General features: G+C 54.7%; 53 protein-coding genes (2 of these 53 cut by a window edge). 30 read left to right on the forward strand and 23 right to left on the reverse strand.

The genetic code is table 11. The annotated features are described in order from the left end of the window. Both sbcC and sbcD read right to left on the reverse strand, forming a co-directional pair. Window positions 1–471 carry the beginning of an exonuclease subunit SbcC gene (sbcC, locus tag OGX81_RS04145; RefSeq protein WP_071259925.1) on the reverse strand. It extends 2,673 nt beyond the left edge of the window, so 471 of the gene's 3,144 nt are visible here — the first part of the coding sequence; the start codon lies at window positions 469–471; the stop codon falls past the left edge of the window. After that, window positions 468–1,676 carry an exonuclease subunit SbcD gene (gene sbcD / locus OGX81_RS04150; RefSeq protein WP_104869005.1) on the reverse strand — a complete coding sequence of 403 codons (1,209 nt, stop codon included), beginning with the start codon at window positions 1,674–1,676 and terminating at the stop codon, window positions 468–470. Before sbcD ends, sbcC begins: the two co-directional genes overlap by 4 nt. Window positions 1,677–1,863: 187 nt before the next feature. On the opposite strand from sbcD, the gene phoB reads away from it, so the two are divergent. From phoB to malZ, 5 genes are all read left to right on the forward strand, one after another. Next, window positions 1,864–2,553, forward strand: a complete 690-nt coding sequence (gene phoB / locus OGX81_RS04155; RefSeq protein ID WP_012133591.1) for a phosphate response regulator transcription factor PhoB — start codon at window positions 1,864–1,866, stop codon at window positions 2,551–2,553. 67 nt (window positions 2,554–2,620) lie between these two features. Next, on the forward strand, window positions 2,621–3,916 hold the full coding sequence (gene phoR / locus OGX81_RS04160) for a phosphate regulon sensor histidine kinase PhoR (protein ID WP_012133590.1): 1,296 nt from the start codon (window positions 2,621–2,623) through the stop codon (window positions 3,914–3,916). A gap of 408 nt (window positions 3,917–4,324) precedes the next feature. Continuing rightward, entirely contained in the window at window positions 4,325–5,644 is a 1,320-nt protein-coding gene (brnQ, locus tag OGX81_RS04165; RefSeq protein ID WP_012133587.1) for a branched-chain amino acid transporter carrier protein BrnQ, read from the forward strand. Between the two features lie 76 nt (window positions 5,645–5,720). Then, entirely contained in the window at window positions 5,721–7,094 is a 1,374-nt protein-coding gene (gene proY / locus OGX81_RS04170) for a proline-specific permease ProY (protein ID WP_104869004.1), read from the forward strand. A gap of 190 nt (window positions 7,095–7,284) precedes the next feature. Next, window positions 7,285–9,102 (forward strand): maltodextrin glucosidase, encoded by a 1,818-nt coding sequence (gene malZ / locus OGX81_RS04175; RefSeq protein WP_104869003.1) that lies wholly within the window; start codon window positions 7,285–7,287, stop codon window positions 9,100–9,102. On the opposite strand, the gene OGX81_RS04180 is transcribed toward malZ, so the two are convergent. Continuing rightward, on the reverse strand, window positions 9,096–9,998 hold the full coding sequence (locus OGX81_RS04180) for a LysR family transcriptional regulator (protein WP_024130600.1): 903 nt from the start codon (window positions 9,996–9,998) through the stop codon (window positions 9,096–9,098). The genes malZ and OGX81_RS04180 overlap by 7 nt on opposite strands. 304 nt (window positions 9,999–10,302) lie before the next feature. On the opposite strand from OGX81_RS04180, the gene OGX81_RS04185 reads away from it, so the two are divergent. After that, window positions 10,303–12,933, forward strand: a complete 2,631-nt coding sequence (locus tag OGX81_RS04185; RefSeq protein WP_104869002.1) for a DUF2339 domain-containing protein — start codon at window positions 10,303–10,305, stop codon at window positions 12,931–12,933. Then, window positions 12,930–14,324, forward strand: a complete 1,395-nt coding sequence (locus OGX81_RS04190; protein WP_104869001.1) for a DUF3999 domain-containing protein — start codon at window positions 12,930–12,932, stop codon at window positions 14,322–14,324. The genes OGX81_RS04185 and OGX81_RS04190 overlap by 4 nt, the downstream gene beginning before the upstream one ends. 151 nt (window positions 14,325–14,475) lie before the next feature. Here OGX81_RS04190 and OGX81_RS04195 read toward each other — a convergent pair whose 3' ends face one another. Next, window positions 14,476–15,078 (reverse strand): peroxiredoxin, encoded by a 603-nt coding sequence (locus OGX81_RS04195; protein ID WP_012133577.1) that lies wholly within the window; start codon window positions 15,076–15,078, stop codon window positions 14,476–14,478. A gap of 149 nt (window positions 15,079–15,227) precedes the next feature. Further along, window positions 15,228–15,809, reverse strand: coding sequence for an ACP phosphodiesterase (gene acpH / locus OGX81_RS04200; protein ID WP_049009713.1), 582 nt, complete (start codon window positions 15,807–15,809; stop codon window positions 15,228–15,230). A gap of 236 nt (window positions 15,810–16,045) precedes the next feature. Here acpH and queA point away from each other — a divergent pair, with 236 nt between their 5' ends. From queA to yajD, 6 genes are all read left to right on the forward strand, one after another. Next, complete coding sequence (gene queA, locus OGX81_RS04205) at window positions 16,046–17,116, forward strand: tRNA preQ1(34) S-adenosylmethionine ribosyltransferase-isomerase QueA (protein WP_012133575.1); 1,071 nt, start codon at window positions 16,046–16,048, stop codon at window positions 17,114–17,116. Window positions 17,117–17,169: 53 nt separating this feature from the next. After that, window positions 17,170–18,297, forward strand: coding sequence for a tRNA guanosine(34) transglycosylase Tgt (tgt, locus tag OGX81_RS04210; RefSeq protein ID WP_012133574.1), 1,128 nt, complete (start codon window positions 17,170–17,172; stop codon window positions 18,295–18,297). Window positions 18,298–18,319: 22 nt separating this feature from the next. Beyond that, complete coding sequence (gene yajC, locus OGX81_RS04215; RefSeq protein WP_012133573.1) at window positions 18,320–18,652, forward strand: preprotein translocase subunit YajC; 333 nt, start codon at window positions 18,320–18,322, stop codon at window positions 18,650–18,652. Between the two features lie 27 nt (window positions 18,653–18,679). Beyond that, window positions 18,680–20,527: a protein translocase subunit SecD gene (gene secD / locus OGX81_RS04220; RefSeq protein WP_048902403.1), complete on the forward strand. Its 1,848-nt coding sequence runs from the start codon at window positions 18,680–18,682 to the stop codon at window positions 20,525–20,527. Between the two features lie 10 nt (window positions 20,528–20,537). Then, window positions 20,538–21,509, forward strand: a complete 972-nt coding sequence (secF, locus tag OGX81_RS04225; protein WP_024130598.1) for a protein translocase subunit SecF — start codon at window positions 20,538–20,540, stop codon at window positions 21,507–21,509. 165 nt (window positions 21,510–21,674) lie between these two features. Beyond that, the gene (gene yajD / locus OGX81_RS04230; RefSeq protein ID WP_047458501.1) at window positions 21,675–22,022 is read left to right on the forward strand and encodes an HNH nuclease YajD; all 348 of its coding nucleotides are present in this window, start codon (window positions 21,675–21,677) and stop codon (window positions 22,020–22,022) included. A 76-nt stretch (window positions 22,023–22,098) separates the two neighbouring features. On the opposite strand, the gene OGX81_RS04235 is transcribed toward yajD, so the two are convergent. Then, on the reverse strand, window positions 22,099–22,953 hold the full coding sequence (locus OGX81_RS04235) for a nucleoside-specific channel-forming protein Tsx (RefSeq protein ID WP_012133569.1): 855 nt from the start codon (window positions 22,951–22,953) through the stop codon (window positions 22,099–22,101). Between the two features lie 301 nt (window positions 22,954–23,254). Next, entirely contained in the window at window positions 23,255–23,794 is a 540-nt protein-coding gene (locus OGX81_RS04240; RefSeq protein ID WP_104869000.1) for a SadB/YajI family lipoprotein, read from the reverse strand. A gap of 152 nt (window positions 23,795–23,946) precedes the next feature. On the opposite strand from OGX81_RS04240, the gene nrdR reads away from it, so the two are divergent. The 6 genes from nrdR to pgpA all read left to right on the forward strand — a co-directional run bounded on the left by nrdR (window position 23,947) and on the right by pgpA (window position 28,044). Then, complete coding sequence (gene nrdR, locus OGX81_RS04245; protein ID WP_012904816.1) at window positions 23,947–24,396, forward strand: transcriptional regulator NrdR; 450 nt, start codon at window positions 23,947–23,949, stop codon at window positions 24,394–24,396. Window positions 24,397–24,399: 3 nt separating this feature from the next. Continuing rightward, a complete protein-coding gene (ribD, locus tag OGX81_RS04250) occupies window positions 24,400–25,503 on the forward strand; it encodes a bifunctional diaminohydroxyphosphoribosylaminopyrimidine deaminase/5-amino-6-(5-phosphoribosylamino)uracil reductase RibD (protein WP_104868999.1) in 1,104 nt (367 codons plus the stop codon). 85 nt (window positions 25,504–25,588) lie between these two features. Continuing rightward, window positions 25,589–26,059 (forward strand): 6,7-dimethyl-8-ribityllumazine synthase, encoded by a 471-nt coding sequence (ribH, locus tag OGX81_RS04255; RefSeq protein WP_001021161.1) that lies wholly within the window; start codon window positions 25,589–25,591, stop codon window positions 26,057–26,059. 19 nt (window positions 26,060–26,078) lie between these two features. Then, window positions 26,079–26,498, forward strand: a complete 420-nt coding sequence (gene nusB, locus OGX81_RS04260) for a transcription antitermination factor NusB (RefSeq protein ID WP_000801129.1) — start codon at window positions 26,079–26,081, stop codon at window positions 26,496–26,498. A 75-nt stretch (window positions 26,499–26,573) separates the two neighbouring features. Continuing rightward, window positions 26,574–27,551, forward strand: coding sequence for a thiamine-phosphate kinase (gene thiL / locus OGX81_RS04265; RefSeq protein WP_012133565.1), 978 nt, complete (start codon window positions 26,574–26,576; stop codon window positions 27,549–27,551). Then, window positions 27,529–28,044 (forward strand): phosphatidylglycerophosphatase A, encoded by a 516-nt coding sequence (gene pgpA / locus OGX81_RS04270; RefSeq protein ID WP_012133564.1) that lies wholly within the window; start codon window positions 27,529–27,531, stop codon window positions 28,042–28,044. Before thiL ends, pgpA begins: the two co-directional genes overlap by 23 nt. 60 nt (window positions 28,045–28,104) lie before the next feature. On the opposite strand, the gene yajO is transcribed toward pgpA, so the two are convergent. The 4 genes from yajO to xseB are packed head-to-tail and all read right to left on the reverse strand — an operon-like array spanning window position 28,105 to window position 32,173. Next, window positions 28,105–29,079 (reverse strand): 1-deoxyxylulose-5-phosphate synthase YajO, encoded by a 975-nt coding sequence (gene yajO / locus OGX81_RS04275; RefSeq protein WP_104868998.1) that lies wholly within the window; start codon window positions 29,077–29,079, stop codon window positions 28,105–28,107. Window positions 29,080–29,135: 56 nt separating this feature from the next. Next, on the reverse strand, window positions 29,136–30,998 hold the full coding sequence (gene dxs, locus OGX81_RS04280) for a 1-deoxy-D-xylulose-5-phosphate synthase (protein WP_047458486.1): 1,863 nt from the start codon (window positions 30,996–30,998) through the stop codon (window positions 29,136–29,138). 32 nt (window positions 30,999–31,030) lie between these two features. Further along, window positions 31,031–31,930, reverse strand: coding sequence for a (2E,6E)-farnesyl diphosphate synthase (gene ispA / locus OGX81_RS04285; protein WP_104868997.1), 900 nt, complete (start codon window positions 31,928–31,930; stop codon window positions 31,031–31,033). Next, window positions 31,931–32,173 carry an exodeoxyribonuclease VII small subunit gene (xseB, locus tag OGX81_RS04290; protein WP_012133560.1) on the reverse strand — a complete coding sequence of 81 codons (243 nt, stop codon included), beginning with the start codon at window positions 32,171–32,173 and terminating at the stop codon, window positions 31,931–31,933. A gap of 195 nt (window positions 32,174–32,368) precedes the next feature. On the opposite strand from xseB, the gene thiI reads away from it, so the two are divergent. Then, entirely contained in the window at window positions 32,369–33,817 is a 1,449-nt protein-coding gene (gene thiI / locus OGX81_RS04295; RefSeq protein WP_049008398.1) for a tRNA uracil 4-sulfurtransferase ThiI, read from the forward strand. A gap of 105 nt (window positions 33,818–33,922) precedes the next feature. On the opposite strand, the gene yajL is transcribed toward thiI, so the two are convergent. Together yajL and panE are read right to left on the reverse strand one after the other, a co-directional pair. Beyond that, window positions 33,923–34,513 (reverse strand): protein deglycase YajL, encoded by a 591-nt coding sequence (yajL, locus tag OGX81_RS04300; RefSeq protein ID WP_012133558.1) that lies wholly within the window; start codon window positions 34,511–34,513, stop codon window positions 33,923–33,925. Further along, a complete protein-coding gene (gene panE, locus OGX81_RS04305; protein WP_104868996.1) occupies window positions 34,476–35,387 on the reverse strand; it encodes a 2-dehydropantoate 2-reductase in 912 nt (303 codons plus the stop codon). Before panE ends, yajL begins: the two co-directional genes overlap by 38 nt. A gap of 124 nt (window positions 35,388–35,511) precedes the next feature. On the opposite strand from panE, the gene OGX81_RS04310 reads away from it, so the two are divergent. Beyond that, the gene (locus tag OGX81_RS04310) at window positions 35,512–36,003 is read left to right on the forward strand and encodes a YajQ family cyclic di-GMP-binding protein (RefSeq protein WP_012133556.1); all 492 of its coding nucleotides are present in this window, start codon (window positions 35,512–35,514) and stop codon (window positions 36,001–36,003) included. A 91-nt stretch (window positions 36,004–36,094) separates the two neighbouring features. On the opposite strand, the gene OGX81_RS04315 is transcribed toward OGX81_RS04310, so the two are convergent. The 8 genes from OGX81_RS04315 to OGX81_RS04350 all read right to left on the reverse strand — a co-directional run bounded on the left by OGX81_RS04315 (window position 36,095) and on the right by OGX81_RS04350 (window position 44,995). Further along, a complete protein-coding gene (locus tag OGX81_RS04315; RefSeq protein WP_104868995.1) occupies window positions 36,095–37,459 on the reverse strand; it encodes an MFS transporter in 1,365 nt (454 codons plus the stop codon). A 167-nt stretch (window positions 37,460–37,626) separates the two neighbouring features. Then, window positions 37,627–38,517, reverse strand: coding sequence for a heme o synthase (gene cyoE / locus OGX81_RS04320; RefSeq protein ID WP_104868994.1), 891 nt, complete (start codon window positions 38,515–38,517; stop codon window positions 37,627–37,629). 11 nt (window positions 38,518–38,528) lie between these two features. After that, complete coding sequence (locus OGX81_RS04325; RefSeq protein WP_012133553.1) at window positions 38,529–38,858, reverse strand: cytochrome o ubiquinol oxidase subunit IV; 330 nt, start codon at window positions 38,856–38,858, stop codon at window positions 38,529–38,531. Beyond that, window positions 38,858–39,490 carry a cytochrome o ubiquinol oxidase subunit III gene (locus OGX81_RS04330; RefSeq protein ID WP_104868993.1) on the reverse strand — a complete coding sequence of 211 codons (633 nt, stop codon included), beginning with the start codon at window positions 39,488–39,490 and terminating at the stop codon, window positions 38,858–38,860. Before OGX81_RS04330 ends, OGX81_RS04325 begins: the two co-directional genes overlap by 1 nt. Then, window positions 39,480–41,471 (reverse strand): cytochrome o ubiquinol oxidase subunit I, encoded by a 1,992-nt coding sequence (gene cyoB / locus OGX81_RS04335; RefSeq protein ID WP_012133551.1) that lies wholly within the window; start codon window positions 41,469–41,471, stop codon window positions 39,480–39,482. The genes OGX81_RS04330 and cyoB overlap by 11 nt, the downstream gene beginning before the upstream one ends. A gap of 19 nt (window positions 41,472–41,490) precedes the next feature. Further along, entirely contained in the window at window positions 41,491–42,438 is a 948-nt protein-coding gene (gene cyoA / locus OGX81_RS04340; RefSeq protein WP_012133550.1) for a cytochrome o ubiquinol oxidase subunit II, read from the reverse strand. 458 nt (window positions 42,439–42,896) lie between these two features. Further along, complete coding sequence (gene ampG, locus OGX81_RS04345) at window positions 42,897–44,372, reverse strand: muropeptide MFS transporter AmpG (protein WP_049008406.1); 1,476 nt, start codon at window positions 44,370–44,372, stop codon at window positions 42,897–42,899. Between the two features lie 44 nt (window positions 44,373–44,416). Next, on the reverse strand, window positions 44,417–44,995 hold the full coding sequence (locus OGX81_RS04350; RefSeq protein ID WP_012133548.1) for a lipoprotein: 579 nt from the start codon (window positions 44,993–44,995) through the stop codon (window positions 44,417–44,419). A gap of 304 nt (window positions 44,996–45,299) precedes the next feature. On the opposite strand from OGX81_RS04350, the gene bolA reads away from it, so the two are divergent. The 9 genes from bolA (at window position 45,300) to fadM (ending at window position 55,668) form a co-directional block, all read left to right on the forward strand. Further along, window positions 45,300–45,617, forward strand: a complete 318-nt coding sequence (bolA, locus tag OGX81_RS04355; RefSeq protein WP_012133546.1) for a transcriptional regulator BolA — start codon at window positions 45,300–45,302, stop codon at window positions 45,615–45,617. Between the two features lie 347 nt (window positions 45,618–45,964). Next, complete coding sequence (gene tig, locus OGX81_RS04360) at window positions 45,965–47,263, forward strand: trigger factor (protein ID WP_012133545.1); 1,299 nt, start codon at window positions 45,965–45,967, stop codon at window positions 47,261–47,263. A 246-nt stretch (window positions 47,264–47,509) separates the two neighbouring features. Continuing rightward, window positions 47,510–48,133 carry an ATP-dependent Clp endopeptidase proteolytic subunit ClpP gene (clpP, locus tag OGX81_RS04365; RefSeq protein WP_003021624.1) on the forward strand — a complete coding sequence of 208 codons (624 nt, stop codon included), beginning with the start codon at window positions 47,510–47,512 and terminating at the stop codon, window positions 48,131–48,133. Window positions 48,134–48,262: 129 nt separating this feature from the next. Beyond that, complete coding sequence (clpX, locus tag OGX81_RS04370) at window positions 48,263–49,537, forward strand: ATP-dependent protease ATP-binding subunit ClpX (RefSeq protein WP_012133543.1); 1,275 nt, start codon at window positions 48,263–48,265, stop codon at window positions 49,535–49,537. 184 nt (window positions 49,538–49,721) lie between these two features. Next, window positions 49,722–52,076: an endopeptidase La gene (gene lon / locus OGX81_RS04375; protein ID WP_012133542.1), complete on the forward strand. Its 2,355-nt coding sequence runs from the start codon at window positions 49,722–49,724 to the stop codon at window positions 52,074–52,076. Between the two features lie 209 nt (window positions 52,077–52,285). Further along, on the forward strand, window positions 52,286–52,558 hold the full coding sequence (hupB, locus tag OGX81_RS04380) for a nucleoid-associated protein HU-beta (RefSeq protein ID WP_003021629.1): 273 nt from the start codon (window positions 52,286–52,288) through the stop codon (window positions 52,556–52,558). Window positions 52,559–52,781: 223 nt separating this feature from the next. Continuing rightward, on the forward strand, window positions 52,782–54,653 hold the full coding sequence (gene ppiD, locus OGX81_RS04385) for a peptidylprolyl isomerase (RefSeq protein WP_104868992.1): 1,872 nt from the start codon (window positions 52,782–52,784) through the stop codon (window positions 54,651–54,653). Window positions 54,654–54,802: 149 nt separating this feature from the next. Then, window positions 54,803–55,177, forward strand: a complete 375-nt coding sequence (locus OGX81_RS04390; RefSeq protein WP_049008409.1) for a helix-hairpin-helix domain-containing protein — start codon at window positions 54,803–54,805, stop codon at window positions 55,175–55,177. Between the two features lie 92 nt (window positions 55,178–55,269). Beyond that, the gene (fadM, locus tag OGX81_RS04395; RefSeq protein WP_012133539.1) at window positions 55,270–55,668 is read left to right on the forward strand and encodes a long-chain acyl-CoA thioesterase FadM; all 399 of its coding nucleotides are present in this window, start codon (window positions 55,270–55,272) and stop codon (window positions 55,666–55,668) included. Between the two features lie 108 nt (window positions 55,669–55,776). Here the strand turns inward: fadM and queC are convergent, their stop codons facing one another. Together queC and OGX81_RS04405 are read right to left on the reverse strand one after the other, a co-directional pair. Next, complete coding sequence (gene queC / locus OGX81_RS04400) at window positions 55,777–56,472, reverse strand: 7-cyano-7-deazaguanine synthase QueC (RefSeq protein WP_104868991.1); 696 nt, start codon at window positions 56,470–56,472, stop codon at window positions 55,777–55,779. 27 nt (window positions 56,473–56,499) lie between these two features. Further along, on the reverse strand, window positions 56,500–57,671 hold the 3' portion of the coding sequence (locus tag OGX81_RS04405; RefSeq protein WP_104868990.1) for an SgrR family transcriptional regulator. The gene runs 565 nt beyond the window's last position; only the last 1,172 of its 1,737 coding nucleotides appear in the window; its start codon lies beyond the right edge, outside the window — the gene reads right to left on this strand; the stop codon is at window positions 56,500–56,502.

Genomic DNA, 57,671 nt, shown 5'->3' on the forward strand with positions numbered 1-57,671 from the left:
CTGCCCCTGCGACAGCAGCATGGAGCGGGTAAAACGTCCGTAATCCAGCCCGGTAAGCGATGCCGTCATCTCCAGCTTATCTTTGACCTTATCGGCGAGGATTTTTCCGTCGGCGCAGCGCGCCAGCTCCACGCGCGGCACTTGCAGGTTTCCATCCGGCTGATTGCGGGCGCGGTTCTGGCTCCAGAAAGCGCGGTAAGACTCGCCTTTAACCTCGAACTCCACTTCAGCAAGGCATTCGGCCGTATCGCGGGTCATCAGATCGTTTTGCGATTGCGAAACGGTGCTCAGGCGTGGCGTCTCGTGATAGAGCGCAAGACAGATGGCGTCGAGCAGCGTGGTTTTCCCCGCGCCGGTCGGCCCGGTGATGGCAAACAGCCCGTTGCTGGCAAAAGGTTCTGCTGTGAAATCGACTTTCCATTCTCCCTTCAGGGAGTTGAGGTTTTTCAGGCGCAGGCTGAGAATCTTCATGCGTCATGCTCCCCGGCCAGCGAATGTAGGGTGGTGGTAAAAAGCTGCGTCAGACGTTCACGCTGGGGCTCATCCATCTCTTCCAGCGCCAGACGGCGGGTAAAAACGTCTTCCACGCGCAGTTCGCTCAGGGTTTCACGTCGTTCGTTAGCCATAATGCGTTCGCGATTTTCCCGACTGCGGCGCACCAGTAAAACCTCAACGGGCAGCGACTCCGTTAATGCCTGAATTTTGCGCTGCATATCGTGAAGGTATTCGTCGGTGGTGATTTCAATATCCAGCCAGACGGGAGGCTCCTGGTGAGCATCGCGCCATTGCTCAAGTTGTTCGGTGATGGAGGCCAGATCGCCTTTCAGCACCGCCAGCGGTTGAGTGACGGGAACGGTGAGGTTCTCTACTTGATGTAATTTGCCGTTTGCAAAACTGACCAGATGGACGCATTTGCTTTTGCCGCACTCATCAAAGCTCAGCGCGATCGGAGAGCCGCAGTAGCGGATGTGTTCCGTGCCGCCAATGATCTGCGCCCGGTGAATGTGTCCCAGCGCGATATAATCGGCAGGAGGGAAGTTTTGCGCCGGGAAGGCGTCCAGCGTGCCGATATAGATGTCACGTACCGCGTCACTTTTACTGGCGCCGACGGTGGTCAGGTGCCCGGTGGCGATAACCGGCAGAGTTTGATCGCCGTCGCCGCGCAGCTTACAGGCTTCCTGATACTGTTGTTGGTAGTAATCAGTGATCGCCCCGAGCAGATGCTGCTGTTTTTCATTGCCCGAAAGCCCCGCCTGGCTGGTGATGATGTCGCGCGGGCGTAAAAACGGAATCGGGCAAAGCACGGCGCCCGGCGTGCCGTCGCGACGGTAAAGGTACTGCGGCGCGTGGCCTGCGCTGGCGACCACGGTGGTGTTGAGAAACGCCAGAATATCGCGGGATTCGTTGAGCGTGGCGACGGAGTCATGGTTTCCGGCCAGCACCACCAGATGACAGCCGGTTTGCTGTAAATTGACAACAAACCGGTTATACAACTCGCGGGCATAGCTTGGCGGCGATCCTGTATCAAAAATGTCACCCGCGACAATAATCGCATCCACCTGGTGAGATTGCGCGGTTTCCAGCAGCCAGTCGAGAAACGCCTGGTGCTCGGCGGCGCGGCTTTTGCTGTAGAAGTTTTGTCCCAGATGCCAGTCAGAGGTGTGAAGGATGCGCATAACGGTTCCATGACGAAAAAGCGTGGGCAGGATTATAACCCGTCGGGAACGGTAATATCTTGTTTCGTGACTGTCATAAATCAATAACCTGAGCCGAATGTCGACTATCTTTTTCATAAATCTGTCATAAATCTGACGCATAATGGCGCCGCATTGATGACAACGACTTATTTAAACAGGGCAAATCATGGCGAGACGTATTCTGGTCGTAGAAGATGAAGCTCCAATTCGTGAAATGGTCTGCTTCGTGCTCGAGCAAAATGGCTTTCAGCCAGTAGAAGCCGAAGATTATGACAGTGCTGTGAACCAACTGAATGAACCCTGGCCGGATTTAATCCTCCTTGACTGGATGTTGCCCGGCGGGTCGGGCCTTCAGTTTATTAAACACCTCAAGCGTGAAGCGATGACCCGGGATATCCCTGTGGTTATGCTGACGGCAAGAGGCGAAGAGGAAGACCGCGTGCGCGGGCTGGAAACCGGGGCGGATGACTATGTCACCAAGCCGTTTTCCCCTAAAGAGCTGGTGGCGCGTATCAAAGCTGTGATGCGCCGCATTTCGCCGATGGCGGTAGAAGAGGTGATTGAGATGCAGGGGCTTAGCCTCGATCCAACCTCACATCGCGTGATGACCGGGGAAAATCCGCTCGATATGGGGCCGACCGAATTTAAATTGTTACATTTCTTTATGACGCATCCTGAGCGCGTCTACAGTCGCGAGCAGCTCCTCAACCATGTCTGGGGAACGAATGTGTATGTTGAAGACCGTACGGTCGATGTGCATATTCGTCGTTTGCGTAAAGCGCTGGAGCACAGCGGTCACGATCGTATGGTGCAAACGGTACGCGGAACCGGGTATCGCTTTTCGACCCGTTTTTAATACCTTGCCGCCAGACCGGCATCTCGGTGTGGCGGGCGGGTTTACTATTCTGAAGGGAGTGTGACGCGTGCTGGAACGGCTGTCATGGAAAAGGCTGGTGCTGGAGCTGATCCTCTGCTGCATCCCCGCTTTTATCCTCAGTGCTTTTTTTGGTTATCTGCCCTGGTTTTTACTGGCGTCGGTAACGGGATTGCTGATCTGGCATTTCTGGAATTTATTGCGCCTCTCCTGGTGGCTGTGGGTCGATATGAGTATGACGCCGCCGCCGGGACGCGGGAGCTGGGAGCCGCTGCTGTACGGTCTGCACCAGATGCAGTTGCGTAATAAAAAGCGGCGTCGCGAACTGGGAAACCTGATTAAACGCTTTCGCAGCGGGGCGGAATCCCTCCCCGACGCGGTGGTGCTGACAACCGAAGACGGCGGGATTTTCTGGTGTAACGGGCTGGCGCAACAGGTGCTTGGGCTGCGCTGGCCGGACGACAACGGGCAAAACATTCTGAACCTGCTGCGCTACCCGGAATTTACGCAGTATCTCAAAACACGCGATTTTATCCGGCCGCTCAACCTGGTGCTCAACACCGGGCGGCATCTGGAGATCCGCGTGATGCCCTATACCGATCAGCAACTGTTGATGGTCGCGCGCGACGTGACGCAGATGCACCAGCTTGAAGGCGCGCGGCGCAATTTCTTCGCGAACGTCAGCCATGAACTACGCACGCCGCTCACCGTCTTGCAGGGCTATCTGGAGATGATGCAGGAGCAGCCTCTGGAAGGCGCGACGCGGGAGAAGGCGCTGCATACGATGCGTGAGCAAACGCACCGGATGGAAGGGCTGGTGAAACAACTGCTGACACTGTCGAAAATTGAGGCGGCGCCCGCGCTTCTGTTAAATGAAAGGGTAGATGTGCCGATGATGCTGCGCGTTGTTGAGCGTGAGGCGCAGGCGCTCAGCCAGCAGAAACACACCTTTACGTTTGAAGTGGATGCCCGGCTGAGCGTATTGGGCAACGAAGAACAGTTGCGCAGCGCGATTTCGAACCTGGTCTATAACGCGGTGAATCACACGCCTGCGGGAACGCATATTACCGTGCGCTGGCAGCATGTAACCCACGGTGCGGAGTTCAGCGTGGAAGATAACGGGCCGGGGATTGCGCCTGAGCATATTCCGCGTCTGACGGAGCGTTTCTACCGTGTGGACAAAGCGCGGTCGCGGCAAACCGGGGGAAGCGGATTAGGTCTGGCGATTGTGAAACATGCGCTGAATCATCACGAGAGTCGATTGATTATCGACAGTTCTCCGGGTAAAGGGACGCGCTTCAGCTTTGTGCTGCCGGAACGATTAATTGCCAAAAATTGCGCTTAATTGTGGTTCGTAAGGTTAGCTTTCCATAAGCCAGCGGATGCTGGCTTATTTTCTTTGCAGTAAAGAAGACTCTGCTGAATTTTTCAACGTCTGATGCTTTTTTGTTCGCATGATTAGCCATGACTTTTTCTTATGGATAGCGTTTTGTACTGGTTGCTAATTTCATATCGCTATATTCTTCTGGTTTTTGGATCTCACCTTGCTTTAAAACGTTATAAGCGTTTAAATTGCGCTCCAGATGCTGTCATACCGACTGCATTTACGCGGTAAATCGAAAAACTATTCTTCGCCGCGCCAGCCCAGGAGCATATCCCGCTGGAATTGCTTAAAAATGCCGCTGTATCGTCCCGCAGGGAAGGGCAGAAAATTTAACGTTTTCAACACCACATCCACAGGCAGTAAAACTTTATGACCCATCAGTTAAAATCGCGCGATATTATCGCTCTGGGCTTTATGACATTTGCGCTGTTCGTTGGCGCAGGCAATATTATCTTTCCGCCGATGGTCGGTTTGCAGGCAGGCGAACACGTCTGGACTGCGGCGTTCGGCTTTCTGATTACTGCCGTTGGTCTTCCGGTACTTACCGTTGTGGCGCTGGCGAAAGTCGGCGGTGGCGTTGATAGCCTGAGCACCCCGATTGGTAAAGTGGCTGGCGTTCTGCTGGCGACCGTCTGTTATCTGGCGGTGGGGCCGTTATTCGCAACGCCGCGTACGGCGACCGTCTCCTTTGAAGTCGGGATTGCGCCGCTGACCGGCGATTCCGCACTGCCGCTGTTTATCTACAGCCTGGTGTATTTCGCCATTGTGATTCTGGTATCGCTCTATCCGGGCAAACTGCTGGACACGGTGGGTAACTTCCTGGCGCCGCTGAAAATCATCGCGCTGATTATTCTCTCCGTTGCGGCAATCATCTGGCCTGCCGGTCCGATTAGCGACGCGATGGACGCCTACCAGAACGCGGCGTTCTCTAATGGCTTTGTGAATGGCTATCTGACGATGGATACGCTGGGCGCAATGGTGTTTGGTATCGTTATCGTCAATGCGGCGCGCTCGCGCGGCGTTAAAGAAGCGCGCCTGCTGACCCGTTATACCGTCTGGGCGGGCCTGATGGCGGGTGTGGGTTTGACGCTGCTGTACCTTGCGCTGTTCCGTCTGGGATCGGATAGCGCGACGCTGGTCGATCAGTCTGCTAACGGCGCGGCAATCCTGCACGCTTACGTTCAGCATACCTTCGGCGGCGCGGGTAGCCTGCTGCTGGCGGCGCTGATTTTCATCGCCTGTCTGGTGACGGCGGTTGGCCTGACCTGCGCATGTGCGGAGTTCTTTGCGCAGTACGTCCCACTCTCTTATCGCACGCTGGTGTTTATTCTGGGCGGCTTCTCAATGGTGGTATCGAATCTGGGTCTGAGCCATCTGATTCAGATTTCTATTCCGGTGCTGACAGCCATCTATCCGCCGTGTATCGCACTGGTTGTATTAAGCTTTACCCGCTCATGGTGGCATAATTCTTCCCGCGTCATTGCTCCGGCGATGTTTATCAGCCTGGTTTTTGGTATCCTTGACGGGATTAAAGCCTCTGCGATTGGTGACATCTTACCGGCCTGGACCCAGCGTTTACCGCTGGCGGAACAGGGGCTGGCGTGGTTGATGCCAACAGTGGTGATGGTTGTTCTGGCAATTATCTGGGATCGCGCCGCAGGTCGACAAGTGACCTCCAGCGCTCACTAAGATCACTGACAGTATGTTTTAACCACGGGGCTACAGGCCCCGTGGTTTTTTTATTATTTTGATGGGTTCGGAATTGATGGAAAGCAATAACAAGCTAAAGCGTGGGCTGAGCACCCGGCACATTCGCTTTATGGCATTGGGATCGGCAATTGGCACCGGATTATTTTATGGCTCGGCAGACGCCATCAAAATGGCCGGGCCAAGCGTGTTGCTGGCCTACATTATCGGCGGGGTCGCGGCGTACATTATTATGCGCGCGCTGGGCGAAATGTCCGTGCATAACCCCGCCGCCAGCTCGTTCTCGCGCTATGCGCAGGAAAACCTCGGCCCGCTCGCGGGTTACATTACCGGCTGGACTTACTGTTTTGAAATTCTGATTGTCGCCATTGCCGACGTGACCGCCTTCGGTATCTATATGGGGGTCTGGTTCCCTGCGGTGCCGCACTGGATCTGGGTGCTGAGCGTGGTGCTACTTATCTGCGCCATCAACCTGATGAGCGTGAAGGTATTCGGCGAACTGGAATTCTGGTTCTCGTTCTTTAAAGTCGCCACTATCATCATCATGATTGTCGCCGGCTTCGGCATCATTATCTGGGGGATTGGCAACGGCGGGCAGCCGACCGGGGTCCACAACCTGTGGAGCAACGGCGGGTTCTTCAGCAACGGCTGGCTGGGAATGGTGATGTCGCTGCAAATGGTGATGTTCGCTTACGGCGGGATTGAAATTATCGGCATCACCGCCGGAGAAGCGAAAGACCCGGAAAAATCTATTCCGCGTGCCATCAATTCTGTGCCGATGCGTATTCTGGTGTTCTACGTGGGCACGCTGTTCGTCATCATGTCTATCTACCCGTGGAACCAGGTTGGCACCAGCGGCAGCCCGTTCGTCCTGACCTTCCAGCATCTTGGCATTACGTTTGCCGCCAGCATTCTGAACTTTGTGGTGCTGACCGCTTCGCTGTCGGCGATTAACTCCGACGTGTTCGGCGTGGGGCGTATGCTGCACGGTATGGCGGAGCAGGGCAGTGCGCCGAAAGTGTTCGCTAAAACGTCGCGTCGCGGTATTCCGTGGGTGACGGTTATGGTGATGACCATTGCGCTGCTGTTCGCGGTTTACCTGAACTACATCATGCCGGAAAACGTCTTCCTGGTGATTGCTTCGCTGGCGACCTTCGCCACGGTATGGGTATGGATTATGATCCTGCTGTCGCAGATTGCGTTCCGCCGCCGTCTGCCGCCGGATGAGGTGAAGGCGCTGAAATTTAAAGTGCCGGGCGGCGTGGCGACAACCGTTACGGGCCTGATTTTCCTGGTCTTTATTATCGCGCTTATCGGCTACCATCCAGATACCCGTATTTCGCTGTACGTCGGTTTCGCCTGGATCGCACTGCTGCTGGTCGGCTGGATGTTTAAACGCCGCCGCGACCGCCAACTGGCTGAAGTGGGGTGATTCCCCGCCGGATGGCGCTAACGCTGACCCGGCCTACAGGCAACCGTAGGCCGGGTCAGGCGAAGCCGCCGCCCGGCAGTATCAAACAATATCCTCCCCCGGACTCCTCCCCCAATAAACATTAAGATGATGAGTTATCCTTGATGTCGCTATGGCAAGGTGGCTTCATTTTCATCAAAGGGGATACGTGATGTTGAACGCCTGGCACCTTCCGGTTGCCCCATTTGTTAAGCAAAACAAAGAACAACTGACCATTACGTTATGGCTGAGCGGGGAAAACCTGCCCCAGCGTGTGACGCTACGCGCTGAGAACGATAATGAAGAAATCTCGCTGGCGATGCATCGGCTGCGCAGTCAACCGCAACCGGGCGTCACGGCGTGGCGGGCGGCGATCGATCTCGCCAGCGGACAGCCGCGCCGTCGCTACAGCTTTAAGCTGCTCTGGCACGATCGCCAGCTGTGGTTCACGCCGCAGGGATTTAGCCGTTTCCCGCCCGCGCGGCTGGAGCAGTTTGCCGTCGATGTGCCGGACAATGGCCCACAATGGGTCGCCGATCAGATTTTCTATCAAATCTTCCCGGATCGCTTTGCCCGCAGCCAGCCGCGCGAAGCGGAACAGGATAATGTCTATTACCATCATGCCGCCGGTCAGGATATCGTCTTGCATGACTGGGACGATCCGGTGACTGCGCAGGCCGGGGGATCGACGTTCTACGGCGGCGATCTGGACGGGATCAGTGAGAAACTGCTGTACCTGAAAAAACTGGGGGTGACGGCGCTGTACCTGAACCCGGTCTTTAGCGCGCCAAGCGTCCATAAATACGATACGGAAGATTATCGTCACGTTGATCCGCAGTTTGGCGGCGATCGGGCGCTGCTGCGCCTGCGGCAGCATACGCAGCAGCAGGGAATGCGCCTGGTGCTGGATGGCGTCTTTAACCATAGCGGCGACTCGCACGCCTGGTTTGACAGGCACAATCGGGGAAGCGGCGGCGCATGCCACAACCCGGATTCGCCCTGGCGTGACTGGTACTCTTTCTCCCCGGAGGGCGTGGCGCTGGACTGGCTGGGGTATCCGAGTCTGCCCAAGCTGGATTACCAGTCGGAAAGCCTGGTCAATGAAATCTACCGCGGTGAAGACAGCATTGTGCGTCACTGGCTGAAAGCGCCGTGGCATATGGACGGCTGGCGGCTTGATGTGGTGCATATGCTGGGCGAGGCCGGAGGCGCGCGCAATAACCTGCAACACGTTGCCGGCATTACGCAGGCGGCAAAAGAGACGCAGCCTGACGCCTATATCGTTGGCGAGCATTTTGGCGATGCGCGGCAATGGCTCCAGGCGGATGCGGAAGACGCCGCTATGAACTATCGCGGCTTCACTTTCCCGCTGTGGGGATTTCTCGCCAATACCGATATCTCTTACGATCCGCAGCACATTGACGCGCAAACCTGCATCGCCTGGATGGATAACTACCGTGCTGGTCTGTCGCATCAGCAGCAGCTACGGATGTTTAACCAACTGGACAGCCACGATACCGCCCGTTTCAAATCGCTGCTGGGCAAAGACGTGGCGCGTTTGCCGCTGGCGGTTGTCTGGCTGTTTACCTGGCCTGGCGTTCCCTGCATCTATTACGGCGATGAAGTGGGGCTGGACGGCAATAACGATCCGTTCTGTCGTAAGCCGTTCCCGTGGCAGGTTGAAAAACAGGATGCCACGCTGTTGGCGCTGTACCAGCGTCTGGGGAAACTTCGCCAGCGCACGCAGGCGCTACGTCACGGCGGTTGCCAGGTGATTTATGCCGAAGAAGATGTGGTGGTCTTTGTGCGAGTCTATCACCAGCAGCGCGTACTGGTGGCGATCAACCGGGGCGAGGCCTGTGAGGTCGTATTGCCTGCCTCACCGTTGCTTAACGTCAGCGAATGGCGAGGCAAAGAGGGGAAAGGCCAACTGGCTGAGGGTGTTCTCAGCCTGCCCGCCATTTCCGCTACGGTCTGGGTGAATCACTGATAGAGCTGCGCGACTTCCGGGCTGGCGAGCAGGGCTTCTCGCCACCAGCGCTGCGCCAGACCGTCGCTGTGGTTGCGCCATGCCATATAGGCGACATCTTTCTGCCGAAAAGAGATGACGGATTTTTCCACCAGCTCGCCGGTGGCAAGCCACGGTCTGACAATATGGCGGGGGAGGAATCCGCACCCTAAACCGGCGCGCAGCAGCGTCACTTTGCTGTCGAAGTCATCCACGCGAATTTGCGGCTGCTCATCCATTAAATTGGATTGCAGGGGATGGCAGAAGCGGGCGCTGTCGCTGATCACCACCGCCCGGTGCAGACAGAGTTGCTCATTGGTCAGACCGTCCGTGGCGGCGGCCAGCGGGTGCGAAGGCGCGACCACAAATACGTTGTCCAGGGTGCCGAGCATTTTATATGACCAGGCGGCGGAGGTCGGAGGCTCGTTAATTGCGCCGAGAATGATGTCCGCGCCGTTGTGCGTCAGCTCTTCCCACGATCCCGCCAGCGTATGGTGTGTAAAATTGAGGCGCGTTTGCTTATTCAGCGCATAAAACGCATCAATAACGGGCAGCAGCGTCTCGAAAGGGAAGGAGTCATCCAGCGCTATCGCCAGCTCTTTTTCCCAGCCAGAGCTTAACTGCACGGCTTGTTTCTCCAGGTCTTTTGCGGCGTTGAGCAGCAGACGCCCTTTTTCCAGCATCATTCGTCCGGTATCGGTAAATTTCGCCCGGTGGCCGGAGCGATCGAGAAGCTCAATATCGAGATCGTTTTCCAGTTTCTGAATCATATAGCTAAGCGCCGCGGGGGTTTTAAACAGCGACCCGGCCGCAGCGGCAAACGAGCCGTGTTTGTCGATAGCATCAAGAATGAGCAGAACGTCCAGATTGATTCGCATGATCTGAAAATATCCTGAAAATGAAATAAGTACGTTGTACAGACTGTCGAAAAACAATGCCAGTGAATAATTTAGACCAAAGCATGGCATTTTTTTGAGGGTGTCTGTTATGCAAAATAAGATGAAATAACCACGTTATTAGCATGGTTCATTTCCTCAATAATGCATTAAAAATGGTCGGCTCTATTCGCCCCTAAGCCGCGTTCTGGTTTACGCTGCGATCCGGCATTTTCACCTTCAGGGATGGCAAAAATGTAATAATCTATGTCATTCTGGTCTGTCCTTGTACAGTGAAGGTGGAAACATGGATGAGCTTTTAATCCTTGGCTGCATTGTTTTATTCTTCGCGCTGGTGGTGGTTCCCATTCTCGCGATTGTCGCGCTCAACCGCAGCGCGGCGGTTCGCTTTGAGCTGGCGGTGTTGCGCCGACGGGTTGAGCAACTTGAACAGCAGCGTGCGGAAGAAGCGCCTGCGGTACAGGTGACGGCGGAACCTTCGCTATCTGCGAAAGAGCGTGTCGCGCCATCGCCGCCTGATGCCATCGAAGCGGCCATATCTGAGCCGGAAAATCCCTGGGCTGCGCAGGAAACCCTCGCAAAACCGCTCCCGGCGCCTGCTAAAACGGCAAAACCTTCCGCGTTCGGCGGCGTTTTCACCTCGCTGGCGCGCTGGTTTATGCAGGGAAATCCGCTGGCGAAGCTGGGCATCCTGCTCCTCTTTTTCGGTTTATCTTTCCTGTTGCGTTATACGGTTGAACACGCGCTGTTTCCGCTTGAACTGCGTCTTGTCACTGCGGCGCTGTGTGCCGTAGTGCTGCTCGCGACGGGCTGGCGTTTGCGACACAAACAGCCGGTTTATGCGTTGATCCTGCAAGGCGGTGCGACAGGCGCGCTCTATCTGACCGTCTTTGGCGCATTCCGGCTGTGGCAAATGCTGCCGATGACGCTGGCGTTTGCGCTGCTGGTGCTGATTTGCGCCGCAAGCGTAGGGCTGGCTATTTTGCAAAAAGCGCTTAGCCTGGCGATGCTGGCCAGCCTGGGCGGCTATCTTGCGCCGCTGCTGCTGTCGACGGGCAGCGGGAACTATGTGGCGCTGTTCTCGTTCTATCTCCTGCTGTCGGCAGGCATTCTTGCCATAAGCGTCTGGCAGCACTGGCGTGAGCTTAATCTGCTGGGGTTATTATTCACTTTCGGGGTCGGCGGCCTGTGGGGTGTCAGTGACTACCGGCCTGAATACTGGCTCAACTGCCAGCTTTTCCTGATTGCCAATATCATTATTTTCGGCGTGCTGAGCGTGGCGCTGTCGCTGCGGGCGCAGGAAAAAGGCAAACATATTGTTGATGGCGTGCTGTTGTTTGCGCCGCCGCTGGTTGGGTTTGGCATGCAGTACGCCATTACCCAACATATGGATTACGGTCCGGCGCTCAGTGCGCTGGGATATGGCGCGTTCTATATGGTGCTGGCGTGGCTGGCGCTGCGCCGCTACCCGTCGATGGGAAGGCCGCTGGTGCTGGCGGCGCTCGCGTTGGGCGGCGCGTTTACTACCCTCGCCATCCCGCTGGCGCTTTCGGCGCGCTGGACGGCAATGGCCTGGGCGCTGGAGGGGCTTGGCGTATTGTGGCTGGGTATGCAGCAACAGCAGCGGCGGATGAGTTATAGCGGCACTGCGCTCATGCTACTGGCTGTGGGCAGCGCGCTGTGGGCGCTGGCCGATGACGCCGCGCCGCTGACGGTGATGATGATCTTCGCCGTGCTGAGTTTGTGCTGGCTGGGCGGCGCCTGGCTGTGGCGCAGCGAGAAGAAGGAGGTCAGTTGGGCGCTGCTGGCGGGCGGCATCGCCTTCTGGATCGTCGCGCTGACGGGCGCCTCGCAACTGGCGCTGGCGCGTTATGCTGCCGAATGGTCTGGCGTGCTGGCGCTACTCGCCGCGTCCGCCTGGCTCTGGCGTTATCTGAGCGGGCGGCTCGCCTGGCAGGCGTTAGGTTACAGCCCCTGGCTGCTGTGGCCTGCGATGCTGCTGGCATTGCTGTACCAGATTGAAGAACGCCAGATTTTCGCCGCAGGCTGGCAAAATCTGGCGTGGTGCGTGGCGCTGCCTTGTGCGGTGCTCATGCTTTATCGTGATGATGCGCATCTGCCGCCGCGCATCTCCCGGACGCTGCATTTATCCTTGTTCTGGATGGTGCTTTTAGCGCTCGGGATGGAGCTGTTCTGGTTTGTGCAGTCGTTGCCGTGGGGAATGGACGCCTGGCGCAGCGGGTTGATGATGGCGGCGGGCGGAATCGTCATACTGCTGGTACACGCCGCGCTGCGCCGCGATTTGTGGCCGTTCAAATGCTGGCCTGCGTTGTACGGCGCGCTGGCGCTGGCGCCCGTGGCAGCGATCCTGCTGTTGCTTCTGGTGCTGGCGAATTTACAGGATGGCGTGGTTTTCCAACAGCGCTATCTGCCAGTGGTGAACCCGCTTGAGGAGGGAGCCGCTTTCGCCTTGCTGGGATTGTTCCTCCTTGCGCGTTTCTCTCGTCGTTTTCTGCCGTCGCCGTTAGCGAAATATCGCGCATGGGCGCCTGTGGTGCTGGCGGCGCTCGCATTCTGGTGGTTGAACGGAGGGCTGATGCGGGCGCTGGCGTGGTATGGCGAGGTGGCGTGGAGCATGGAGACATTGTGGCATTCGCGGTTGATCCAGACCTGTTTCGCCCTGTTCTGGATGCTGACGGCATTAGTTATGATGTTGCTCGCGACCCGTCGCCGTTCGCGGCGGGAATGGTTATGCGGCGCGGTGCTTTTGGGGATCGTCATTGTTAAGCTGATGCTGGTGGATAGCGCGCGCGGCGGCGGGCTGGCGCGCGCCATCGCTTTTATCGGCGTGGCGATCCTGGTACTTATCGTCGGGTATTTCTCACCGTTACCGCCCAAAGCAGGAGAAGAAAAATGAAATGGATGAAAGCGGTAGTCTGGAGCGCGTTGCTGAGTGTGGCGTGGCCGGCGTTCAGCCGTGATGAAGCCCCGGAAACGCCGCAGGATTACGCCACCGGCATGATGCTGGAAGCGACGGGTTCATCGCCGTGGTATCGCGTTTCGCTGCCGCTGGCGCTTTACCAACAAAGCGCCTGGCCGGATTTACGCGATGTGCGGGTTTTTAACCGCCAGGGCGATACGGTGCCCTTTGCGCTGACGGCGCAGAAAACGCCGTCTGTCACGCCAGAGACGGTGGCGCTGCGGCTTTTTCCTCTGGATATGTCGCCAGTATCACCGCGGGAAGGGGAGCGCCGTGGAAGCGAATCCTTTGTCTTGCGTTCAAAGACCGGCGTGGAAATTCATCTGGAAAGCGATGACGTTAACGCGGTTGGGCAGAGCTATTTACTGACTCTGCCGGAAGAGATGACGGCGGCCTTTTCGCTGGCGCAACTGCGCCTGAACTGGAACACGCCTGCGGGCAACTGGCAGGGGAAGGCGTCCGTTTATGCCAGCCGTGATTTACGTTACTGGCAACCCGTGCAAGAAGACGCGCCGCTGATGGATCTGACGCGCGATAACGATCGGCTGAAAATGGACACCATCAGCGCCAGCCTGACGCTCTCTGCGGAAGGCCGTTGCTACCTGCTGGTGATTCTTGATTCGCAAAGTCCGCCGCTGACCTTAAACAGCGTAAGCGCCATTGCGGACAGCGGAGAACCAGCGTCGGAGCGTATTGCGCTGGAGGCCCACGCAAAGAAAGTGTCGGAAACAGAAGCCGTATGGCGCTGGAATCAGCCGCAGCCGCTGACGTCGCTCAGAATTGCGCTGGAAAACGAGGGCGTTTTACCGGTTGAGCTGGCATGGCGCGGCGGGGAAAAAGAGGCGTGGCGTCCACTGACGAAAACGATCCTGTACCGCCTCGACGGGAAGCGTTCGGAGGATATTCTTCTTTCAGGTCAACAGGTTGAAGCTATCCGTATGACCACCATCAACGCCCGATTGCCGGAAACGCTGCCTGCGCTGAGCGGCGCGCGGGACAGTTATCAACTGGTGTTCAATACGCAGGGGAAAGGCCCGTATATGCTGGCCTGGGGAAACCGGGCGGCGGAAAAAGCCGATGTTGAGCTGGATATGCTGATCCCGGCGTCGCTGCGCAAAACGCAGGATGTTAACGACCTGCCCTGGGCGATGACGCAGCAGCGCGTAACGCTGGGCGGTGAGGCGCGGCTGACGGCAACGTCGGCTGCGGAGCAGCAAAGCCGCTGGAAAACGTTACTGGTGTGGGGGGCGTTGATTGCTGGCGTCGCGGTACTGTTGGTGATGGCGTGGCGAATCTGGCGCGAGGTGAAAAAGGACGGCGCGGCGTAAACGCGACATGTTTGTAGGCCCGGTAAACGGCGTGCCACCGGGCACTACGCCGGATGGCGGCGGAACGCCTTATCCGGCCTACAAAAATCCATAGGCCTGATAAGCGCAATAAAAAAGCTCGCCATAGCGAGCTTTTTTCAATTCGAGCCGATTACAGGCTGGCGACGTTTTCAGTCAGGTATTTTGCCACGCCGTCTGGAGAGGCGTTCATCCCTTCTTTGCCTTTTTCCCACTGTGCCGGGCACACTTCGCCGTGCTCTTCGTGGAACTGCAACGCGTCAACCATACGCAGCATTTCGTCGATGTTACGGCCCAGCGGCAGGTCGTTAACCACCTGGTGACGAACCACGCCGTTGGCGTCGATCAGGAAAGAACCGCGCAGGGCAACGCCCGCTTCCGGGTGTTCGATACCGTAGGCTTTCTGGATTTCACGCTTCACGTCAGCAACCATTGCGTATTTCACTGCACCGATGCCGCCTTTATCGACAGGGGTGTTACGCCATGCGTTGTGGACGAATTCAGAGTCAAAAGAAACGCCGACAACTTCTACGCCACGCGCCTGGAACTCTTCATAACGTTTGTCGAAAGCAATCAGTTCAGACGGGCAAACGAAGGTGAAATCCATCGGCCAGAAGAACAGAACGGTTGCTTTGCCGTTGGTGTGCTGTTTGAAGTTGAAGTTTTCAACGATCTCACCGCTACCCAGTACGGCGGCTGCTGTGAAGTCCGGGGCCTGACGAGTAACCAGTACCATATAAATACTCCTGCAAAGTTAAGGGGTTTGGAACGCAACGCGGGCAAGTATAGGGAGGGGAAGAGGGCAACTCAACGCGGTGCTGACAATCAATGAGACAGGTTTCACCTATCAATTTTTTGCCTGATGGCGTTACGCTTATCAGGCAGCTAAAGCGACTTCTGACGCGCCTGCGCCATCATGCGCGGGTAGAAGCGCCAGAAACGTGCTTCTAACGCATCGTAGTGCGCATCCAGATCGTACCAGGAATCGCGCAGGGCATCGAGGCGTGGGCGGCGATTCGCCATCCCGTTGAGGACATTCTGGATAAAATCCATATCGCGATAACGCTCCAGCCACTTTTCCGACCACAGATAATCGTTCAGATTCACAAAACGCGGCGGCGAGTCGGGCAAAATAGTGCTGACCTGCGCATGGGCGTAGCCCACGAATGCCTGCAACGGGAAATCGGGAGATATTGTCGCCCAGTGGCGCGACAAGAAGTGGTCCCACATCACATCCAGAGTGATGGGGGCTACACGACGGGTTTCGCTGCGAAACCATTCCCGCGCTTCACGCACTTCCGGCAGATTATCGGTCATGACGTCAATCCGCCGATGCATATAAATCCCTTCCACCACGTCAGGGGGAAAATTAGCCTCCGGGTTTCCCCGAACAAAATCGGCCAGCAAATTGCCGGAAAGCGAGCTGTCGGCGAGATGTGCTAAGTGCAGGTGTGCAAGAAAATTCATATCCACTTCATCCTTCAAACTGCCTCTTTGTTGGCTGCGAGTTACTCGGCCTATCCCCGGGCCTCACCCCAGCGACTTACTTGAGTAAGCGCCTGGAGACTCATTCAGTTGCCGCCTCGATACATCCTGAATGATTTTGTCTATAGCTTATATCTCTTAACTTGAGGGGTAACGGTTGCAGGGAGCGCGCCCCGGCACTAGACTACCCGCCTCTTATTTTAGTCTGAGTCAGTGTCATGCGCGTTACCGATTTTTCCTTTGAATTACCCGAATCCCTGATTGCCCACTATCCGCAGCCTGAGCGCAGTCGTTGTCGCTTGCTGTCACTGGACGGGCCGACGGGCGCGCTGACGCACGGTACTTTCACCGATCTGCTCGATAAGCTCAACCCTGGCGATCTGCTGGTCTTTAATAATACCCGCGTCATCCCGGCGCGTCTGTTTGGCCGTAAAGCCAGCGGCGGCAAGATTGAAGTGCTGGTTGAGCGGATGCTGGATGACAAACGTATTCTGGCGCATATTCGCGCTTCCAAAGCGCCGAAACCGGGCGCGGAACTGCTGTTGGGCGATGACGAAAGCATTAACGCCACCATGACCGCACGTCATGGCGCGCTGTTTGAAGTTGAGTTCAACGACGCGCGCCCGGTTCTGGAGATTCTCAACGCGATCGGCCATATGCCGCTGCCGCCGTACATCGACCGCCCGGATGAAGACGCCGACCGTGAGTTGTATCAGACGGTCTACAGTGAAAAACCGGGGGCCGTTGCCGCGCCAACCGCAGGTTTGCACTTTGACGATCCGCTGCTGGCCGCGCTGCGCGAAAAAGGCATTGAGATGGCGTTTGTGACGCTGCACGTCGGCGCGGGGACGTTCCAGCCGGTGCGTGTGGAGACCATTGAAGATCACATCATGCACTCGGAGTACGCCGAAGTCCCGCAGGAGGTGGTTGATGCGGTGCTGGCGGCAAAAGCGCGGGGTAATCGGATCATCGCGGTAGGCACCACCTCGGTACGCTCGCTGGAGAGTGCGGCGCAGGCGGCGAAAAACGACCTGATCGAACCGTTCTTCGGCGATACGCAAATCTTCATCTACCCAGGTTATCAATACAAAGTGATTGATGCGCTGGTGACCAATTTCCATCTGCCGGAATCGACGCTGATTATGCTGGTGTCCGCTTTTGCGGGTTATCAGCACACGATGAATGCGTACAAGGCTGCGGTAGAACAAAATTATCGCTTTTTTAGCTACGGGGACGCGATGTTTATCACGTACAATCCGCAGGCTTTGAATGAGCGTGTCGGGAAGTAGGTTCGCGGCACAGGTTTAAACGTCAGACTGTTTTTCTGGCGTATGGAGAGAAAATGAAATTCGAACTGGATACTACCGACGGACGCGCTCGCCGTGGCCGCCTGGTGTTTGATCGTGGCGTAGTGGAAACGCCTGCTTTTATGCCCGTCGGTACGTATGGCACCGTTAAAGGCATGACGCCGGAAGAAGTTGAAGCTACCGGCGCACAAATTATTCTCGGCAACACCTTCCACCTGTGGCTGCGTCCGGGTCAGGAAATCATGAAACTGCATGGCGATCTGCATGATTTCATGCAGTGGAAAGGCCCGATCCTGACGGACTCCGGCGGTTTCCAGGTGTTCAGCCTCGGCGATATTCGCAAGATCACCGAGCAGGGCGTGCATTTCCGCAACCCGATCAACGGCGATCCGATTTTCCTCGATCCTGAAAAATCCATGGAGATTCAGTACGATCTCGGTTCCGATATCGTCATGATTTTCGACGAATGTACGCCGTATCCGGCGGACTGGGACTATGCTAAACGCTCTATGGAGATGTCTTTACGCTGGGCGAAGCGTAGCCGCGACCGTTTTGATGGTTTGGGCAACAAAAATGCGCTTTTTGGTATCATTCAGGGCAGCGTTTACGAAGATTTACGCGATATCTCCGTCAAAGGTCTGGTAGAGATTGGCTTTGATGGCTACGCTGTCGGCGGTCTGGCTGTGGGTGAGCCGAAGGAAGACATGCACCGCATTCTGGAGCATGTCTGCCCGCAAATCCCGGCGGACAAACCTCGTTACCTGATGGGCGTCGGCAAACCGGAAGATCTGGTGGAAGGCGTGCGTCGCGGTATCGATATGTTTGACTGCGTTATGCCAACACGCAATGCCCGTAATGGTCACCTGTTCGTGACTGACGGCGTGGTGAAAATTCGTAATGCGAAGCATAAAAGCGACACCAGCCCGCTCGATGCCGAGTGTGATTGCTACACCTGTCGCAATTATTCGCGTGCCTACTTGCATCATCTCGACCGTTGCAACGAAATATTGGGCGCGCGACTCAACACGATTCATAACCTGCGTTACTACCAGCGTTTGATGGCGGGTTTACGCAAGGCTATTGAAGAGGGTAAATTAGAGAGCTTCGTGACCGATTTTTACCAACGTCAGGGTCGACCTGTTCCACCTTTGAACGTTGATTAATTTTAATAATGAGGGAAATTTAATGAGCTTTTTTATTTCTGATGCGGTAGCGGCAACAGGTGCTCCGGCGCAGGGCAGCCCGATGTCTCTGATTTTGATGCTGGTGGTGTTTGGTCTGATTTTTTACTTCATGATCCTGCGTCCACAGCAGAAGCGCACCAAAGAACACAAAAACCTGATGAGCTCCATCGCAAAAGGCGATGAAGTGCTGACTAACGGTGGCCTGGTGGGTCGCGTAACGAAAGTAGCGGAATCCGGCTACATCGTTATCGCGCTGAATGACACCACTGAAGTGGTTATCAAACGTGACTTCGTAGCTGCCGTTCTGCCGAAAGGCACTATGAAGGCGCTGTAATCTATTGTTTTCCCAAAGGGAACTGCCGTGTTAAACCGTTATCCTTTGTGGAAGTACATCATGCTGGTCGTCGTGATTGTCGTCGGCCTGCTTTACGCACTTCCCAACCTGTATGGTGAGGATCCGGCTGTTCAAATCACTGGCGCGCGCGGCGTCGCCGCCAGTGAGCAAACGCTGATCCAGGTCCAGAAAACGTTACAAGAAGAAAAAATTACCGCTAAGTCTGTGGCTCTGGAAGAGGGCGCTATTCTTGCGCGCTTCGACACCACCGACATCCAGCTGCGCGCCCGTGAAGCGCTGGTTGGCGTGCTGGGTGATAAATACGTCGTGGCGCTTAACCTTGCTCCGGCAACGCCTCGTTGGCTGGCGGCCATTAAAGCCGAGCCGATGAAACTTGGCCTTGACCTGCGTGGCGGCGTTCACTTCCTGATGGAAGTGGATATGGACACCGCGTTAGGTAAGCTTCAGGAGCAAAATATCGATAGCCTGCGCAGCGACCTGCGTGAAAAAGGCATTCCTTATACCACTGTTCGCAAAGAAGATAACTACGGTCTGAGCATCACGTTCCGCGATAACAAAGCGCGTGATGAAGCGATCTCTTATCTGAGCGGGCGTCACCGCGATCTGGTGATTACCAGCCAGGGCAATACGGTGCTGCGTGCGGTCATGTCTGATGCGCGTCTGAGCGAAGCGCGTGAATATGCCGTTCAGCAGAACATCAACATTCTGCGTAACCGTGTAAACCAATTGGGCGTGGCTGAGCCGGTTGTCCAGCGTCAGGGTGCGGATCGCATCGTCGTTGAGCTGCCGGGTATTCAGGATACCGCGCGTGCGAAAGAGATCCTGGGCGCTACCGCGACCCTCGAATTCCGTCTGGTAAACACCAACGTTGACCAGTCTGCGGCGGCATCCGGGCGCGTACCCGGTGACTCGGAAGTGAAACAGACGCGCGAAGGCCAGCCGGTTGTGCTGTACAAACGCGTGATCCTGACCGGTGATCATATCACCGACTCCACTTCCAGCCAGGACGAATACAACCAACCGCAGGTTAACATCTCGCTGGATAGCGCAGGTGGCAACATCATGTCTAACTTCACCAAAGACAATATCGGCAAGCCGATGGCGACCTTGTTTGTGGAGTACAAAGACAGCGGTAAGAAAGATGCCAACGGTCGTGCGGTACTGGTGAAGCAGGAAGAGGTGATTAACATCGCCAACATCCAGTCTCGCCTGGGCAACAGCTTCCGTATTACCGGTATCAACAACCCTAACGAAGCCCGCCAGCTCTCTCTGCTGCTGCGCGCCGGTGCGCTGATTGCGCCGATTCAGATTGTTGAAGAACGGACTATCGGCCCGACGCTGGGTATGCAGAACATCAAACAGGGCCTGGAAGCGTGTCTGGCCGGTCTGGTGGTCTCCATTCTGTTCATGATCTTCTTCTACAAGAAGTTCGGTCTGATTGCGACAAGCGCGCTGGTGGCCAACCTGGTATTGATTGTCGGTATCATGTCGCTGCTGCCGGGGGCCACGCTGAGTATGCCGGGGATTGCCGGTATCGTGCTAACCCTTGCGGTGGCGGTCGACGCCAACGTACTGATCAACGAACGTATTAAAGAAGAGTTGAGCAACGGGCGTACGGTTCAGCAGGCGATTGATGAAGGTTATAAAGGCGCGTTCAGTTCCATCTTCGATGCGAACATCACCACGCTGATTAAAGTCATCATCCTGTACGCAGTCGGCACCGGGGCAATTAAAGGGTTCGCGATTACTACCGGTATCGGTGTGGCGACGTCGATGTTTACCGCGATTGTCGGTACGCGTGCCATCGTAAACCTGTTGTATGGCGGCAAACGCATCAACAAGCTGTCAATCTGAGGAGTGCGATGTGGCACAGGAATATACTGTTGAACAATTGAACCACGGCCGTAAAGTCTATGACTTTATGCGCTGGGACTACTGGGCTTTCGGCATCTCTGGCTTCCTGCTGATTGCGGCCATCGTGGTGATGGGCGTGCGCGGTTTTAACTGGGGTCTCGATTTTACCGGTGGTACGGTTATCGAAATCACGCTGGAAAAACCGGCCGAAATGGACGTGATGCGCGATGCGCTGGAAAAAGCGGGCTTTGCCGAGCCGCTGTTGCAGAACTTCGGTAGCAGCCACGACATTATGGTGCGTATGCCGCCGACGGAAGGTGAAGACGGCGGTCAGGTGCTGGGTAGCAAGGTGCTGAGTGTCATTAACGAAGCCACCAGCCAGAACGCCGCCGTGAAGCGTATTGAGTTTGTCGGGCCGAGCGTGGGCGCCGATCTGGCGCAAACCGGTGCGATGGCGCTGATTGTCGCGCTGATCTCTATCCTCATTTATGTCGGTTTCCGCTTTGAGTGGCGACTGGCGGCGGGGGTGGTTATCGCGCTGGCGCACGACGTGATTATCACCTTAGGGATTCTGTCGTTGTTCCATATTGAGATCGACCTGACGATCGTTGCATCGTTGATGTCGGTTATCGGTTACTCGCTGAACGACAGTATCGTGGTATCTGACCGTATTCGTGAAAACTTCCGCAAAATTCGTCGCGGGACGCCTTACGAAATCTTTAACGTGTCGTTGACCCAGACGCTGCACCGTACGTTGATCACCTCCGGGACGACGTTAGTGGTGATTCTGATGCTGTACCTCTTCGGTGGTCCGGTACTGGAAGGCTTCTCTCTGACCATGCTGATCGGTGTTTCTATCGGTACGGCATCGTCGATCTACGTGGCCTCGGCGCTGGCGCTGAAGCTGGGCATGAAGCGCGAGCATATGTTGCAGCAGAAAGTTGAGAAAGAAGGGGCGGATCAGCCGTCTATTCTGCCTTAATCACGCAGTCACGTTATTACTGGAATCCCGGTCGCATGGCCGGGATTTTTTTATCGCTAAAAAAGCCTGTGGTTAAGCGGGCTTCTGCATCCTTCACGGGCAATGGGGTACGCAGAGTGTTAAACTTGCTCATAACCCTACATTCAACGCAGATACAGAGTCACTATGGCGATTATCCCTAAAAACTATACGCGGCTGGAAAACGGCTATCGTGAAAAGGCGCTCAAATTATTTCCGTGGGTATGCGGGCGATGCTCTCGCGAATTTGTTTATTCTAACCTGCGCGAATTAACCGTCCATCATATCGATCACGACCACACCAATAACCCGGAAGACGGCAGTAACTGGGAGTTGCTGTGTCTGTACTGTCACGATCATGAGCATTCGAAATATACCGAAGCCGATCAGTATGGCTCAACCGTTATTGCCGGGGAGGATGCGCAGAAAGATGTCGGCGCTGCGATGCATAACCCTTTCGCTAATCTGAAAGCGATGATGGATCAGAAGAAATAAAAAAGCACCGGCGCGTTGCGCGTTCGGTGCTCTTTCTGTGCCCGGCGCTGTGCTGGCCGGGCGGCAAATAAACCGCTTAGAAGTTGTAACCGACAACCAGGTAGCCACCCCAACCGGTAGCTTTAACCGTTTCGGATTGCCATACCGGCTGAGCGCCGTTTTCCCACTGTCCGCCGTTATGGAAGTAACGAGCCACCACAGAGTAGTGCCAGTGATCGTAGTTCAGCGCCAGGATGTGGCTGGATGCGATAGAGTTGCTGGTACGGTACTGAGAGTCGCCCAGATCGGAGCCCCAGTCAAAGTTAGTGAAACCGATGTAGCTCAGGTTGCCGCCCCACAGCTCGGTGAGTGGCACGAAGTATTTCACTTTGAAACGGTAGCCATCCCACTCGTTTTCGTTATCAGCCAGGTAGTTCTGCCACTGGTACTTCGCATAGACGTTCAGAGACAGGCTCATCGGCAGACCGGTTTCGATGTCAGTACCCAGACCCATGTACCAGGTGCTCTGACGGCCAGACTTGTTACGACCCATGTCATAGATGTAGTTGTTAGCGAAATACCACTCTTTGAACGGGCCAAAGCTCAGGTCGGCTCCGGTCAGTTTGTCGATAGAGAAACGCGGTTCAATTTCCATGAACAGCGGGGAACCGTGGTTCCAGATACCCTTCGCGTTGGTGTTACCGCCGAAGAATACCGGCGCATCCATATAGCCGTAGAAATCGAACCAGTCTTTTTTCGCGAATGCTTCATATTCCAGATAGGTATCGTTACGGAGCTGCGGTCCGAAACGGGTATGGTAGCTGCCTACGACGTTAACGCTCTGGTGCCACCAGTCTGAAAGGTATTGCGGTTTGTCATTTTCTGCTGCGTTAACAGTAAAGGACGATGAGAGCGCCAGCACTGCACCGGCTGCAAGTAATGTTTTTTTCATATTGTATGCCACTGTTTGAAATCCCTTGAAGGGAATGAAAAAGGCGCAATTTGCGTTTCTAAATATTTCGTGTTTCTGCGGAGCCTATTATAGAAATCATTGCTCACAAAAATATGTCTTGTTTCACAGATCTATCATCTACGTAATCGATTGCGTTCACGTTTGCGTACTTTAAGCGCGGCGATTGTACTGACTTTCATGAATGTTGCCAACTTTTAGCAAAAATTGCGGTGATGTCAGGGGAGTAACAAAAAGCAGGGGGGGGGATGTTGCGGAACGCACAAAACGCTCCGCCGGAGGTTTATTGATTAACAGGCTGGATATCGTGAACGCGGACAAAACCTAACTGGTCGGGCGTTAATCCATTTAATTGTAACGGGATGTCCACATCGCTCGGCGCCAGGATGCTGGCCGGGGCGTTAATCAGTTGATTCTGGACATTCACTTCCTGATAGTTATCCGTGGTGCCCTGAATCTGCCCGTATTCGACAGTACCGCTAAACGCCGGTAACGGATCGTTGGACTCACCCTGAATGCGCAGCGTCACGCGCGTGCCGTCGGCATTGGGCGCGGTATTCACCAGGGACATACGCAGCGTACCGATCTGGCTGTTCAGGCGGGCAGGCGTTTTTGAACCCGGCAGCAGGTAGACCCCGCTGGTGGATTTCGCATTCAACATATTTTGCTGAGTAATCTTCACGGTTTCCTGGTTTAACTGCGCCATTTCCGTATTCAGCGTGCTGACGCTTTGGTTCATCTGGCGAACTTCGCTCTGCTGCGCGCAGGCGCTCAGGCTAAAGAGGCTTCCCACCAGGAGAATTCTTAGGTAACGTCTTGTCATGTAGATTATTTCCTTCATGGTCGCGATACCCTAATGGTAGATCGCAAAGGGGCGTAAGGTATCGATCCTTTGTCTCAAAAGTGCTCCGCCTTTGTTGTCGCGCCAGTTCAGGGTAAAATAGATTTCTGTTAACCACCTGGTCAGGACGCCGTATGCATTGCCCATTCTGTTTCGCCGTAGACACTAAGGTTATTGACTCTCGTCTCGTGGGTGAGGGCTCTTCCGTACGCCGCCGTCGGCAGTGTCTGGTCTGTAATGAACGTTTCACTACCTTTGAAGTGGCAGAGCTTGTTATGCCGCGCGTAGTGAAAAGTAACGATGTGCGTGAACCTTTCAACGAAGAGAAGTTGCGCAGCGGTATGCTAAGAGCGCTGGAAAAACGCCCTGTCAGCTCTGATGACGTCGAAATGGCGTTGAATCACATCAAATCACAGCTGCGAGCCACCGGGGAACGCGAAGTTCCCAGCAAAATGATTGGCAACCTGGTGATGGAGCAACTGAAAAAGCTCGATAAAGTGGCTTACATCCGCTTTGCCTCCGTCTATCGGAGTTTCGAAGACATCAAAGAATTCGGCGAAGAGATTGCTCGCCTACAGGATTAAGCCATGCTGGATGAGTTTTACATGGCGCGTGCGCTGAAGCTGGCGCAGCGCGGGCGTTTCACCACGCACCCGAACCCGAATGTAGGCTGTGTGATCGTCAAAGATGGCGAAATCGTTGGCGAAGGCTACCATCATCGCGCGGGTGAACCGCATGCTGAAGTCCATGCGCTGCGTATGGCGGGAGACAAAGCCAAAGGCGCGACCGCGTATGTCACGCTTGAACCGTGCAGCCATCATGGCCGTACGCCGCCGTGCTGCGATGCGTTGATTGCCGCTGGCGTGGCGCGGGTCGTTGCGGCGATGCAGGACCCCAATCCGCAGGTCGCGGGACGTGGGCTGTACCGTTTGCAGCAGGCGGGGATCGACGTCAGCCACGGGCTGATGATGAGCGAAACGGAACAGCTGAACAAAGGTTTCCTCAAGCGGATGCGCACCGGCTTCCCGTATGTGCAGCTCAAGCTCGGCGCATCGCTGGATGGCCGCACGGCGATGGCCAGCGGTGAAAGCCAGTGGATTACCTCCCCGCAGGCGCGGCGCGATGTGCAGCGTTTACGGGCGCAAAGCCATGCGATTCTGACCAGCAGCGCGACGGTGCTGGCCGACGACCCGGCGTTAACGGTTCGGTGGCCTGAACTGGATACCTCAACCCAGACTCTCTATCCGCAGGAAAACCTGCGTCAGCCGATTCGCATTGTCCTCGACAGCCAAAACCGCGTGACGCCGGAGCACCGTATTGTGCAGCAGCCGGGAGAAACCTGGTTTGCCCGTACACAGGACGATTCCCGCATCTGGCCTGAGACGGTTCGCAGCCTGCGGGTGCCGGAGCATAACGGTCATCTGGATCTGGTGGTGCTGATGATGCTGTTAGGTAAACAGCAGATTAACAGCATCTGGGTGGAGGCCGGGCCAGTGCTTGCGGGCGCGCTGTTGCAGGCGGGCGTGGTGGACGAGCTTATCGTCTATGTTGCGCCTAAACTGTTAGGAAGTGATGCGCGAGGATTATGTGTGCTGCCGGGGCTTGAGAAACTGAGCGAGGCACCCCATTTTAAATTCAACGAGATACGCCATGTAGGCCCGGATGTTTGCCTGCATTTGATTCCCGCGTAAAGGCTTCGAAATAGAGAAGCGGCGCGTCGAGTATTATGATAAAATCCGCCCCCCTGCGGGGCCATATCGAACCCGAAGGAAGAATATGAACATTATTGAAGCTAACGTTGCTACCCCGGACGCTCGCGTCGCCATCACCATTGCGCGTTTCAACAATTTTATCAATGACAGCCTGCTGGAAGGCGCGATTGACGCCCTGAAGCGTATTGGTCAGGTAAAAGATGAAAATATTACCGTGGTTTGGGTTCCTGGCGCGTATGAACTGCCGCTGGCGGCTGGCGCATTGGCAAAAACCGGTAAATATGACGCGGTGATTGCGCTGGGTACAGTGATTCGTGGCGGTACCGCGCACTTTGAATATGTGGCTGGCGGTGCAAGCAACGGCCTGGCGCACGTCGCCCAGGACAGCGAAATCCCGGTAGCCTTTGGTGTTCTGACCACTGAAAGTATTGAACAAGCCATCGAACGTGCTGGCACTAAAGCTGGCAACAAAGGTGCGGAAGCCGCACTGACCGCGCTTGAAATGATTAATGTATTGAAAGCCATCAAGGCCTGATTTTTGTAAGGGGAAATCCGTGAAACCTGCTGCTCGTCGCCGCGCTCGTGAGTGTGCCGTTCAGGCGCTCTACTCCTGGCAGTTGTCCCAGAACGACATCGCTGATGTTGAATACCAGTTCCTGGCGGAACAGGACGTAAAAGATGTCGACGTTCTGTATTTCCGTGAACTGCTGTCCGGGGTGGCGACTAACAGCGCGTACCTGGACGGATTGATGAAACCGTACCTGTCTCGTCTGCTGGAAGAGCTGGGTCAGGTAGAAAAAGCTGTGCTGCGTATTGCGCTGTTTGAACTGTCTAAACGTAGCGATGTGCCATATAAAGTGGCCATCAACGAAGCGATTGAACTGGCGAAGACCTTCGGCGCCGAAGACAGCCACAAGTTCGTCAACGGCGTACTGGACAAAGCAGCACCTGTGATTCGCCCCAACAAAAAGTAATCTCCAGGTCGGCTGGTGGCGGGATATATTCCCGCTATCTCCGGCCTTTTCTTTTTTTCTGCTGAGGCATAACGTATGGCATGCGGCGAGTTCTCCCTGATTGCCCGTTATTTTGACCGTGTTAGAAGCTCTCGTCTCGACGTCGAAACCGGTATCGGTGACGATTGCGCTCTCCTGAATATTCCTGAAAAACAGACGCTGGCGATCAGTACCGATACGCTGGTGGCGGGCAACCATTTCCTGACTGATATCGATCCTGCCGATCTGGCCTGGAAAGCGCTGGCGGTTAACTTAAGCGATCTGGCGGCGATGGGGGCCGATCCGGCCTGGCTGACGCTGGCCCTGACGCTGCCGGACGTTGACGAAGCGTGGCTGGAAGCGTTTAGCGACAGCCTGTTTGACCTGCTGAATTACTACGATATGCAGCTGATTGGCGGCGACACCACGCGTGGGCCGCTGTCGATGACGCTGGGTATTCATGGCTATGTGCCCGTGGGACGCGCGCTCAAGCGTTCCGGGGCAAAACCTGGCGACAGGATTTACATCACCGGCACGCCGGGGGACAGCGCCGCTGGGCTGGCGATTTTACAACATCGCTTACAGGTGGCGGATGCGAAAGACGCAGACTACTTGATTAAGCGGCACCTGCGCCCGACGCCGCGTATTTTGCAGGGGCAAGCTCTGCGCGACCTGGCGAATGCGGCGATCGATCTTTCCGATGGCCTGATTTCTGATTTGCGGCATATCGTTAACGCCAGCGGCTGTGGCGCGCGGGTGGATGTGGATGCGCTGCGGTATTCTGAGGCGGTTACCCGTCATGTTGATCCCGGGCAGGCGCTGCGCTGGGCGCTTTCCGGCGGTGAAGATTATGAATTATGCTTCACTGTACCGGAGTTGAACCGTGGCGCGCTGGATGTGGCGCTGGGGAATCTTGGCGTACCGTTTACCTGCATCGGACAAATGAGTGCGGATGTGGAAGGCATCAGCTTCATGCGTGACGGAAAGCCTGTCACTTTTGACTGGAAAGGATATGACCATTTTGCCACGCCATAAAGATGTTGCCAAAAGTCGGCTGAGCCTGCGTAACCCGTGGCACTTGCTGGCTACCGGGTTTGGCAGCGGCCTCAGCCCGATTATTCCGGGAACAATGGGGTCGTTAGCGGCGATCCCATTCTGGTATCTGATGACATTTCTGCCCTGGCAGCTCTACTCGCTGGTGGTGATGTTGGGGATCTGTATTGGCGTTTATCTTTGCCACCGAACGGCGAAGGATATGGGCGTTCACGATCACGGTAGCATTGTCTGGGATGAGTTTATCGGGATGTGGATCACCCTGATGGCGCTCCCTACGATGGACTGGCAGTGGGTTGCCGCCGGATTTGTGATTTTCCGTATTCTGGATATGTGGAAACCCTGGCCGATTCGCTGGTTCGACCGTAACGTACACGGCGGAATGGGAATAATGGTTGACGATATCGTCGCAGGGGTTATTTCCGCCGGTCTGCTTTATTTCATTGGGCACCATTGGCCCATCGGGTTGTTTTAAACCTGTAGGCCGGATGGCGGCATACATGCCTTATCCGGCCTACATGCTCATCGGGCAATATTATTTAAACCCGACCACCGGATGCTGTTTATACGGCGTTTCCAGCTCGGCAATCTGCTCTGGCTTCAACGTCAAATCCACCGCGCCGAGCAACTCATCCAGCTGTTCTTCCCGCGATGTACCGATAATCGGCGCAGCGATGCCTGGTTTACTCAATAGCCATGCCAGCGCCACCTGCGCACGCGTTGCGCCAAGATCCTCACTGACGCCCGTCAGACGCTCTGCAATCCGTGCGTCATTCTCATCGCTCTCGCTGTACAGCGTCTTGCCGAACTCATCGGATACCGAACGTGCGGTGGCTTCTCCCCACGGGCGCGTCAGTCGTCCTCGTGCCAGCGGGCTCCACGGAATCACCGCGATCCCTTCGTGATAGCACAGCGGCAGCATCTCGCGCTCTTCTTCGCGATAGATGAGATTGTAATGATCCTGCATACTGACAAACTGCGCCCAGCCGTGCTGTTTTTGCAGCGCCAGCGCCTGGGCAAACTGTGCGGCGTGCATGGAGGAGGCGCCGATATAGCGCGCCTTACCGGCCTTCACCACATCATTCAGCGCTTCCAGCGTCTCTTCTATCGGCGTGTTGTAATCCCAGCGGTGAATTTGCAGGATATCCACATAGTCCATACCCAGACGTTTCAGACTGTCATCAATGGAACGCAGGATTTGCGCGCGGGATAATCCTTCTGGCAGGTCGCCGACGCGATGAAAAACTTTGGTGGCGACCACCACCTCTTCGCGGCGGGCGAAATCACGCAGCGCGCGACCCACAATCTCTTCGCTGCTGCCTGCGGAATAGCTATTGGCGGTATCAAAAAAGTTAATACCGCCTTCAAGCGCGCGCTTAATGATGGGGCGGCTGCTTTCTTCCGGTAGCGTCCAGGCGTGATTGCCGCGATCCGGTTCACCGAACGTCATGCAGCCCAGACAAAGGCGAGAAACCCGTAGATCTGTTTTTCCTAAGGTGTTGTATTGCATTGTTCCGCTCCTGTTATACCCGTTATTGATTAAGCATAGCAGGAGCGGGGAGGGGATTATGCCAGCCAGTCCTTGATTTTGGCCTCAATTCCGGCGGCATCCAGACCGAGTTCCGCGCGGGCCTCGTCCTGTGTACCCTGCGGGATAAAGAAGTCCGGCAGGCCGATATTCAGTACCGGAACGACTTTACGATGCGCCATCAGCACTTCGTTAACGCCGCTGCCTGCGCCGCCCATAATGGCGTTCTCTTCAAGCGTGATCAGCGCTTCGTGACGCTCAGCCATCTCCAGAATCAACGTTTCATCCAGCGGCTTCACAAAGCGCATATCGACTAAGGTCGCGTTCAGGGATTCGGCGACTTTTGCCGCTTCCGGCAGTAGCGTACCAAAGTTCAGAATCGCCAGTTTTTCACCCTGACGTTTGACGAGTCCTTTGCCGATCGGCAGTTTTTCCAGCGGCGTCAGTTCCACGCCAACGGCGTTGCCACGCGGATAACGCACTGCCGTTGGGCCATCGTTATAGTGATAGCCGGTGTACAGCATCTGGCGGCACTCGTTTTCATCGCTCGGCGTCATAATGACCATTTCCGGGATGCAGCGCAGGTAAGAGAGATCGAACGCGCCCTGGTGCGTCTGCCCGTCAGCGCCGACGATACCGGCGCGGTCGATAGCAAACATTACCGGCAGTTTTTGGATCGCGACGTCATGCAGCACCTGATCGTAGGCGCGTTGCAGGAAGGTGGAGTAGATCGCCACGATCGGCTTATAACCACCGATCGCCAGACCGGCGGCAAAGGTCACTGCATGCTGCTCGGCAATCGCCACGTCAAAGTAGCGGTCGGGGAATTTACGTGAAAACTCCACCATGCCGGAACCTTCGCGCATTGCCGGGGTGATTGCCATCAGCTTGCTGTCTTTGGCGGCGGTTTCGCACAGCCAGTCGCCGAAGATCTTTGAATAGCTCGGCAGGCCGCCGCTGCTTTTTGGCAGGCAGCCGCTGGACGGATCGAATTTTGGCACCGCGTGGAAGGTGATCGGATCTTTTTCCGCCGGTTCATAGCCACGACCTTTTTTGGTCATGATATGCAGGAACTGCGGGCCTTTCAGATCGCGCATGTTCTTCAGCGTGGTAATCAGCCCCAGCACGTCGTGACCATCGACCGGGCCGATATAGTTAAAGCCCAGCTCTTCAAACAGCGTGCCTGGCACGACCATGCCTTTGATATGTTCTTCGGTGCGTTTGAGCAGCTCTTTGATAGGCGGCACGCCGGAGAACACTTTCTTCCCGCCTTCACGCAGGGACGAGTAGAGCTTGCCGGAAAGCAGCTGCGCCAGGTGGTTGTTCAGCGCGCCGACGTTTTCCGAGATCGACATTTCGTTGTCGTTGAGAATGACCAGCATGTCCGGCTTGATATCGCCCGCGTGGTTCATCGCTTCGAACGCCATCCCGGCGGTGATCGCCCCGTCGCCAATGACGCAAACGGTGCGACGGTCTTTGCCTTCTTTTTCTGCGGCGACCGCAATGCCAATACCTGCGCTAATGGAGGTAGAGGAGTGGCCGACGCTCAGTACGTCGTATTCGCTTTCACCGCGCCACGGGAAGGGGTGCAAACCGCCTTTCTGACGAATGGTGCCTATTTTATCACGACGCCCGGTGAGAATTTTGTGCGGATAAGCCTGATGCCCCACGTCCCAGATTAACTGGTCAAACGGGGTGTTATAGACATAGTGCAGCGCCACGGTGAGCTCCACCGTGCCCAGCCCGGAGGCGAAATGTCCGCTGGAACGACTGACGCTGTCGAGTAAATAGCGGCGCAGTTCGTCGCAGAGTTTCGGCAGACTCTCTTTTGGTAGCAGGCGTAACTCCGAAGTGGAGTCGACCAGTGCCAGGGTCGGGTATTTGGCTATATCAAAACTCATCAGAGGCCTATTAAGTAAGACTTGTTGTTTGTTTATTTATCACGCTGGATTATGTAGTCCGCTAGCGCTTCCAGTGCCGAGGTATCGAGTGAGAGGTCTGCCAGCTGCGTTAACGACTGGCGGGCGTCTTCGATCAGATCCCGGGCTTTATTCCGGGCTTGCTCAAGGCCCAGAAGTGCAGGGTAGGTACTTTTGCCAAGTTGCTGGTCAGCACCCTGACGTTTACCCAACGTTGCAGTATCGCCCACCACATCCAGAATGTCATCCTGGACCTGGAAGGCAAGGCCGATACTTTCTGCGTACTTATCGAGTATCGGCAAGGCGTTTCGTCCGTTTTCTCCGGCACTTAGCGCGCCAAGACGAACCGCAGCGCGAATCAGCGCGCCCGTTTTATGACGATGGATACGCTCCAGCGCCTCCAGCGGCACCCGTTTCCCTTCGGCATCAAGATCCAACGCCTGGCCACCGCACATTCCGGCGATGCCGCTGGCGTTCGCCAGTTCAGAAATCATAGCAATGCGGTCGCGGTCGGCCACTTCCGGCATCGGGGCATCGCTGATGATAGAAAACGCCAGCGTTTGCAGGGCATCTCCGGCCAGAATGGCATTCGCTTCGCCAAATTTGACGTGGCAGGTCGGCAGACCGCGACGCAGGTCGTCGTCGTCCATCGCGGGTAAATCGTCATGAATCAACGAATAAGCGTGAATGCACTCAACGGCGGCTGCCGGGGCATCCAGCGTGGGCAGGCTTACGCCAAACATCCTGCCCGTTGCGTAAACCAGGAACGGGCGCAGACGTTTACCGCCTAATAATGCGCCATACTGCATGGTTTCGACCACGGGAGTGTTCTGAAAGGGCAGTGGTGCGATAAAACGGCTCAGCGCCTGGTTGGCCTGCTCGACGCAGGACTGTAGCTGCTGCGAAAAGTCCATTTACTCATTATCCGGTGTAAAAGGCTCAGGAGATGCATCTTCATTGTCAGACAGCAGAATCTGCACACGCTGTTCGGCCTGTTGCAACTTTGCCTGCCCCTGACGCGCCAGCTGCACGCCACGTTCAAATTCGTTCAGCGCCTCTTCCAGCGGCAGGTCGCCGCTTTCCAGACGGGTAACAATCTGTTCCAGCTCGCTCAGCGCTGTTTCAAAGCTGGCGGGCGCCTCATTTTTCTTCGGCATAATGAATATCTGACTCTCAATATTTTCAGCTCTGATATGGTAACGGACTCAGAGCAATTATCAAATAACGCGCAATGTGCACAGGACGACCATGATGGTGGTATACTTCCGCGCCTGGATGCAGCTTCATGTATGGGCTGCTGTACTCTTTTCTCCACGACAAGCCTTGATGCTTGCTTAAGAACCATTGCCGCCATGAAGTTTATCATTAAATTGTTCCCGGAAATCACTATCAAAAGCCAATCTGTGCGTTTGCGCTTTATAAAAATTCTGACCGGGAACATCCGTAACGTGTTAAAGCACTACGATGAGACCCTCGCCGTTGTTCGCCACTGGGATAACATTGAAGTTCGCGCCAAAGATGAAAATCAACGCCTGGCGATTCGCGACGCGCTGACCCGTATTCCGGGCATCCACCATATTCTCGAAGTCGAAGATGTGCCGTTCACTGATATGCACGATATCTTTGAGAAAGCGCTGGTGCAGTATCGCGATCGGCTTGAGGGCAAAACCTTCTGTGTGCGCGTTAAACGTCGTGGTAAGCATGAGTTTAGCTCCATTGAGGTGGAACGTTACGTCGGCGGCGGTTTAAATCAGCATATTGAATCGGCGCGCGTGAAGCTGACCAACCCGGATGTGACGGTACACCTGGAAGTGGAAGACGATCGTCTGCTGCTGATTAAAGGCCGTTACGAAGGTATCGGCGGTTTCCCGATCGGCACCCAGGAAGATGTCCTGTCGCTGATCTCCGGCGGTTTTGACTCCGGCGTTTCCAGCTATATGCTGATGCGTCGCGGCTGCCGCGTACACTACTGCTTCTTTAACCTCGGCGGCGCGGCGCATGAAATCGGTGTTCGTCAGGTGGCGCATTACCTGTGGAACCGCTTTGGCAGTTCGCATCGCGTGCGTTTTGTCGCCATCAACTTTGAACCGGTGGTCGGCGAGATCCTCGAAAAAGTCGATGACGGTCAGATGGGCGTGGTGCTGAAGCGTATGATGGTGCGCGCGGCGTCGAAAGTGGCGGAGCGCTACGGCGTACAGGCGCTGGTGACGGGGGAAGCGCTGGGGCAGGTTTCCAGCCAGACGCTGACTAACCTGCGTCTTATCGACAACGTTTCCGATACGCTGATCCTGCGCCCGCTGATCTCTTATGACAAAGAGCACATCATCAACCTGGCGCGCCAGATTGGTACGGAAGATTTTGCCCGCACGATGCCGGAATACTGCGGCGTTATCTCGAAAAGCCCGACGGTGAAAGCGATTAAGGCGAAGATTGAAGCGGAAGAAGAGCACTTCGACTTTAGCATTCTCGATAAAGTGGTTGAGGAAGCGAGCAATGTCGATATTCGCGAAATCGCCCAGCAGACCGGGCAGGACGTGGTGGAAGTGGAAACCGTCAGCGGCTTTGGCCCGAACGACGTGATTCTGGATATTCGCTCCGTTGATGAGCAGGATGACAAACCGCTGAAAATCGAAGGCGTGGATGTGGTTTCTCTGCCGTTCTACAAGCTGAGCACGAAGTTTGGCGATCTCGACCAGAGCAAAACCTGGCTGCTGTGGTGTGAACGCGGCGTGATGAGCCGTTTGCAGGCGCTCTATCTGCGTGAGCAGGGCTTCCAGAATGTGAAGGTGTATCGTCCGTAATTGTTAGCACGATTACAGGCCTGATATGCATCGCGCTATCAGGCGCAACGTATTGCCGGATGACGGCGTAACCGCCTTATCCGGCCTACGCACCGCCATCCGGCGCTATTCGTAGTAATTATAAATTCCCGCCGCCATCACCAGCTGTGACGCCACTTCATGGGCTTTTTCACGGCCAACCAGCAGATCGATAATTTTCAGTCCGAAGTCAATCGACGTTCCTGGCGCCTGGCTGGTCAGCAGCTTCACGCGCGGGTCCCACACCACACGTTTATCCTGCCACTGTTCGGCGGGAATGTTGTCTTTCAACGCCGGGAAGCCGGTCATATTGCCGATGGGAAAGATATCGTGCGGAACGAGAACCGTGGCGGCCGCTGCGCAAATCGCGGCGACAATACGCCCGGAACGGTGGAACTGCTTAACGGTTTCGACCAGCAACGGGCTGTCGCGAAAACACTCCGCGCCCTTAATGCCGCCAGGCAATACAATGATGTCGTAATCGCCGTCGGCCACCTCGACCAGCGGCGCATCCGCCAGCAGTTTTACTCCACGCGAACAGACAATGGTGAGATTTCCGTCGCTGGCGACGCTCGCGGTCGTGACCTGAATACCGCCACGAACCAGCAGATCGATAGTGGTGACCGCTTCGGTCTCTTCACTACCAGGGGCGAGGCATACCAGTGCCGATGCGCTCATACTCACTCTCCTTTCGCTTTACCATTTCAAACAGACGGGCATTTTCCGGGACGGCGATGCCATGCGCGCGGGCGCGTTTTAACAAATAACCCGTAATATAGTCGATCTCGGTATGACGCAGGGCACGCATGTCCTGCAACATAGACGAGATATTTTCTGCCGTACTCTCAATCACTTGATCGACATAATAACGTAAATCGTCCGCCGACGTATGGTGTCCTTCGCGCTCGATAACCGCAGCGACCTCCTGACATATCGCCATTACCGCTTCCGGGTGGTGGCGTAATTCGCCGTTGGGGCAGTCCCATAGCGCGGTAAGGGGATTAATCACACAGTTTACCGCCAGTTTGCGCCACATCTCTGCGCGAATGTTGTTGTGCCAGGCGACGTCAGGCAGCACGCCCTGCAAAATATCGGCCAGATAGCTGTAATCCCCGTCCTGCTCGCGCGCCGGGCCAATATGGGTAGTGCCGTTGGCGACATGAATGATGACATTCCCGTCGCGTCTGGCGGCATGCGTCGTGGTGCCCATCAGTAACGGCTGCGGGATGTTTTGCAACTCTTCGATTGTGCCCATCCCGTTGTGAATCAGCAGGATCGGCGTGGTTTCAGGCAGAGTGGCGACCAGACCTCTTACGGCATCGTAGACCTGCCAGGCTTTCAGCGTGACCAGCAGCAGATCGCTGTTGGCCAGAAAATCAGGATCGTTCGCCGTCAGGGATTCGTTAAATATTGAACCGTCCGTCTCTATCAGATTCACGCTGCAATAGGGTTGCGGTACGCGCAGCCAACCCTGTACTTCATGTCCATGTTTGCGCAGCGCTGTAAGCCAAAGTTGCCCTAAGGCTCCGCATCCCAGTACGGTAATTTTCATTGTTCCTCCTCACCTGCAACAGCGCCAGGTGTTATGGCCTAAGTATAGCGCCATCAGCTAAGCTTCTCGTTATGTCTCGTTACGGGTATTATGCTTCGCATCAAAAACGAAGGGAGAGGAAAAGATGCCATCTTTCGATATTGTCTCTGAAGTCGATCTTCAGGAAGCGCGTAACGCAGTAGATAATGCGACTCGCGAAGTTGAATCACGCTTTGATTTTCGTGGCGTTGAGGCCACGTTTGAATTAAACGACGCGAACAAAACCATCAAAGTACTGAGCGAATCGGATTTCCAGGTGAATCAGCTACTGGATATTCTGCGCGCGAAGCTGCTCAAGCGCGGCATTGAAGGCAGTTCGCTGGATGTGCCGGAAGCGTTCGTCCACAGCGGTAAAACCTGGTTTGTGGAAGCGAAGCTGAAGCAGGGCATTGAAAGCGCGGTTCAGAAGAAGATCGTGAAGCTGATTAAAGACAGCAAGCTGAAAGTGCAGGCGCAAATTCAGGGGGAAGAGATCCGTGTGACCGGAAAATCCCGTGACGATCTGCAATCCGTCATGGCGCTGGTGCGCGGCGGGGATTTGGGACAGCCGTTCCAGTTCAAAAACTTCCGCGATTAAGTTGTGATGCCTGATGGCGCTGCGCTTATCCGGCCTACGGACAATGCGGTCTTGTAGGCCGGATAAGGCGGTAGCCGCCATCCAGCACTTCTCACGCCAGCCTGATCGCCTGCTCAACCTCAAAACGGTTGGTCACTTTGCTGTCGATCTTCACATAGGCGGAATGCTCTTTCTCTGCGATCAACACCTCACTCACACCTTCAGTCGCCAGCAGACGCTGTTTCAGCGCGTTATCGGCGGCAATCTCCGGCGGAATTTCCACGCGTAAGCTGCTGACATACGGCGGTTCTTTCATCGTACTTGCTATCGCCAGCCAGACGACGGTCAACAATGCGCCAGCCAGAAATACCGCCTGACCGCCGAACAGACCATTCACCCAGCCGCCCAGCGAGCCGCCAATCGCGACGCCGAGGAACTGGCTGGTGGAGTAAACGCCCATCGCGGTGCCCTTATAACCGGCAGGAGACTCTTTGCTGATCAGCGAGGGGAGGAGGGCTTCCATCAGGTTAAAAGCGAGGAAGAACAGCTGTACCCCGGCAATTAACCCCCAGAAGTGCACGCCTGCGCCCCACAGCACGACTTCGGCAATCAGTATCAACGCGACGCACAGCAGAAAGACCCGCTTCATCCGGCGTTTGACTTCGGCGTAGATAATGAACGGGACTACGGAGCCAAATGAGATCAGCATTGTGACCAGATAAATCTTCCAGTGTTCGGCGGCGGGGAAACCGGCAGCGGCAAGCTGGCCGGGGAGGGCGACGAAGGTCGACATCAGCAGAATATGCAGACACATGATGCCGAAGTTAAGCTTCAACAGCTTCGGTTCGGCCAGCACTTTGCTGAAACTGCCTTTCACCATGCCGGATTCACGGTTCAATACGTGGGTTGTGCTGTTGGGGACAACCCAAATGGTCAGGGCGATGCCGAGCGCGGCGAGTGCGGCAATCATCCAGAACAGGGCGTTCAGCCCCAGTTTGTGGGTGACGATCGGCCCAAGCACCATCGCAATAGCGAAGGTAATACCAAAACTGACGCCGATAAACGCCATCGCTTTGGTTCGGTTTTGCTCGCGGGTTAAGTCAGACAGCAGCGCCATGACGGCGGCGGCGATTGCGCCAGAACCTTGTAGCGCGCGGCCAAGAATAATCCCCCAGATGGAGTCAGACAGCGCGGCGATCACGCTACCCAGCACGAACACGGCCAGACCGCCGATAATCAACGGCTTACGCCCGACTCGGTCTGAGAGTAACCCAAAGGGGATCTGGAAAACGGCTTGCGCCAGGCCGTAAATACCGATAGCAATGCCGATCAAGGCTTCGCTGGCGCCCTGAAGCGCCATACCATAGGTGGTCAGAACCGGCAGGACCATAAACATGCCAAGCATGCGCAAAGAAAATACAGTCCCTAAACCCCAGGTGGCGCGCAACTCACCCGGCGTCATTTTGTAATCGTTCATTCCCACCTCTGTATAAAATCCGCGACTAGTGTAAAGCGGTAAACGGGTGGGGTAAATACGTGCTTAATGAACAAATGTTGCGTTTGTGAGGGGGATTTTATCAGGCAATAAAATGCCGGATAAGGCGTAAGCCACTATCCGGCAGAAGATTTGTTGCGGGGCGGGTGTTACCAGACCGAAGCCAGCAGGCTGTGCGAGTCCGGCACCATAAAGTCGACGGACATCATCACGCTTAACGCAGTGATGGCGATGATGGAAAAGCCGAACAGCTTACGCGCCCAGACTTTGTCATCTTCCACTTTGTAACCGCGCAGGGCCATTCCGAGCCACCAGACGCTCACGGCTGCCGCGACCACCAGATATTTATATCCGGCATAGCCGCCCAGGGAGAGCATCAGCGTCGCAACGGCAAAGGCGATGATGTACAGCGTGATATGGTTCTTCGCCACCGAGATGCCTTTCACCACCGGCAGAACCGGAATGTTGGCAGCCTGATAATCCTTGAAGCGGAAAATCGCGATAGCGTAAGAGTGCGGCATCTGCCACAGGCTAAAGATCGCCAGCAGAATCAGCGCGCCGCTGTCGAATTCGCCCGTTACGGCGCAGTAGCCAATCACCGGCGGCGCAGCGCCGGAGAGAGAACCAATCAGCGTGCCGTAAACGGAGTGGCGTTTCATGTACAGACTATAAATGCCGACATACACCACGAAGCCCATCCCCCCCAGCCAGCAGGCCAGAGGATTCGCGCCAAACCACAGCAGCATAAAGCCAGCAATACCCAGCAAGGTGGCGTACACCAGCGAGACAGCAGGAGAAATCAGGCCTTTGACCAGCACCCGATTCTTGGTCCTTTCCATCTTCCTGTCGATATCCCTGTCGATGTAGTTGTTAAATACACAACCCGACGCCACAACCAGTGACACCCCGACCAGCGTATAGATAAACAGGGGATAGTCGATGCTGCCTTTAGAAGCCAACAGGAATCCCCCAATCACCGAGATCAGGTTGCCAAAGATGATGCCTGGTTTCGTTACTTGCAGGTATTGCTTAAACATCATAACCGCCGCTCTTAGTGCATCATCATATTGTAGTTCAGGTTCCACATAATCCAGATGGAGCCCACCACCAGAATGGCAATGATCAGCACGGTAAAGACAAAGGCCGTCATGTTCCAGCCTTCGTCAGATTTCGTATTCATGTGCAGGAAGCACACCAGATGCACCAGAATCTGCACCACTGCCATCGCCAGGATAGTCCCCAGAATCACGGCCGGGGAACCTGTACCCGTCATCACCATCCAGAACGGAATGACCGTCAGGATGATCGACAGAATAAAACCTGTCATGTAGGTTTTTACGCTGCCGTGGGACGCGCCGCTGTGATCGGTAGAATGACTCATTACATCGCCCCCATCAGATAAACAACAGTGAACACACAGATCCACACCACATCCAGGAAGTGCCAGAACAGGCTCAGGCACATGATGCGGGTACGGTTAGTGCTGGTCAGGCCGCGACGGGCGATCTGCACCATCAGCACCGCCATCCAGATAAGACCGGAGGTGACGTGCAGACCGTGCGTACCGACCAGCGCGAAGAACGCAGACAGGAAGCCGCTGCGATCCGGGCCCATGCCTTCAACAATCAGGTGATGGAATTCGTAGATTTCCATCCCGATAAATCCGGCACCGAACAAGAAGGTCAACGCCAGCCAGGAGACAACCTGGCTCTTGTTATCCTTGTGCATGGCGATAGCCGCCATGCCGTAGGTGATGGAGCTGAACAACAGCAGGAAAGTTTCAACCAGAACGAACGGCAGTTCAAAAATGTCCTTACCTGTCGGGCCGCCTGCGGTGCCGTTCACCAGAACGGCATAGGTTGCGAACAGAATAGAGAACAGAATGCAGTCGCTCATCAGGTAGATCCAGAATCCGAAGATTTTGGTCTGGCCTGCATCGTGGTGCCCGTGTTCGTGCCCGTGTTCGTGCGCGTGGGCAGTCGCGTGCGTTTGCGCTAAAGTATCAGTTGCCATTTTTCAGCCCTGCCTTAGAAATCTCATCGAAATGCTGGTTTTCCAGTTTTTCGACTTCCGGGACTGGTACGTAGTAGTCCACGTCCTCGTCAAAGCTCTTAACAATCCAGCTGATGATCATGCCTGCGAAGCTTGCAATCGCCAGCCACCAGATATGCCAGATCATGGCGAAACCAAAAATAGTGGAGAAGGCGGCGATAACGATGCCCGCACCGCTGTTTTTCGGCATATGAATTTCTTCATAATGCGCAGGCTGTTTGTACGCTTCGCCTTTTTCTTTCATTTCCCAGAAGGCATCACGTTCGTGAACGTGCGGCACAACGGCAAAGTTATAGAACGGAGGCGGAGAAGAGGTTGCCCACTCCAGCGTACGCGCGCCCCACGGGTCGCCGGTCAGGTCGCGGTTCTGCTCGCGGTCGCGAATAGAAACGAAGATCTGAATCAGCTGGCACAGGATGCCCAGTGCAATCAGCGCGGCGCCACAGGCGGCAATCAGCAGCATTGGATGGAACTGCGGGTCAATCTGCTGGCTGAGACGACGGGTCATCCCCATGAAGCCCAGCACGTACAGCGGCATAAACGCCACGAAGAAGCCGATGATCCAGAACCAGAATGCGCGTTTACCCCAGGTCTCGTTCAGCGTGAAGCCGAACGCTTTTGGCCACCAGTAGGTCATACCGGCGAAGCACCCGAAGACCACACCGCCGATGATAACGTTATGGAAGTGCGCAATCAGGAACAGGCTGTTGTGCAGAACGAAGTCCGCGCCCGGAACCGCCAGCAGAACGCCAGTCATACCGCCGACCGAGAAGGTCACGATAAAGCCGATCGTCCACAGCATCGCTGAGTGGAAGACGATACGCCCCTGGTACATGGTGAACAGCCAGTTGAAGATCTTAACCCCGGTCGGGATTGCGATAATCATCGTGGTAATACCGAAGAAGGCGTTTACGTTCGCGCCCGCACCCATGGTGAAGAAGTGGTGCAGCCAAACGATGAACGACAGAACGGTGATACACACGGTCGCCCAAACCAGCGAGGTGTAACCAAACAGGCGTTTACGCGAGAAGGTTGCGGCGATTTCGGAGAACACCCCGAAGACCGGCAGAACCAGGATGTACACTTCCGGGTGGCCCCAGGCCCAAATCAGGTTGATGTACATCATCATGTTGCCGCCCATATCGTTGGTAAAGAAATGGGTGCCCAGATAGCGATCCAGGGTCAGCAGCGCGATGGTGACAGTCAGAATTGGGAAGGAGGCGATAATCAGGATGTTCGCGCACAGCGATGCCCAGGTAAATACCGGCATCTTGAACATGGTCATGCCCGGCGCACGCATCTTCAGAATCGTCACGAAGAAGTTGATACCGGTCAGCGTCGTACCGATACCGGATAGCTGGAGACTCCAGATCCAGTAATCGACCCCGACACTCGGACTGTACTCTATTCCCGAGAGCGGCGGATAAGCCAGCCAGCCGGTCTGCGCGAACTCACCAACGCCCAGAGACAGGTTAACCAGGATAACGCCGACAACGGTGAACCAGAAGCTCAGGTTGTTCAGGAACGGGAACGCAACGTCACGCGCGCCGATCTGCAACGGAACCACCAGGTTCATCAGACCGATAACGAATGGCATTGCCACGAAGAAGATCATGATCACGCCGTGAGCGGTGAAGATCTGATCGTAGTGATGCGGCGGCAGGAAGCCCGCTTCACCCGCAGAAGCCAGCGCCTGCTGGCTACGCATCATGATGGCGTCGGCAAAGCCGCGTATCAACATAACAATTGCGACGATGACATACATGATGCCAAGACGCTTGTGGTCAACCGAAGTAAGCCACTCTTTCCATAGGTAGGTCCACTTACCGAAGTAAGTGATCAAGGCTAAAAGCGCCAGACCCCCGACGATAATGGCAGCGATCGTAACCATGACGATAGGTTCATGGAACGGGACTGCATCCAGTGTCAATTTTCCGAACATCGTTTTCTTCCTCGGCCCCTTAGTGAGCGGATTCCGCGTGGCTCATGTCCATGCCTTCCATGCCTTCATGCGAGCTGTGCTCACCTTCCGGTTGGGTCATGTCCATGCTCTTACCGTGAGCCATAAATTTGTTAATGACGTCTTTAAACAAATCCGGTTTCACGTTGGAGAAATATTCCACCTGGTTGTATTCGCTTGGCGCAGCCACTTTCTCGAACGCAGCCATGTCGCTCATGGTGTTCGGTGACTGTTTAGCTTTAGCAACCCACTGGTCGAATGTGGCGCGGTCCGGCGTGGCGATAGCTTTGAACTTCATACCGGAGAAACCAGGGCCGCTATAGCTTGCGGAAATACCATCATAGGTACCGGCTTCGTTGGCAATCAGATGCAGTCGAGTCTGCATACCGGCCATGGCATAAATCTGGCTACCCAGACGCGGGATAAAGAAGGAGTTCATCACGGAGTTGGAGGTCACTTTGAAATAAACCGGAGTGTTCGCCGGGAAGGCGATTTCATTCACGGTTGCGATGCCCTGTTCCGGGTAGATGAAGAACCATTTCCAGTCCATGGAAACCACTTCGATGGTAATGGGCTTCTCGTCATGCGCCAGCGGCTTGCTTGGCTCAAGAGCGTGAGTGGTTTTCCAGGTAAGTACAGCAAGGAAAATGATGATCAGAATCGGCACCGTCCAGACCACAGCTTCCACTTTATTGGAGTGTGACCAGTTCGGGCTGTACTTCGCATCTTTATTGCTCGCACGGTACTTCCAGGCGAAACCAACAGCCATCAAGATGGCGGGAATCACGACAATCAACATCAGGCCAAAAGCCGTCAGTATCAGTGAACGTTGTTCCAGTCCAATCTGTCCTTTGGGGTCAAGAAGTGCAGAATTACAGCCACTGAGTAATGCAGTGCCTGCAATTAATGACAACCATCCCAAACTTTTATTGTATTTCCTGAGTCTCATTTAACGACCTCAATTCCACGGGACCTGGTGGCGTTTAAAGTGTGTGGGCATTTTACGGGAAGGTTACATTACTGTAAACATGATTGGATCTGTGTTACTGGGTTCTGCCGGGCATGTCACATATGTTGCAGGATATGTCGCGTTGACTTTAAGAACCTGTTGCAACATCACGTTATAACGAAAGAGGGCAGGAAAGCAGGGCTTACAGGGTAATTGGTATAACCAATGCGAAATTAAAACAATTGTTTAACAATTAATTATCAACAAAGAGACAAATGAAAAACAAAAAATAAAACTATATTGGCTGAATCGAGTAAGGAAAATAAAATCTATAAAAGGCGTCAATAATTTCCAGATGCTATTGCGCACAAAACAACAAATATTATTTTTCGCAACTGCTGTTTATTTAGCCGTTATAATTTCGCTCTGTTATTACAACGGCAAATAACGTTGCCCGCTTACACAAGACGTGTTTTGCGTAGCGCCAGATAATCCAGCACCCCGCCGAACAAAATGCCGCATATCGCCACCATGACCCCCGCCTCAAGCAGTTCGGGCAGGAAGGAGAAGCGAGTGTAGTCCACGGCGTTCATCGTCAGCAGCAACAGCCATACCGCCAGCAGGCCGCAACCGATCATTAGCGTCAGCAGCGCCAGACCATACGCCCCGCGAAATTCCGTACGGGGGATGAAGCTTTCGCTTTCCCAACTGTGTTCAAGGGTTTGACGACAAACCAGCAGAAGCAGAAGGCCGGGTACGGCCGCTGCGACGGAGAAGAGATAAAACGTGGGCCAGCCATGCGCTTCGACAAACCATCCGGCAACGGGGCCGACATACACGCGTCCCACCGCAGAGAGCGCGGAGAGCAGGGCAAACTGGGTGGCGGAAAACGATTTGTTGCACAGCGTCATTAACAATGCGACAAAGGCCGCTGTTCCCATTCCGCCGCACAGGTTCTCGAAGAAGACCGCTGCGGCCATGCTGAACATATGCTTGTCCGTCACGGAAAGCAGCCAGTAACCGGCGTTGGAAACGCCTTGCAGAATGCCGAAAATCAGCAGCGCGCGGAAAAGGGAAAGGCGCTGCATCAGGATGCCGCCGTACAGCGCGCCGACAATCGTCGCCAGCAGTCCCAGCGTTTTATTGACCACGCCGACTTCACCGGCATCAAAACCAACGCCGCGAATCAAAAAGGTGGTGGTCAGGCTCATGGCGAACGCGTCGCCCAGCTTATACAGCACGATTAACAACAAGATCAGCCAGGCGTTGTTGCGGCCAAAAAAGTCGCGCAGCGGGGCGGCAACCGCCTGTTCCAGCGTTTTAGGCACTGGAATGGAATCTTCAGGTTCAGGGGCCAGGAGCGTGGCGATAATACAGGGCACAAGCAGCGCCGCCATCAGCCAGTACATCCCCTGCCAGCCGAGCCAGCGATCCGCCAGCCACAGCGCCAGCCCACCGGAGACCAGCATCCCTAGCCGATAGCCCAGTACGCTAATCGCCGCCCCGGTGCCGCGTTCTTCCGCAGGCAGAACATCCGTTTTCCACGCGTCAAAGACAATGTCCTGAGATGCGGAACAGAAGGCGATGATAACTGCCAGCGCCGCCATCCAGCGCAACTGCGTGCCGGGTTCCAGAAAACCCATCGCCGCAATGGCGAGCAGCAGCAGAATCTGCGTGGTGACCAGCCAGCCGCGACGACGACCTAAAAAAGGCGGCGTGTAACGGTCCATGACCGGAGACCAGAGGAATTTAAAGACATAGGCCTGGCCCACCAGAGAGAAGAAACCAATGGTTTTGAGATCGATATTCTCAACGGTCATCCAGGCCTGTAGCGTGCCGGAGGTGAGCGCGAGGGGTAAACCTGATGCAAACCCCAGAATCAACAGGATAGCTGAACGCGGTTGCTGAAAAATACGTAAATATTGGTTGGGCATGGGCATCTACAGGCCCGACAAGCGCCGGGCCATCTGGACAGAAATTAACGTGCGTTCTGCTTAATGAATTCGTGAATGCTGGTGTCCTGAGACATATCAGCGATGGTGTCGGTCAGGACGCTGTTAACCGCGTTGGCGATATTCTGGTTGGACGCCTGGAATGCGCCTTCAACAGAGTAGCTCGCACGGTAGTTTTTCGTCATCTTGTTGCCGTTTGCCGCCGTCGCGATGATGGCGATATCCGCTTTGGTGGCGATGTTGTAGCGAACGTTACCCTGAGATACATCGGCATACAGCTGATTTACGATGATTTGCAGGTTCACAGCGCCGTTCGGCCCTACCATATAACCGCGTGCGGTCATCTGTTTTTCCAGCACTTCTTGCAGCAGGAAGCGCAGATCGCGGGAGGCGGTCAGAGTAACCAGTTGGTTATTACGCGTAACTTTCGCCAGCGCCTGATCCTGACGCTGGTCGGCGCCGTTGATGCTCACAGTAACGCCCATCAGACTTGGATCTTGTTGCGGCAGTGTGATTTTCGGCGATACGTCAATGGTTGTCGGCGGTGTTGCGCACCCTGCCAGCATAACCAGAGCAATTAATGGAAAGAGGATTTTCTTTAACATGTTCGGGCTCTCAGTGACTCTTAAGCGTGATAGATAAAAATTCCCGCCATCATAACATTGCCAACGGCGAGGGGAAGTGGTCAACGCATGTAAATTCATCGCGTTGTCTGTTTTCTGACCCTCGGTACACCTTACTTCGGGTTTTCGCAACCAAATGAATGGATAAGTCAGTAAACTTCATACGTTTGAATGAAAATATCAGACGAACGCTAAATTTTTGTTGTCATGATGTAATGTAAACGGTAAAAGCGGCTAGTATTTAAAGGGATGGGTGACATCTCAGCGTTGTCGGAGGAGATATTTCATGATGATACGTGAGCAAATAGAAGAAAAATTAAGGGCAGCGTTCGAACCCGTGTTCCTCGAAGTTGTGGATGAAAGCTATCGTCACAATGTTCCGGCAGGCTCTGAGAGCCACTTTAAGGTTGTGCTGGTCAGCGATCGCTTCACTGGCGAACGTTTTCTTAATCGCCACCGGATGATTTACGGTACGTTAACGGCAGAACTCTCCACAACCGTACATGCGCTGGCCCTGCATACCTATACCATTAAGGAGTGGGAAGGATTGCAGGATACGATCTTCGCATCGCCTCCTTGCCGTGGCGCAGGAAGCATCGCGTAGAAAAACGCATTTGCAACTGTTGGCGCTTTTCCAGTATGTTGCTACAGATTATGTGAAAACGGCCTGCGGGCCGTTTTGTTTTGTCTGAATTTTGAGCGAGATGTACAGTATTCAGACCAAAATTAGCCGGGAATTGTGAAAAAAGCCGCAGCAACGCGCGATAACCGTTCTCGACTCATAAAAGTGATGCCGCTATAATGCGGCGTCTTATTTTTCGGAATGTCTTCGGGATGATTCTGACGACAGGGAATGTGATTGATTATGAGAACATCCCGGTTCCGCGAAGCCAACAACCTGTGCTTGCGGAGTAGAGTTGACCGAGCACTGTGATTTTTTGAGGTAACAAGATGCAAGTTTCAGTTGAAACCACTCAAGGCCTTGGCCGCCGTGTAACGATTACTATCGCTGCTGACAGCATCGAGACCGCTGTGAAAAGCGAGCTGGTCAACGTAGCGAAGAAAGTGCGTATTGACGGCTTCCGCAAGGGCAAAGTACCGATGAATGTTGTTGCTCAGCGTTATGGCGCTTCTGTTCGCCAGGACGTTCTGGGTGACCTGATGAGCCGTAACTTCGTTGACGCGATCATCAAAGAAAAAATCAACCCGGCTGGCGCACCGAACTATGTTCCGGGCGAATACAAACTGGGTGAAGACTTCACCTACGCTGTAGAATTTGAAGTCTACCCGGAAGTTGAACTGACCGGTCTGGAATCCATCGAAGTTGAAAAACCGGTTGTTGAAGTGACCGACGCCGATGTCGACGTGATGCTGGACACCCTGCGTAAACAGCAGGCAACCTGGAAAGACAAAGACGGCGCTGCTGATGCAGAAGACCGTGTAACCATCGACTTCACCGGTTCTGTTGACGGTGAAGAGTTCGAAGGCGGCAAAGCGTCCGACTTCGTACTGGCGATGGGCCAGGGTCGTATGATCCCGGGCTTTGAAGACGGTATCAAAGGTCACAAAGCAGGCGAAGAGTTCACTATCGACGTGACCTTCCCGGAAGAATATCACGCTGAAAACCTGAAAGGTAAAGCCGCTAAATTCGCTATCAACCTGAAGAAAGTTGAAGAGCGCGAGCTGCCGGAACTGACCGAAGAATTCATCAAGCGTTTCGGCGTTGAAGATGGTTCTGTTGCCGGTCTGCGTACTGAAGTGCGTAAAAACATGGAACGCGAGCTGAAAGGCGCTGTGCGTAACCGCGTGAAGTCTCAGGCGATTGAAGGCCTGGTGAAAGCGAACGACATCGACGTTCCATCTGCGCTGATCGACAGCGAAGTTGACGTTCTGCGTCGTCAGGCTGCACAGCGTTTCGGCGGCAACGAGAAACAAGCGCTGGAACTGCCGCGTGAACTGTTCGAAGAACAGGCTAAGCGTCGCGTTGTTGTCGGCCTGCTGCTGGGCGAAGTGATTCGCACTCAGGAACTGAAAGCTGACGAAGAGCGCGTTAAAGGTCTGATCGAAGAGATGGCTTCTGCGTACGAAGATCCGAAAGAAGTTATCGAGTTCTACAGCAAAAACAAAGAGCTGATGGACAACATGCGTAACGTCGCTCTGGAAGAGCAGGCTGTTGAAGCCGTTCTGGCGAAAGCGAAAGTGACTGAAAAAGCCACTTCCTTCAACGAACTGATGAACCAGCAGGCGTAATTCGTCGCTTAATTAGCACGAAATTCGCACAAGAGCCCGTCACCTCCAGGTGGCGGGCTTTTTTTTGTCACGCATTTTGCATGGAAGAGTGCGAAAACAGCGTTTCAGTGTTAGCGTTACAACAAAAGATTGTTATGCTTGAATTATGGCGATGCCGTACCCATAACAGAGGGACTAGCTGATAATCCGTCCATAAGGTTACAATCGGTACAGCAGGTTTTTTCAATTTTTATCCAGGAGACGGAAATGTCATACAGCGGCGAACGAGATAACTTTGCACCCCATATGGCGCTGGTGCCGATGGTCATTGAACAGACCTCACGTGGTGAGCGCTCTTTTGATATCTATTCTCGTCTACTTAAGGAACGTGTCATTTTTCTGACCGGCCAGGTCGAAGACCATATGGCTAACCTGATTGTGGCGCAGATGCTGTTCCTGGAAGCGGAAAACCCGGAAAAAGATATCTACCTGTACATTAACTCCCCAGGCGGAGTTATTACCGCAGGGATGTCTATCTACGACACCATGCAGTTTATTAAGCCGGACGTTAGCACGATTTGTATGGGCCAGGCGGCTTCTATGGGCGCGTTCCTGCTGACTGCTGGCGCAAAAGGCAAACGTTTCTGCCTGCCTAACTCTCGCGTCATGATTCACCAGCCTCTCGGCGGTTATCAGGGCCAGGCGACAGATATTGAAATTCATGCCCGTGAAATCCTGAAGGTGAAAGGGCGCATGAATGAACTTATGGCGCACCATACGGGTCAGTCTCTTGAGCAGATTGAACGTGATACCGAGCGCGACCGCTTCCTCTCCGCGTCTGAAGCGGTGGAGTACGGTCTGGTCGACTCGATTTTGACCCATCGTAATTGATGCCCAGGGCGCAGGTGTGCCGCTATAATACTATCCAGGGGCGGCACAACGCTGACAAGCGACTTGCGCCTGAGAATGGCATTTGCGTCGTCGTGTGCGGCACAAAGAACAAAGAAGAGGTTTTGACTCATGACAGATAAACGCAAAGATGGCTCGGGCAAATTGTTGTACTGCTCTTTTTGCGGCAAAAGCCAGCATGAAGTGCGCAAGCTGATTGCCGGTCCATCCGTGTATATCTGCGACGAATGTGTTGATCTATGTAACGACATCATTCGCGAAGAGATTAAGGAAGTGGCACCGCACCGTGAACGCAGTGCGCTGCCGACGCCACATGAAATTCGCAACCATCTGGACGATTATGTTATCGGCCAGGAGCAGGCGAAAAAAGTGCTGGCGGTCGCGGTATACAACCACTACAAACGTCTGCGCAACGGCGACACCAGCAATGGCGTTGAGTTGGGCAAAAGTAACATTCTGCTGATCGGGCCGACCGGTTCCGGTAAAACGCTGCTGGCCGAAACGCTGGCGCGCCTGCTGGACGTACCGTTCACCATGGCGGATGCCACCACCCTGACCGAAGCCGGTTATGTGGGCGAAGATGTTGAGAACATCATTCAGAAGCTGTTGCAAAAATGCGATTATGATGTGCAGAAAGCGCAGCGCGGTATTGTCTACATCGATGAAATCGACAAGATTTCCCGTAAGTCTGACAACCCGTCCATTACCCGTGACGTTTCCGGTGAAGGCGTACAGCAGGCGCTGTTGAAACTGATCGAAGGGACGGTTGCCGCCGTTCCGCCGCAGGGAGGACGCAAGCATCCGCAGCAGGAGTTCTTGCAGGTTGATACCTCTAAGATCCTGTTTATCTGCGGCGGCGCGTTCGCTGGTCTGGATAAAGTGATTGCTAACCGTGTTGAAACCGGCTCCGGCATTGGTTTTGGCGCAACGGTCAAAGCGAAATCCGACAAGGCCAGCGAAGGCGAACTGCTGGCGCAGGTTGAGCCGGAAGATCTGATCAAATTTGGTCTGATTCCTGAGTTCATTGGTCGTCTGCCGGTTGTGGCGACGCTGAATGAGCTGAGTGAAGAAGCGCTGATCCAGATCCTGAAAGAGCCGAAAAACGCCCTGACCAAACAGTATCAGGCGCTGTTTAACCTGGAAGGCGTCGATCTGGAATTTCGTGACGAAGCGCTGGATGCTATCGCGAAGAAAGCGATGGCGCGTAAAACCGGCGCCCGTGGTCTGCGTTCCATCGTTGAAGCGGCGCTGCTTGATACCATGTACGATCTGCCTTCTATGGAAGACGTTGAAAAAGTGGTTATCGACGAGTCCGTCATCGGCGGTCAGAGCAAGCCGTTGCTGATTTACGGCAAGCCGGAAGCGCAGCAGGCATCTGGTGAATAATTAACCAACTCATACAATCAGTTAACGAAAAAGGGGGGATTTTATCCCCCCTTTTATTTTTCCGTAAACATGGCGTTGAATGTGTGGGAAACATCCCCATATACTGACATACATGTTAATGGCTGCGTGAAGCACAGTCGCGCAGTCTGATTACCTGGCGGACACTAAACTAAGAGAGAGCTCTATGAATCCTGAGCGTTCTGAACGCATTGAAATCCCCGTATTGCCGTTGCGCGATGTGGTGGTTTATCCGCACATGGTCATACCCTTATTTGTAGGGCGGGAAAAATCTATCCGTTGTCTGGAAGCGGCTATGGACCATGATAAAAAAATCATGCTGGTCGCCCAGAAAGAAGCATCAACGGATGAGCCGGGTGTAAACGATCTTTTCACCGTCGGGACCGTGGCCTCAATTTTGCAAATGCTGAAACTGCCTGACGGTACTGTCAAAGTGCTGGTTGAGGGGTTGCAGCGCGCGCGTATTTCTGCGCTGTCAGATAACGGCGAACACTTTTCCGCTAAGGCGGAATACCTTGAATCGCCAGCGATTGATGAGCGCGAGCAGGAAGTGCTGGTGCGCACTGCCATCAGTCAGTTCGAAGGCTACATCAAGCTGAACAAAAAAATCCCACCGGAAGTGCTGACGTCGCTCAATAGCATTGACGATCCTGCGCGTCTGGCGGACACCATCGCTGCCCATATGCCGCTGAAACTGGCGGATAAGCAGTCCGTGCTGGAGATGTCCGACGTTAACGAACGTCTGGAGTATCTGATGGCGATGATGGAATCTGAAATCGATCTGTTGCAGGTTGAGAAGCGTATTCGCAACCGCGTTAAAAAGCAGATGGAGAAATCTCAGCGTGAGTACTATCTGAATGAGCAAATGAAAGCCATTCAGAAAGAACTGGGCGAGATGGACGACGCGCCTGATGAAAACGAAGCGCTGAAGCGTAAAATCGACGCGGCGAAAATGCCGAAAGAGGCAAAAGAGAAAGCGGAAGCAGAATTGCAGAAGCTGAAAATGATGTCTCCGATGTCGGCGGAAGCGACGGTTGTACGCGGCTACATCGACTGGATGGTGCAGGTGCCGTGGAACGCGCGTAGCAAGGTCAAAAAAGACCTGCGTCAGGCGCAGGAAATTCTCGACACAGACCATTACGGTCTGGAGCGTGTGAAAGATCGCATCCTTGAGTATCTCGCGGTACAAAGCCGTGTAAACAAAATCAAAGGGCCGATCCTGTGTCTGGTTGGGCCGCCGGGGGTAGGTAAAACCTCTCTGGGCCAGTCCATCGCCAAAGCGACCGGGCGTAAATATATCCGTATGGCGCTCGGCGGCGTGCGTGATGAAGCAGAAATCCGCGGCCACCGCCGGACATATATCGGCTCTATGCCGGGTAAACTGATCCAGAAAATGGCCAAAGTGGGCGTTAAAAACCCGCTGTTCCTGCTCGATGAGATCGACAAAATGTCTTCCGACATGCGTGGCGATCCGGCCTCTGCGCTGCTTGAGGTGCTGGACCCTGAGCAGAACGTGGCGTTCAGCGATCACTACCTGGAAGTGGATTACGATCTCAGCGACGTGATGTTCGTTGCCACCTCCAACTCCATGAACATTCCGGCGCCACTGCTGGATCGTATGGAAGTGATTCGTCTGTCCGGTTATACCGAAGACGAGAAGCTGAACATTGCTAAACAGCACCTGCTGCCGAAACAGATCGAGCGTAACGCGCTGAAGAAAGGCGAGCTGACGGTTGAGGATAGCGCCATTATCGGCATTATCCGTTACTACACCCGTGAAGCGGGCGTGCGTAGCCTGGAGCGTGAAATCTCCAAACTGTGCCGCAAAGCCGTGAAACAGCTGCTGCTGGATAAGTCGCTGAAACACATTGTGATCGATGGCGATAACCTGCATGACTACCTCGGCGTACAGCGCTTTGACTACGGCCGCGCGGACAACGAAAACCGTGTGGGTCAGGTAACGGGTCTGGCATGGACGGAAGTGGGCGGCGACCTGCTGACCATCGAAACCGCCTGTGTGCCGGGTAAAGGCAAACTGACTTACACCGGTTCTCTCGGTGAGGTTATGCAGGAATCTATTCAGGCTGCGCTGACCGTGGTGCGTGCGCGTGCGGAAAAACTGGGTATTAATCCAGACTTTTACGAAAAACGTGACATCCACGTTCACGTACCGGAAGGGGCGACGCCGAAAGACGGCCCGAGCGCCGGTATTGCGATGTGTACCGCGCTGGTCTCCTGCCTGACGGGTAATCCTGTTCGCGCTGATGTGGCGATGACCGGGGAAATTACCCTGCGAGGCCAGGTACTGCCTATCGGCGGCCTGAAAGAGAAACTGTTGGCGGCGCACCGTGGCGGGATCAAAACCGTGTTAATTCCGTTTGAGAATAAACGCGATCTGGAAGAGATTCCAGACAACGTTATTGCCGATCTGGACATTCATCCGGTGAAACGCATTGAGGAAGTTCTGACTCTTGCGTTGCAAAATGAGCCGTCCGGCATACAGGTTGTCACCGCAAAATAGTGACCTCGCGCAAATAGCGTTAAGAAAAACAGGGCTGGCAGGGCATTTCGTGCTTGCCAGCCTTTTTTTGTATAGCTAATTTAGATGACGGATCGGGCTTGCCATCATTAACGGGTGTTGTAAGGGCATGGCAGGCCTGATATAACTGCTGCGCGGTCGCACTTTGAAGGATTCCGGTGCGATATAAATTATAAAAGAGGAAGAGAAGAGTGAATAAATCTCAACTGATCGACAAAATTGCTGCAGGGGCTGATATCTCTAAGGCTGCGGCTGGACGTGCGTTAGATGCAATTATTGCTTCTGTCACTGAATCACTGAAAGAAGGTGATGATGTAGCGCTGGTAGGTTTTGGTACTTTTGCTGTTAAAGAGCGTGCTGCCCGTACTGGTCGCAACCCGCAAACAGGTAAAGAGATCACCATCGCCGCCGCTAAAGTGCCGGGTTTCCGTGCAGGTAAAGCGCTGAAAGACGCGGTAAACTAAGAGCTTCTCCCCCTGGGGATGTGACAAAGTACAAGGGCGCATCATCTGATGTGCCTTTTTTATTTGTCCAGTACTACTTTATTTGAGTTTATGCTGGTTGTGGGCTGACAATTACCCCGGTTTCTTGTCACAATACAGCTTTCCGCGCAGCGTTCAGAAAACGCTATGCTGCGTGAAGTATGAATACGCAAAACAGTCACCTACAGCGGAGTGTGGTTACACCATGATGGACAGCTTACGCACGGCTGCTAACAGTCTCGTGCTCAAGATTATTTTCGGTATCATTATCGTGTCGTTCATTTTGACCGGCGTGAGTGGTTACCTGATTGGCGGAAGCAATAACTACGCCGCAAAAGTGAATGACCAGGAAATCAGCCGCTCGCAGTTTGAGAATGCGTTTAACAGCGAACGTAATCGTATGCAGCAGCAGCTGGGCGATCAGTATTCTGAACTGGCGGCGAATGAAGGCTACATGAAAACGCTGCGTCAGCAGGTACTGAATCGTCTTATCGATGAAGCCTTGCTGGATCAATACGCGCATGAGCTTAAACTCAGCATCAGCGACGAACAGGTTAAGCAGGCCATCTTTTCAACGGCGGCTTTCCAGGTTGACGGCAAATTTGATAACAACCGCTACAACGCGATTGTGAATCAGATGGGGATGACCGCCGATCAGTATGCTCAGGCATTGCGTAACCAGCTCACCACCCAACAACTGATTGCTGGCGTTGCCGGTACTGATTTCATGCTGAAAGGTGAAACGGACGAGCTGGCGGCGTTAGTCGCGCAGCAGCGTGTGGTGCGTGAAGCGACGATTGACGTGAACGCACTGGCTGCGAAGCAGCAGGCTACCGATCAGGAAGTGTCCAGCTACTACGAGCAGAACAAGAACCGCTTTATGACCCCGGAGCAGTTCCGCGTGAGCTACATCAAGCTGGATGCGGCTGCTATGCAGGAAACGGTCAACGATGCGGATATCCAGTCTTACTATGACCAGCATCAGGATCAGTTCACCCAGCCGCAGCGTAACCGTTACAGCGTCATTCAGACCAAAACGGAAGATGAAGCGAAAGCGGTGCTGGACGCGCTGAACAAAGGCGGTGATTTTGCCGCGCTGGCGAAAGAGAAATCCGCAGACATTATCTCTGCGCGCAACGGCGGTGATATGGGCTGGCTGGAAGACGCCACCACGCCGGACGAACTGAAAAATGCCGGCCTGAAAGAAAAAGGCCAGCTGTCTGGCGTGATTAAATCCTCTGTTGGCTTCCTGGTTGCGCGTCTGGATGATGTTCAGCCTGCGAAAGTGAAGCCGCTGAGCGAAGCGCGTGATGACATTGCCGCGAAAGTGAAGCAGGAAAAAGCGCTGGATGCCTATTACGCGCTGCAACAAAAAGTCAGCGATGCGGCGAGCAACGATACCGAATCTCTGGCGGGCGCTGAACAGGCCTCTGGCGTGAAAGCGGTTGAAACCGGCTGGTTCAGCCATGACAACCTGCCAGAAGAGCTGAATTTTAAACCGGTTGCCGATGCTATCTTCAACGGTGGTCTGGTTGGCGAGAACGGTACGCCGGGCAGCAACTCCGATATCATCACCGTGGATGGCGACCGCGCATTCGTGCTGCGCATCAGCGAGCATAAACCTGAAGCGGTTAAGCCTCTGGCTGACGTGAAAGAGCAGGTGGCTGCGCTCGTTAAGCACAACAAAGCAGAGCAGCAGGCAAAACTGGATGCTGACAAACTGCTAGTTGAGCTGAAAGCGGGTAAAGGCGCAGAAGCGATGAAAGCGGCCGGTCTGAGCTTTGGCGAAGCGAAAACGCTGAGCCGTACCGGGCAGGACCCGGTAAGCCAGGCTGCGTTTGCGCTGGGTCAGCCAGAGAAAGATAAGCCGAGCTATGGCGTCGCTAACGATATGCAGGGCAACGTTGTGCTGCTGGCGCTGGACGACGTGAAAGCGGGCTCTATGCCGGAAGAGCAGAAAAAAGCGATGGTTCAGGGTATTACCCAGAATAACGCGCAGATTACCTTTGAAGCGCTGATGAGTAACCTGCGTAAAGCGGCGAAAATCAAAGTCGGCGATGCGCTGGAACAGCAGTAATCACCGAGACGCTTCGCAAAAAACTGCAAAAAGTTGTAACCCTCAAAGGCCGCCTTCGCGGCCTTTTCCATTTCTGATATTTGCTATTTGTTTGCCTTTCGCCGCCCCGCTATCGTGATGCCACTGTTAACACACAAGGAGAAAACAGTATGAAACATGGAATCAACGCACTGCTGGTCACGATGACTCTGGCCTGCGCAGGCATGACGCACAACGCGCTGGCTGCCGGAACGGTAGAGAAAAATCAGGCGGTACAAACAAAGGCGGATTCGTCTGCGTCCGCGCAGACTAAAGCCTCCGTGCCAGCAAAGGCCAGCGATGATGAAGGCGCGAGGGTCAGTATCAACACGGCTTCAGCGGAAGATCTGGCGCGGGTGATGAATGGCGTCGGGCTGAAAAAAGCGCAGGCGATAGTCAACTATCGGGAAGAGTATGGGCCGTTTAAAACGGTGGATGATTTAAAGCAGGTTCCGGGGATGGGGAGTTCGCTGGTGGAACGCAATCTGGCGGTGTTGACGCTGTAATAACTTGCACTGTGGCAAAAGTTTGCCAGGATAATGAGGTCATACCAGTTATGGCCTCTGTTCCTATAACAACAACGTAAGGTTATTGCGCTATGCAAACACAAATCAAAGTCCGTGGTTATCACCTTGATGTTTATCAGCACGTTAATAATGCCCGCTATCTTGAGTTTCTTGAAGAAGCACGCTGGGATGGGCTGGAAAACAGTGACAGCTTTCAATGGATGACGGCCCGCAACATCGCTTTTGTGGTGGTGAATATTAATATTAACTACCGTCGCCCTGCCGTGCTGAGCGATCTGCTGACCGTCACCAGTCAGGTGCAGCAGTTAAACGGGAAGAGCGGCATTTTAAGCCAGGTCATTACGCTTGAGCCGGAAGGGCAAGTTGTGGTGGACGCGCAGATTACTTTTGTCTGTATTGATTTGAAAACGCAGAAAGCATTGCCGCTGGAAGGTGAGTTACGCGAGAAACTGGAGCAGATGGTGAAGTAACGGAAAGTTGCCTGATGGCGCTTCGCTTATCAGGCCTGCGGGCGACATTGACCACGGTGAATGTCGCCAGGCCGGATAAGGTGCATGCACCGCCATCCGGCAAAACGATCACTTTAACCCTGTTTTCTGCTTCATTGCCGCCATCACTGCCGGTTTATCCGCCAGATAATGGTTCAGGCCGTTGGCGCGCAGATTACAGGCGGCGCAATGCCCGCAACCGTCACCTTTGATGCCGTTATAACAGGTCAGCGTCTCTTCGCGCACCAGATCCAGCTTGCCCCAGTAATCAGCGAGTGCCCAGGTTTCGGCTTTATCAATCCACATCAGCGGGGTTTCAAAGCGAATATCCTTCGCCATACCCAGGGTGACGGCATGATTCAGCGCTTTGACAAACTCATCGCGGCAGTCCGGGTAGCCGGAGAAATCCGTCTCGCAAACGCCGGTAATCACCGCTTCGGCTTTTACCTGATAAGCGTAAATCGCCGCCAGAGTCAGAAACAGAATATTACGCCCAGGGACAAACGTATTCGGAATACCGTCGGCATCCGGTTCATAGTCCGGTACGGGAATGTTATCGCGCGTCAGGCTACTGACCGCCAGTTCGCTCAGTAGCGTTACGTCCAGCACCTTATGCGCACGCGCGCCGAGTTTTAAGGCCAGATTACGTGCGACATCAATCTCAGCGCGATGGCGCTGACCATAATCAAAGGTGACGCAGTGCACTTCATCATACTGATGCAGCGCTTGCGCCAGACAGGTTGTGGAGTCCTGGCCTCCACTGAATACAACGACGGCACGTTTCATAACTTATCCTGACAAAAATGAAAAACGCTATGGTAGCGCCTGTGGATGGCCGCGACCAGCTTCTTCACCGCGTGGCGGCGGAAGCCATGCTTTCTCAAACTCAAACCAGCCGCGTGGATTGAGTTGAACGCCATTGACGCCCGGCGGCGCGCTAATACGGTAGTGATAGTTAAAAAGCGGCGTAAGCGTGGCGTCATTCATCAGACTCGTGAATACCTGTTGTAACGCAGTATAGCGGTCGTCTTCACCGGGCTGCGTTTGTAAGGCATCCAGCGTGGCCTGAAGATGGGCGAAAGCAGGGGCATCCAGCACATGCGGCCAGAGTTGATCGCAGCGTAGCCACTGCTCAAGCGTATATTCCGGCGCTTCGCCAATCAGTCTGTCGCCCATCATGAGATCCGCTTTTGCCAGCGAAGGGCAGTTATCCCAGTTTTTCGCGTTGTGGAAAATCAACGTTAATTCACAGCCGAGCGTTGCCAGATATTGCTGGAGTTGCTCCGCCATGGTGTGCAACTCAACGGGAAGGTGGTAGACCAGCGTCAGTTTTTTCGGTAATTCAACGGATTCCAGCCCCTTCCATTGCGGCATTACCCAGCCTGGCAGCAGCGCGTTGCTGGGCGTGATCAGATTTTCATCTACCGGCAGCGTCTGTAATAACGACGTATGATGAATGATGTCTACCAGGCGACGCGCCTGTTGCAGGCTGAGTTTCGAGCCTTTTTTAAGCGTCAGGTAGCAAAATCCCAGGCTAATACCGCTGCTCACCTGGCTAAGTGAGGCCAGCTCCTCAGGGTTGCCGATGGCAATCTGTACCGGATGACGGCAGCTGGTGCCTAAATCCTGGTCAAAAAGCTGAGGCGTGATCCAGTATTCAATCGCCTTTAGCAGCGGATGGCAAAGGTGGTAATTGTCGTGGCTTTCCAGGCGTACCAGCTCCGGCGTAAATAACGTCAGCCGAAAAGGTCCGGTGCCTGACAGCGGCTGATGCGGGTGCGCCAGGTGGCTACAGTAGCTTGCCAGACGGTGCGCCAGCCAGTAATCAGGGCGATGGAGAATGAACGTCAGGCATTGCGGGTGGGTGACTTCAATACGCTTGACGCTGATAAACAATTTATTGAGGGCTGGCAGGTCAAGCAGCATCAGCAGGCGCGCGTGCAGCTGCGCAGTTTCTACCGTATCGCCATTATGCCAGTGCAGTG

This window comes from Citrobacter sp. CK206 (assembly GCF_030333125.1).
In the GTDB taxonomy this organism is placed as follows: domain Bacteria; phylum Pseudomonadota; class Gammaproteobacteria; order Enterobacterales; family Enterobacteriaceae; genus Citrobacter_B; species Citrobacter_B koseri.

What these genes read in the sequence shown, in the direction of transcription:
- sbcD (WP_104869005.1), bottom strand. Translation starts at nt 1,676, where the DNA reads ATGCGCATCCTTCACACCTCTGACTGGCATCTGGGACAAAACTTCTAC.
- phoB (WP_012133591.1), top strand. Translation starts at nt 1,864, where the DNA reads ATGGCGAGACGTATTCTGGTCGTAGAAGATGAAGCTCCAATTCGTGAA.
- brnQ (WP_012133587.1), top strand. Translation starts at nt 4,325, where the DNA reads ATGACCCATCAGTTAAAATCGCGCGATATTATCGCTCTGGGCTTTATG.
- proY (WP_104869004.1), top strand. Translation starts at nt 5,721, where the DNA reads ATGGAAAGCAATAACAAGCTAAAGCGTGGGCTGAGCACCCGGCACATT.
- malZ (WP_104869003.1), top strand. Translation starts at nt 7,285, where the DNA reads ATGTTGAACGCCTGGCACCTTCCGGTTGCCCCATTTGTTAAGCAAAAC.
- OGX81_RS04180 (WP_024130600.1), bottom strand. Translation starts at nt 9,998, where the DNA reads ATGCGAATCAATCTGGACGTTCTGCTCATTCTTGATGCTATCGACAAA.
- OGX81_RS04185 (WP_104869002.1), top strand. Translation starts at nt 10,303, where the DNA reads ATGGATGAGCTTTTAATCCTTGGCTGCATTGTTTTATTCTTCGCGCTG.
- OGX81_RS04190 (WP_104869001.1), top strand. Translation starts at nt 12,930, where the DNA reads ATGAAATGGATGAAAGCGGTAGTCTGGAGCGCGTTGCTGAGTGTGGCG.
- OGX81_RS04195 (WP_012133577.1), bottom strand. Translation starts at nt 15,078, where the DNA reads ATGGTACTGGTTACTCGTCAGGCCCCGGACTTCACAGCAGCCGCCGTA.
- acpH (WP_049009713.1), bottom strand. Translation starts at nt 15,809, where the DNA reads ATGAATTTTCTTGCACACCTGCACTTAGCACATCTCGCCGACAGCTCG.
- queA (WP_012133575.1), top strand. Translation starts at nt 16,046, where the DNA reads ATGCGCGTTACCGATTTTTCCTTTGAATTACCCGAATCCCTGATTGCC.
- tgt (WP_012133574.1), top strand. Translation starts at nt 17,170, where the DNA reads ATGAAATTCGAACTGGATACTACCGACGGACGCGCTCGCCGTGGCCGC.
- yajC (WP_012133573.1), top strand. Translation starts at nt 18,320, where the DNA reads ATGAGCTTTTTTATTTCTGATGCGGTAGCGGCAACAGGTGCTCCGGCG.
- yajD (WP_047458501.1), top strand. Translation starts at nt 21,675, where the DNA reads ATGGCGATTATCCCTAAAAACTATACGCGGCTGGAAAACGGCTATCGT.
- OGX81_RS04235 (WP_012133569.1), bottom strand. Translation starts at nt 22,953, where the DNA reads ATGAAAAAAACATTACTTGCAGCCGGTGCAGTGCTGGCGCTCTCATCG.
- OGX81_RS04240 (WP_104869000.1), bottom strand. Translation starts at nt 23,794, where the DNA reads ATGACAAGACGTTACCTAAGAATTCTCCTGGTGGGAAGCCTCTTTAGC.
- nrdR (WP_012904816.1), top strand. Translation starts at nt 23,947, where the DNA reads ATGCATTGCCCATTCTGTTTCGCCGTAGACACTAAGGTTATTGACTCT.
- ribD (WP_104868999.1), top strand. Translation starts at nt 24,400, where the DNA reads ATGCTGGATGAGTTTTACATGGCGCGTGCGCTGAAGCTGGCGCAGCGC.
- ribH (WP_001021161.1), top strand. Translation starts at nt 25,589, where the DNA reads ATGAACATTATTGAAGCTAACGTTGCTACCCCGGACGCTCGCGTCGCC.
- thiL (WP_012133565.1), top strand. Translation starts at nt 26,574, where the DNA reads ATGGCATGCGGCGAGTTCTCCCTGATTGCCCGTTATTTTGACCGTGTT.
- pgpA (WP_012133564.1), top strand. Translation starts at nt 27,529, where the DNA reads ATGACCATTTTGCCACGCCATAAAGATGTTGCCAAAAGTCGGCTGAGC.
- yajO (WP_104868998.1), bottom strand. Translation starts at nt 29,079, where the DNA reads ATGCAATACAACACCTTAGGAAAAACAGATCTACGGGTTTCTCGCCTT.
- dxs (WP_047458486.1), bottom strand. Translation starts at nt 30,998, where the DNA reads ATGAGTTTTGATATAGCCAAATACCCGACCCTGGCACTGGTCGACTCC.
- ispA (WP_104868997.1), bottom strand. Translation starts at nt 31,930, where the DNA reads ATGGACTTTTCGCAGCAGCTACAGTCCTGCGTCGAGCAGGCCAACCAG.
- xseB (WP_012133560.1), bottom strand. Translation starts at nt 32,173, where the DNA reads ATGCCGAAGAAAAATGAGGCGCCCGCCAGCTTTGAAACAGCGCTGAGC.
- thiI (WP_049008398.1), top strand. Translation starts at nt 32,369, where the DNA reads ATGAAGTTTATCATTAAATTGTTCCCGGAAATCACTATCAAAAGCCAA.
- yajL (WP_012133558.1), bottom strand. Translation starts at nt 34,513, where the DNA reads ATGAGCGCATCGGCACTGGTATGCCTCGCCCCTGGTAGTGAAGAGACC.
- panE (WP_104868996.1), bottom strand. Translation starts at nt 35,387, where the DNA reads ATGAAAATTACCGTACTGGGATGCGGAGCCTTAGGGCAACTTTGGCTT.
- OGX81_RS04310 (WP_012133556.1), top strand. Translation starts at nt 35,512, where the DNA reads ATGCCATCTTTCGATATTGTCTCTGAAGTCGATCTTCAGGAAGCGCGT.
- OGX81_RS04315 (WP_104868995.1), bottom strand. Translation starts at nt 37,459, where the DNA reads ATGAACGATTACAAAATGACGCCGGGTGAGTTGCGCGCCACCTGGGGT.
- cyoE (WP_104868994.1), bottom strand. Translation starts at nt 38,517, where the DNA reads ATGATGTTTAAGCAATACCTGCAAGTAACGAAACCAGGCATCATCTTT.
- OGX81_RS04325 (WP_012133553.1), bottom strand. Translation starts at nt 38,858, where the DNA reads ATGAGTCATTCTACCGATCACAGCGGCGCGTCCCACGGCAGCGTAAAA.
- OGX81_RS04330 (WP_104868993.1), bottom strand. Translation starts at nt 39,490, where the DNA reads ATGGCAACTGATACTTTAGCGCAAACGCACGCGACTGCCCACGCGCAC.
- cyoB (WP_012133551.1), bottom strand. Translation starts at nt 41,471, where the DNA reads ATGTTCGGAAAATTGACACTGGATGCAGTCCCGTTCCATGAACCTATC.
- cyoA (WP_012133550.1), bottom strand. Translation starts at nt 42,438, where the DNA reads ATGAGACTCAGGAAATACAATAAAAGTTTGGGATGGTTGTCATTAATT.
- ampG (WP_049008406.1), bottom strand. Translation starts at nt 44,372, where the DNA reads ATGCCCAACCAATATTTACGTATTTTTCAGCAACCGCGTTCAGCTATC.
- OGX81_RS04350 (WP_012133548.1), bottom strand. Translation starts at nt 44,995, where the DNA reads ATGTTAAAGAAAATCCTCTTTCCATTAATTGCTCTGGTTATGCTGGCA.
- bolA (WP_012133546.1), top strand. Translation starts at nt 45,300, where the DNA reads ATGATGATACGTGAGCAAATAGAAGAAAAATTAAGGGCAGCGTTCGAA.
- tig (WP_012133545.1), top strand. Translation starts at nt 45,965, where the DNA reads ATGCAAGTTTCAGTTGAAACCACTCAAGGCCTTGGCCGCCGTGTAACG.
- clpP (WP_003021624.1), top strand. Translation starts at nt 47,510, where the DNA reads ATGTCATACAGCGGCGAACGAGATAACTTTGCACCCCATATGGCGCTG.
- clpX (WP_012133543.1), top strand. Translation starts at nt 48,263, where the DNA reads ATGACAGATAAACGCAAAGATGGCTCGGGCAAATTGTTGTACTGCTCT.
- lon (WP_012133542.1), top strand. Translation starts at nt 49,722, where the DNA reads ATGAATCCTGAGCGTTCTGAACGCATTGAAATCCCCGTATTGCCGTTG.
- ppiD (WP_104868992.1), top strand. Translation starts at nt 52,782, where the DNA reads ATGATGGACAGCTTACGCACGGCTGCTAACAGTCTCGTGCTCAAGATT.
- OGX81_RS04390 (WP_049008409.1), top strand. Translation starts at nt 54,803, where the DNA reads ATGAAACATGGAATCAACGCACTGCTGGTCACGATGACTCTGGCCTGC.
- fadM (WP_012133539.1), top strand. Translation starts at nt 55,270, where the DNA reads ATGCAAACACAAATCAAAGTCCGTGGTTATCACCTTGATGTTTATCAG.
- queC (WP_104868991.1), bottom strand. Translation starts at nt 56,472, where the DNA reads ATGAAACGTGCCGTCGTTGTATTCAGTGGAGGCCAGGACTCCACAACC.